General features: G+C 59.7%; 54 protein-coding genes and 2 pseudogenes (2 of these 56 only partly in view). 23 read left to right on the forward strand and 33 right to left on the reverse strand.

Features of this window, described 5'->3' with window-relative positions; all coding sequences use genetic code 11:
* The 5 genes in view from RLCC275e_RS31135 to RLCC275e_RS31155 are tightly spaced (each overlapping or abutting the next) and all read right to left on the reverse strand, a layout consistent with a single transcriptional unit that may run on beyond the window.
* A protein-coding gene (locus tag RLCC275e_RS31135; protein WP_033183971.1) for an NAD-dependent epimerase/dehydratase family protein crosses the window boundary here: on the reverse strand, nt 1–665 show its 5' portion. It extends 307 nt beyond the left edge of the window; only the first 665 of its 972 coding nucleotides appear in the window; its start codon is at nt 663–665; its stop codon lies beyond the left edge, outside the window.
* Nucleotides 662–1,381 carry an acyltransferase gene (locus RLCC275e_RS31140; RefSeq protein ID WP_033183970.1) on the reverse strand — a complete coding sequence of 240 codons (720 nt, stop codon included), beginning with the start codon at nt 1,379–1,381 and terminating at the stop codon, nt 662–664. Before RLCC275e_RS31140 ends, RLCC275e_RS31135 begins: the two co-directional genes overlap by 4 nt.
* Entirely contained in the window at nt 1,371–2,474 is a 1,104-nt protein-coding gene (locus tag RLCC275e_RS31145; protein ID WP_033183969.1) for a DegT/DnrJ/EryC1/StrS family aminotransferase, read from the reverse strand. Before RLCC275e_RS31145 ends, RLCC275e_RS31140 begins: the two co-directional genes overlap by 11 nt.
* Nucleotides 2,471–3,508: a Gfo/Idh/MocA family protein gene (locus tag RLCC275e_RS31150; protein WP_033183968.1), complete on the reverse strand. Its 1,038-nt coding sequence runs from the start codon at nt 3,506–3,508 to the stop codon at nt 2,471–2,473. The genes RLCC275e_RS31145 and RLCC275e_RS31150 overlap by 4 nt, the downstream gene beginning before the upstream one ends.
* Nucleotides 3,508–4,011: an acyltransferase gene (locus tag RLCC275e_RS31155; RefSeq protein WP_033183967.1), complete on the reverse strand. Its 504-nt coding sequence runs from the start codon at nt 4,009–4,011 to the stop codon at nt 3,508–3,510. Before RLCC275e_RS31155 ends, RLCC275e_RS31150 begins: the two co-directional genes overlap by 1 nt.
* Before the next feature lie 550 nt (nt 4,012–4,561).
* Between RLCC275e_RS31155 and RLCC275e_RS31160 the strand changes: the two genes are divergently transcribed.
* The gene (locus RLCC275e_RS31160; protein WP_033183966.1) at nt 4,562–5,326 is read left to right on the forward strand and encodes a LuxR C-terminal-related transcriptional regulator; all 765 of its coding nucleotides are present in this window, start codon (nt 4,562–4,564) and stop codon (nt 5,324–5,326) included.
* A gap of 231 nt (nt 5,327–5,557) precedes the next feature.
* Here RLCC275e_RS31160 and RLCC275e_RS31165 read toward each other — a convergent pair whose 3' ends face one another.
* From RLCC275e_RS31165 to RLCC275e_RS31195, 7 genes are all read right to left on the reverse strand, one after another.
* Complete coding sequence (locus RLCC275e_RS31165; protein WP_033183965.1) at nt 5,558–6,547, reverse strand: glycosyltransferase family 2 protein; 990 nt, start codon at nt 6,545–6,547, stop codon at nt 5,558–5,560.
* A 216-nt stretch (nt 6,548–6,763) separates the two neighbouring features.
* Entirely contained in the window at nt 6,764–7,573 is an 810-nt protein-coding gene (locus RLCC275e_RS31170; RefSeq protein WP_003552315.1) for a glycosyltransferase family 2 protein, read from the reverse strand.
* Between the two features lie 128 nt (nt 7,574–7,701).
* Entirely contained in the window at nt 7,702–8,754 is a 1,053-nt protein-coding gene (locus tag RLCC275e_RS31175; protein WP_033183964.1) for a UDP-glucuronic acid decarboxylase family protein, read from the reverse strand.
* 45 nt (nt 8,755–8,799) lie between these two features.
* Nucleotides 8,800–10,287, reverse strand: coding sequence for a sugar transferase (locus RLCC275e_RS31180; protein ID WP_033183963.1), 1,488 nt, complete (start codon nt 10,285–10,287; stop codon nt 8,800–8,802).
* 7 nt (nt 10,288–10,294) lie between these two features.
* Nucleotides 10,295–11,161 carry a WecB/TagA/CpsF family glycosyltransferase gene (locus RLCC275e_RS31185; protein ID WP_033183962.1) on the reverse strand — a complete coding sequence of 289 codons (867 nt, stop codon included), beginning with the start codon at nt 11,159–11,161 and terminating at the stop codon, nt 10,295–10,297.
* 723 nt (nt 11,162–11,884) lie between these two features.
* A complete protein-coding gene (locus RLCC275e_RS31190; RefSeq protein WP_033183961.1) occupies nt 11,885–14,011 on the reverse strand; it encodes a right-handed parallel beta-helix repeat-containing protein in 2,127 nt (708 codons plus the stop codon).
* Nucleotides 14,008–15,327 carry an O-antigen ligase family protein gene (locus RLCC275e_RS31195; RefSeq protein WP_033183960.1) on the reverse strand — a complete coding sequence of 440 codons (1,320 nt, stop codon included), beginning with the start codon at nt 15,325–15,327 and terminating at the stop codon, nt 14,008–14,010. Before RLCC275e_RS31195 ends, RLCC275e_RS31190 begins: the two co-directional genes overlap by 4 nt.
* A 394-nt stretch (nt 15,328–15,721) precedes the next feature.
* On the opposite strand from RLCC275e_RS31195, the gene RLCC275e_RS31200 reads away from it, so the two are divergent.
* The 8 genes from RLCC275e_RS31200 (at nt 15,722) to RLCC275e_RS34615 (ending at nt 23,764) form a co-directional block, all read left to right on the forward strand.
* Complete coding sequence (locus RLCC275e_RS31200; protein ID WP_033183959.1) at nt 15,722–15,925, forward strand: hypothetical protein; 204 nt, start codon at nt 15,722–15,724, stop codon at nt 15,923–15,925.
* Between the two features lie 9 nt (nt 15,926–15,934).
* A complete protein-coding gene (locus RLCC275e_RS31205; protein WP_033183958.1) occupies nt 15,935–16,885 on the forward strand; it encodes a glycosyltransferase family 2 protein in 951 nt (316 codons plus the stop codon).
* Nucleotides 16,882–17,982 (forward strand): glycosyltransferase family 4 protein, encoded by a 1,101-nt coding sequence (locus RLCC275e_RS31210; protein WP_033183957.1) that lies wholly within the window; start codon nt 16,882–16,884, stop codon nt 17,980–17,982. The genes RLCC275e_RS31205 and RLCC275e_RS31210 overlap by 4 nt, the downstream gene beginning before the upstream one ends.
* Nucleotides 17,976–19,118, forward strand: a complete 1,143-nt coding sequence (locus RLCC275e_RS31215) for a glycosyltransferase family 4 protein (RefSeq protein ID WP_033183956.1) — start codon at nt 17,976–17,978, stop codon at nt 19,116–19,118. Before RLCC275e_RS31210 ends, RLCC275e_RS31215 begins: the two co-directional genes overlap by 7 nt.
* The gene (locus RLCC275e_RS31220; protein WP_033183955.1) at nt 19,115–21,319 is read left to right on the forward strand and encodes a GumC family protein; all 2,205 of its coding nucleotides are present in this window, start codon (nt 19,115–19,117) and stop codon (nt 21,317–21,319) included. The genes RLCC275e_RS31215 and RLCC275e_RS31220 overlap by 4 nt, the downstream gene beginning before the upstream one ends.
* A gap of 79 nt (nt 21,320–21,398) precedes the next feature.
* Nucleotides 21,399–22,502 carry a GDP-mannose 4,6-dehydratase gene (gene gmd / locus RLCC275e_RS31225; RefSeq protein WP_033183954.1) on the forward strand — a complete coding sequence of 368 codons (1,104 nt, stop codon included), beginning with the start codon at nt 21,399–21,401 and terminating at the stop codon, nt 22,500–22,502.
* A complete protein-coding gene (fcl, locus tag RLCC275e_RS31230; protein WP_033183953.1) occupies nt 22,495–23,565 on the forward strand; it encodes a GDP-L-fucose synthase in 1,071 nt (356 codons plus the stop codon). The genes gmd and fcl overlap by 8 nt, the downstream gene beginning before the upstream one ends.
* 67 nt (nt 23,566–23,632) lie before the next feature.
* A complete protein-coding gene (locus RLCC275e_RS34615) occupies nt 23,633–23,764 on the forward strand; it encodes a hypothetical protein (RefSeq protein ID WP_003552290.1) in 132 nt (43 codons plus the stop codon).
* A 104-nt stretch (nt 23,765–23,868) separates the two neighbouring features.
* Here RLCC275e_RS34615 and RLCC275e_RS31235 read toward each other — a convergent pair whose 3' ends face one another.
* From RLCC275e_RS31235 to RLCC275e_RS31250, 4 genes are all read right to left on the reverse strand, one after another.
* Nucleotides 23,869–24,213 (reverse strand): YkgJ family cysteine cluster protein, encoded by a 345-nt coding sequence (locus tag RLCC275e_RS31235; protein WP_082229852.1) that lies wholly within the window; start codon nt 24,211–24,213, stop codon nt 23,869–23,871.
* A gap of 147 nt (nt 24,214–24,360) precedes the next feature.
* Nucleotides 24,361–25,410 (reverse strand): class I SAM-dependent methyltransferase, encoded by a 1,050-nt coding sequence (locus RLCC275e_RS31240; protein WP_033184118.1) that lies wholly within the window; start codon nt 25,408–25,410, stop codon nt 24,361–24,363.
* Between the two features lie 175 nt (nt 25,411–25,585).
* On the reverse strand, nt 25,586–26,644 hold the full coding sequence (locus tag RLCC275e_RS31245) for an alpha/beta fold hydrolase (protein WP_033183951.1): 1,059 nt from the start codon (nt 26,642–26,644) through the stop codon (nt 25,586–25,588).
* Between the two features lie 216 nt (nt 26,645–26,860).
* Nucleotides 26,861–27,076 carry a hypothetical protein gene (locus RLCC275e_RS31250; RefSeq protein ID WP_245483591.1) on the reverse strand — a complete coding sequence of 72 codons (216 nt, stop codon included), beginning with the start codon at nt 27,074–27,076 and terminating at the stop codon, nt 26,861–26,863.
* Between the two features lie 106 nt (nt 27,077–27,182).
* Between RLCC275e_RS31250 and RLCC275e_RS31255 the strand changes: the two genes are divergently transcribed.
* Complete coding sequence (locus RLCC275e_RS31255) at nt 27,183–27,794, forward strand: L,D-transpeptidase (protein WP_033183950.1); 612 nt, start codon at nt 27,183–27,185, stop codon at nt 27,792–27,794.
* A gap of 34 nt (nt 27,795–27,828) precedes the next feature.
* Here the strand turns inward: RLCC275e_RS31255 and RLCC275e_RS31260 are convergent, their stop codons facing one another.
* Together RLCC275e_RS31260 and RLCC275e_RS34640 are read right to left on the reverse strand one after the other, a co-directional pair.
* A complete protein-coding gene (locus RLCC275e_RS31260) occupies nt 27,829–29,466 on the reverse strand; it encodes an FGGY-family carbohydrate kinase (RefSeq protein ID WP_033183949.1) in 1,638 nt (545 codons plus the stop codon).
* Between the two features lie 52 nt (nt 29,467–29,518).
* Nucleotides 29,519–29,659, reverse strand: a pseudogene (locus RLCC275e_RS34640) (glucose dehydrogenase); the annotation flags it as partial.
* 131 nt (nt 29,660–29,790) lie between these two features.
* Between RLCC275e_RS34640 and RLCC275e_RS31265 the strand changes: the two are divergent.
* Nucleotides 29,791–30,486, forward strand: a pseudogene (locus RLCC275e_RS31265) (protein-L-isoaspartate(D-aspartate) O-methyltransferase); the annotation flags it as partial.
* Between the two features lie 55 nt (nt 30,487–30,541).
* Nucleotides 30,542–30,850 (forward strand): HigA family addiction module antitoxin, encoded by a 309-nt coding sequence (locus RLCC275e_RS31270; RefSeq protein ID WP_033183948.1) that lies wholly within the window; start codon nt 30,542–30,544, stop codon nt 30,848–30,850.
* 93 nt (nt 30,851–30,943) lie between these two features.
* On the opposite strand, the gene RLCC275e_RS31275 is transcribed toward RLCC275e_RS31270, so the two are convergent.
* From RLCC275e_RS31275 to RLCC275e_RS31305, 7 genes are all read right to left on the reverse strand, one after another.
* Nucleotides 30,944–31,708: a FadR/GntR family transcriptional regulator gene (locus RLCC275e_RS31275; protein WP_003549481.1), complete on the reverse strand. Its 765-nt coding sequence runs from the start codon at nt 31,706–31,708 to the stop codon at nt 30,944–30,946.
* A 24-nt stretch (nt 31,709–31,732) separates the two neighbouring features.
* Nucleotides 31,733–32,797, reverse strand: coding sequence for a four-carbon acid sugar kinase family protein (locus tag RLCC275e_RS31280; RefSeq protein ID WP_033183947.1), 1,065 nt, complete (start codon nt 32,795–32,797; stop codon nt 31,733–31,735).
* Nucleotides 32,794–33,786, reverse strand: coding sequence for an ABC transporter ATP-binding protein (locus tag RLCC275e_RS31285; protein ID WP_033183946.1), 993 nt, complete (start codon nt 33,784–33,786; stop codon nt 32,794–32,796). Before RLCC275e_RS31285 ends, RLCC275e_RS31280 begins: the two co-directional genes overlap by 4 nt.
* Nucleotides 33,786–34,793: an ABC transporter ATP-binding protein gene (locus tag RLCC275e_RS31290; protein ID WP_033183945.1), complete on the reverse strand. Its 1,008-nt coding sequence runs from the start codon at nt 34,791–34,793 to the stop codon at nt 33,786–33,788. The genes RLCC275e_RS31285 and RLCC275e_RS31290 overlap by 1 nt, the downstream gene beginning before the upstream one ends.
* A complete protein-coding gene (locus RLCC275e_RS31295) occupies nt 34,790–35,746 on the reverse strand; it encodes an ABC transporter permease (protein ID WP_033183944.1) in 957 nt (318 codons plus the stop codon). Before RLCC275e_RS31295 ends, RLCC275e_RS31290 begins: the two co-directional genes overlap by 4 nt.
* Before the next feature lie 2 nt (nt 35,747–35,748).
* A complete protein-coding gene (locus RLCC275e_RS31300) occupies nt 35,749–36,705 on the reverse strand; it encodes an ABC transporter permease (RefSeq protein ID WP_026238783.1) in 957 nt (318 codons plus the stop codon).
* Nucleotides 36,706–36,834: 129 nt separating this feature from the next.
* Nucleotides 36,835–38,469, reverse strand: a complete 1,635-nt coding sequence (locus RLCC275e_RS31305; protein WP_033183943.1) for an ABC transporter substrate-binding protein — start codon at nt 38,467–38,469, stop codon at nt 36,835–36,837.
* Between the two features lie 328 nt (nt 38,470–38,797).
* On the opposite strand from RLCC275e_RS31305, the gene RLCC275e_RS31310 reads away from it, so the two are divergent.
* The 6 genes from RLCC275e_RS31310 (at nt 38,798) to RLCC275e_RS31335 (ending at nt 44,242) form a co-directional block, all read left to right on the forward strand.
* A complete protein-coding gene (locus RLCC275e_RS31310; protein ID WP_033183942.1) occupies nt 38,798–39,703 on the forward strand; it encodes a dihydrodipicolinate synthase family protein in 906 nt (301 codons plus the stop codon).
* Between the two features lie 11 nt (nt 39,704–39,714).
* A complete protein-coding gene (locus tag RLCC275e_RS31315; protein ID WP_033183941.1) occupies nt 39,715–40,902 on the forward strand; it encodes a sialidase family protein in 1,188 nt (395 codons plus the stop codon).
* A gap of 358 nt (nt 40,903–41,260) precedes the next feature.
* On the forward strand, nt 41,261–42,394 hold the full coding sequence (locus RLCC275e_RS31320; RefSeq protein ID WP_033183940.1) for an iron-containing alcohol dehydrogenase: 1,134 nt from the start codon (nt 41,261–41,263) through the stop codon (nt 42,392–42,394).
* 30 nt (nt 42,395–42,424) lie between these two features.
* Complete coding sequence (gene pdxA / locus RLCC275e_RS31325; protein ID WP_033183939.1) at nt 42,425–43,411, forward strand: 4-hydroxythreonine-4-phosphate dehydrogenase PdxA; 987 nt, start codon at nt 42,425–42,427, stop codon at nt 43,409–43,411.
* Nucleotides 43,412–43,580: 169 nt separating this feature from the next.
* Entirely contained in the window at nt 43,581–43,835 is a 255-nt protein-coding gene (locus RLCC275e_RS31330) for a type II toxin-antitoxin system Phd/YefM family antitoxin (RefSeq protein ID WP_033183938.1), read from the forward strand.
* A complete protein-coding gene (locus tag RLCC275e_RS31335) occupies nt 43,835–44,242 on the forward strand; it encodes a type II toxin-antitoxin system VapC family toxin (protein WP_033183937.1) in 408 nt (135 codons plus the stop codon). The genes RLCC275e_RS31330 and RLCC275e_RS31335 overlap by 1 nt, the downstream gene beginning before the upstream one ends.
* Nucleotides 44,243–44,427: 185 nt before the next feature.
* Here RLCC275e_RS31335 and RLCC275e_RS31340 read toward each other — a convergent pair whose 3' ends face one another.
* Both RLCC275e_RS31340 and RLCC275e_RS31345 read right to left on the reverse strand, forming a co-directional pair.
* Nucleotides 44,428–44,910, reverse strand: a complete 483-nt coding sequence (locus RLCC275e_RS31340) for an RES family NAD+ phosphorylase (RefSeq protein ID WP_033183936.1) — start codon at nt 44,908–44,910, stop codon at nt 44,428–44,430.
* Entirely contained in the window at nt 44,907–45,338 is a 432-nt protein-coding gene (locus tag RLCC275e_RS31345) for an antitoxin Xre-like helix-turn-helix domain-containing protein (protein ID WP_025398465.1), read from the reverse strand. The genes RLCC275e_RS31340 and RLCC275e_RS31345 overlap by 4 nt, the downstream gene beginning before the upstream one ends.
* Before the next feature lie 124 nt (nt 45,339–45,462).
* On the opposite strand from RLCC275e_RS31345, the gene RLCC275e_RS31350 reads away from it, so the two are divergent.
* The gene (locus RLCC275e_RS31350; protein ID WP_082229851.1) at nt 45,463–46,365 is read left to right on the forward strand and encodes an alanine--tRNA ligase-related protein; all 903 of its coding nucleotides are present in this window, start codon (nt 45,463–45,465) and stop codon (nt 46,363–46,365) included.
* 131 nt (nt 46,366–46,496) lie between these two features.
* On the opposite strand, the gene RLCC275e_RS31355 is transcribed toward RLCC275e_RS31350, so the two are convergent.
* The 5 genes from RLCC275e_RS31355 to RLCC275e_RS31375 form a co-directional block, all read right to left on the reverse strand.
* The gene (locus RLCC275e_RS31355) at nt 46,497–47,267 is read right to left on the reverse strand and encodes an ABC transporter permease (protein WP_033183933.1); all 771 of its coding nucleotides are present in this window, start codon (nt 47,265–47,267) and stop codon (nt 46,497–46,499) included.
* On the reverse strand, nt 47,264–48,052 hold the full coding sequence (locus RLCC275e_RS31360) for an ABC transporter ATP-binding protein (protein WP_033183932.1): 789 nt from the start codon (nt 48,050–48,052) through the stop codon (nt 47,264–47,266). The genes RLCC275e_RS31355 and RLCC275e_RS31360 overlap by 4 nt, the downstream gene beginning before the upstream one ends.
* A gap of 8 nt (nt 48,053–48,060) precedes the next feature.
* Nucleotides 48,061–49,107, reverse strand: coding sequence for an ABC transporter substrate-binding protein (locus tag RLCC275e_RS31365; protein ID WP_033184116.1), 1,047 nt, complete (start codon nt 49,105–49,107; stop codon nt 48,061–48,063).
* A 52-nt stretch (nt 49,108–49,159) separates the two neighbouring features.
* On the reverse strand, nt 49,160–49,597 hold the full coding sequence (locus RLCC275e_RS31370) for a VOC family protein (protein WP_003549520.1): 438 nt from the start codon (nt 49,595–49,597) through the stop codon (nt 49,160–49,162).
* Nucleotides 49,598–49,704: 107 nt separating this feature from the next.
* Entirely contained in the window at nt 49,705–50,568 is an 864-nt protein-coding gene (locus RLCC275e_RS31375; RefSeq protein WP_033183931.1) for an AraC family transcriptional regulator, read from the reverse strand.
* Nucleotides 50,569–50,984: 416 nt separating this feature from the next.
* Between RLCC275e_RS31375 and RLCC275e_RS31380 the strand changes: the two genes are divergently transcribed.
* The 4 genes from RLCC275e_RS31380 (at nt 50,985) to RLCC275e_RS31395 (ending at nt 55,624) form a co-directional block, all read left to right on the forward strand.
* The gene (locus RLCC275e_RS31380; protein ID WP_033183930.1) at nt 50,985–51,998 is read left to right on the forward strand and encodes a sugar ABC transporter substrate-binding protein; all 1,014 of its coding nucleotides are present in this window, start codon (nt 50,985–50,987) and stop codon (nt 51,996–51,998) included.
* 65 nt (nt 51,999–52,063) lie between these two features.
* Nucleotides 52,064–53,614, forward strand: coding sequence for a sugar ABC transporter ATP-binding protein (locus RLCC275e_RS31385; RefSeq protein WP_033183929.1), 1,551 nt, complete (start codon nt 52,064–52,066; stop codon nt 53,612–53,614).
* On the forward strand, nt 53,604–54,623 hold the full coding sequence (locus RLCC275e_RS31390; RefSeq protein WP_033183928.1) for an ABC transporter permease: 1,020 nt from the start codon (nt 53,604–53,606) through the stop codon (nt 54,621–54,623). The genes RLCC275e_RS31385 and RLCC275e_RS31390 overlap by 11 nt, the downstream gene beginning before the upstream one ends.
* 2 nt (nt 54,624–54,625) lie before the next feature.
* The gene (locus tag RLCC275e_RS31395; protein WP_033183927.1) at nt 54,626–55,624 is read left to right on the forward strand and encodes an ABC transporter permease; all 999 of its coding nucleotides are present in this window, start codon (nt 54,626–54,628) and stop codon (nt 55,622–55,624) included.
* 15 nt (nt 55,625–55,639) lie between these two features.
* Here RLCC275e_RS31395 and glpK read toward each other — a convergent pair whose 3' ends face one another.
* On the reverse strand, nt 55,640–56,702 hold the 3' portion of the coding sequence (glpK, locus tag RLCC275e_RS31400; protein WP_033183926.1) for a glycerol kinase GlpK. The gene runs 440 nt beyond the window's last position; only the last 1,063 of its 1,503 coding nucleotides appear in the window; its start codon lies off the right edge, out of view — the gene reads right to left on this strand; its stop codon occupies nt 55,640–55,642.

A 56,702-nucleotide genomic window follows, 5' to 3' on the forward strand; every position in this document is an offset into this window, starting at 1 on the left:
CGTGCATCGACGAAGTCCATCGTCTGGCTGCCATCCCCATAGATGAGGGGCGGCATTCCGGCCATCAGACGTTCCATCCAACGGATCAGAACTTCCGTATAGGCGCCGTAAACGTCCATGCGCGGCCCATAGACGTTGAAGTAACGGAGCGCGACATAGCGCAGGCCGTACATCTCCGCAAAGCTACGCATCAGCCCCTCGTTGAATGTTTTCGCCGCGCCGTAGATCGTCCGGTTATTGTACGGATGATGCGCTTCGGTGGTCGGAAAGCTCTCGGCCAAGCCCAGCACAGAGGCAGAAGAGGCAGCGACGACCTTCGACACACCTGCCTTTACGGCAGCTTCGAGAACATTGAACGTGCCTTCGGCCAATACATCGAAAGCCAGTCGTGGCTCTTCGGCGCATTGCGTGATGCGGATGGCTGCCTGATGAAAGACGATGTCGACGCCTTCGAAGACTTTTGCCAGAAGCGCTCTGTCACGAATATCTCCGTCGATGATCTTAACAGGCGCGCTGACTATGGCCGAGCTGAGATTGTCCCGGCGCCCGCGCACGAAATTGTCTAGGACGATGATCTCGCGAGGTTTTTCCAATGCGACAAGATCGGCAATATGCGAGCCGATCAGACCGGCACCGCCGGTAATGAGCACCCGTTTGTCTCTCATGATCTTCCCTCACGCAACATGTTCGTCATCGGATCATTATCCGAACGCCAACGTATGAATTTTGCAGGTACACCTGCGGCGACTGAGTACGGCTCGACGTCGGAAACGACAACTGCCCCCGCTCCAACGATCGCCCCCTTCCCGATGGTCACGCCGGGAAGAATGGTCGCATTCGTTCCGATGTCGGCCTCTGCACAGATTCGTACCGGCCTGATTTCAAGATCCGTGCGAATGATCGGCACATCCAAGGGCAGTGCCGTGTGGGTCGAGCCAAGCACCTTGGCGCCAGGCCCCCACCCGACAGAATCCTCGATCACGAGATCGCGAGCGTCGAAATAGGCCATCGGCCCGATCCAGACATTGTCGCCGATCACGCAAGTGCCGTCGAAGCGTCCCTGGATATAGGCCTGAGCGCCGATGAACACGCCATTGCCGATTTCAAACGTTTCCGGATGTTTGAAACCGGCGCCGCCCGCAACCTGCAATCCCGTGCCGCAGCTCCGCGCGATCGCTTGCCAGATGGCTTTGCGCATCAGAGTGTCGACGACCCCGTCGCCTGTGGCGAAACGACCATAGAGGTCTATCAGGCCAGCGCGCCCGTATGATTGCCTGAGCTCTTCGACCAACCCAGTTTGGTAGCCAGGATCTGCCGGCCGTTCATGGCGACCATGGACCGCCCGCACCAGTCGAGCCTCGCCGGCGCGGTTAACTGACATAGGCGTACTCCAGCGCGGCGACCACCTGGTCAACGTGTCGTACAGGCATCTCTGGATAGATCGGCAATGATAGGACCTCCCGTGCCGCGGCTTCCGAGACCGGGAAATCCCCGGCCTGGTAACCAAGGTCGGCATGGGCTTTCTGCAAATGAACAGGGATGGGATAATGGAGCCCGGACGGAATGCCTTCCGCGCTAAGCAGGCGTTGAAGCCCATCGCGATCACGGCTTCTTACGGCATAGACATGATAGACGTGACGCCGGTCGGCTGCTTCGACAGGGGTCGTCAAAACCGTCGATCCGGCAAGCAGCGAAGAGTAGCGGCGCGCATGAGTGCGCCGCGCCTCGGTCCAGGCTTCAAGGTGCCGGAGCTTGACACGCAGGATCGCGCCTTGAATGGCGTCCATGCGATAGTTAAAGCCCTTCAGCAGATGGTGATAGCGTTGCTCCTGACCCCAGTCTCGCAGCATGCGCATCGTCTTCGCCTGATCATCGTCATTGGTAACGACCATACCCCCCTCGCCGCAGGCGCCGAGGTTTTTGCCCGGATAGAAGCTGAAGCAGCCGGATAGGCCGATACTGCCGGCGCGGTGGCCTTTGTATTGCGCGCCATGGGCCTGGCAGGCGTCTTCGATGACGGGTATGCCGTGGCGCTCGGCAATTGCCTCGATCGCGTCCATATCGGCCATTTGACCGTAGAGGTGGACGGGAACAATCGCCTTGGTCCGGGGAGTAATCTTTGCCTCGACCTCAGCCGGATCCATCGTGAGTGTCACGGGCTCAACATCGACGAACACAGGTCGTGCGCCCGTGTAGCAGATCGCCGACACGGTTGCGACGAACGTGAATGGCACGGTAATGACCTCATCGCCAGGGCCAACGCCCGCCGCAAGGAGGGCAAGATGCAAGGCACTCGTTCCGGTGTTGACGGCTATCGCATGTTTGACGTTGCAATAGTCTGCGAATTCCTGCTCGAAATACGCGACCTCGTCGCCCAATACGTACTGCCCCGAGGCAAGGACGCCGAGCACGGCGGCGTCGATCTCACCCTTGATTGATTGATATTGTGCCTTAATGTCCAGGAACGGGATCATGCGATGCGCCTTGCCTCTTCGAGCTCGATGATGCGACCGCGCTGGGCTAACGACCGGCTTGCTGCCTCCAGAATGCGAACGACGCGCAGGCCGGCATGGCCGTCCGTAATGGGCCGCGAATTCTGCTCGATGCACTCGACGAACTGATCCAGTTCGCGTTTGAGTGCTTCGGTCATATCGAGCTTGGGCGCCCACATGTCGCCGCTGCGGTAGCCGACCATCATCTGATGCACTTTCTCGCCATAAGCCTGAGAATTGGGGTTCAGCGTGATGCCCTTGTCGTAGACTTTGATTTTTTCGCTGGGCTCCAGATCGTCGTAGACGACCATCTTGTTGCTGCCACCGATCAGCGTGCGGCGCACCTTGACCGGCGCCAGCCAATTGACGTGGATGTGTGCGATGAGCTTGCTTTCGAAGAAGAGCGTCAGATAGGCGATGTTTTCCGGCTCGCCGAGGACATGGCTCATGCCTGTCGCTGAAACAGCCACCGGCCTTTCCTGCACAACATGGTCCAGGATGGAGAGATCATGCACCGCGAGGTCCCAGATGACGCTGACATCATGCTGAAACAGCCCCAGATTGACCCGAACCGAGTCATAATAATACATGTCGCCCAAGCCGTTCTCGACCAGTTCGCGCATCTTGCGGACGGCGCCGGTGTGGACGAAGGTATGATCCACCGCCAGCACGAGGCGTCGGCGTGCGGCCTCTTCGACCATCCGCGAGGCTTCCTCCGTCGTCGATGCCATCGGCTTTTCGACGAAGACATGCTTTCCGGCCATCATAGCCTGCATTGCGAGCTTGAAATGGGTGAAGACCGGCGTCGCGATAGCGATGGCATCCACTCTTGGATCACGCAACACTTCCTCGAAATCATCGGTGATCGTCACGGCGGGGTAGCGGCTTTTGACAGCCGCCAACCGGTCAACATTGAGATCACAGACGGAAACGAGGTGCGCTCCGGCTGCCTCCGAGATGTTGCGAACCAGATTCGGCCCCCAATATCCATACCCAACAACAGCGATGCCGATCATCACATTCCCTCCAACGCATACATGTCGACTGGCCCGTCATTGACGCGACCGATCACCCTGGCCGGAACGCCAGCGACAATGGCGCCATCGGGCACATCTTTTGTTACAACCGCTCCGGCGCCGACCTGCGCAGCCTCTCCGATCGTTACGCCAGGCAGAATGGTGGCGTTGCTTCCGATCGATGCATGGCGCTTGACCAAGGTCGGGACGACAATCCAGTCGGCTTCCGTCTGAAGGCTGCTATCCGGATTGACGGCGCGCGGGTATATGTCATTCGTAAACATGACCCCGTGGCCTATGAAGACGCCGTCTTCCACCGTCACGCCCTCACAGAGAAAGGAATGGCTGGAGATCTTGCAGCTTTTTCCGACCAGGACGTTTTTCTGGATCTCAACGAACGTGCCAATGCGCGTTCCCGCACCGATCGTACAGCCGTAAAGATTCACGAGGTCCGGATGGTGGATAATGGTGCCGTCATCCAGCTTGACGTTTGATGCAATCATCCCTGCAAAACCCCTAACTCTTGAACAGGTCCAGACTCAGTTGAAACCAACAATCGCTTGATTGCACCCAAGGTTTCACACCAACAGGACTAATATTTTTCTACATCTCAAAGAGAATTGTTTTCTGCATCTGAGTAAAGAAACAAAACGTTTAAGGTTATTCACCTAAAGGCGTATCTACTTATGATGACTTACGCCCATGTTCATCCATCGACCAACGTTGGTGGCGGGCTCACCTACCGCATCCGTTCCCGGTCCTACGCCGGAGACTGCGATTATTTCCATGCATTTAGTGGTCCGTCGCAAGGTAAGGTGTAACGATGAAGTTTATTCTGCAACTTATCTAGTAACACTCAAGACTACGTCAGATTTATCTTTCAATTTCCCACTTACGACAGAAGTTGTGCGCTACTTAGCCTATATTAGCTACTGTAACGTTCCGCGAATTGTGGTATTCGATTCCTACTTTAGAGTTTCCTAAACCCCCGTATTGAGAGGGGTTGGTACTCGGGATGTAGTTGAGCGTAACGTGTTAGGGGGAGGTGAAGCTGTGAATTCAGCACTTATACCGAATTTGGACCTTAGGCAGGAGAACGTAGCCCTTCCCCTCAGGATAGAAAATAACTCCAACATACTTGCTGTATCGGCAAGTCAAACGCATTCGCTTGTCATTCTCGATAATCGTGAGCTTGATCGGCAATGCCTGGCGCAATGCATGGCTGCCCAAAAGGCGGATTTGCAGATTCTGGCTTTTGGATCAATTGAGGAGTGGAAGCTGAAGCGCGACGAATATCCTCCGCTTTCGGCAATCCTCTTGAACGTCGGCGGCAAGAAGATCGATGAGCCGGCCGTATCGGAGCAAATCCGGATGATTTCGTCGGAATTCGCATCAACGCCACTTATCGTATTGGCTGATAGCGACGATTTCGGCCAAATCGTTAAAGCGCTCGAGTACGGGGCCAAGGGGTTCATACCCGCCTCAGTCAGCGTCAGCGTGTGTATGGAGCTGATCGCGCTGTCAGTGGCAGGAGGAATTTTTGTGCCTGCAAGCGCCCTGTTCGCCATGCGTCACTTGCTGGACTCGAGCAATTCGACCGCACGCCCGCTGGCCGGCATATTCACGGATCGTCAGGTCGAAGTCGTGGAGGCGCTCCGACGCGGAAAGGCGAATAAAATTATTGCTTATGAGCTCAACCTGCGAGAGAGCACTGTAAAGGTACATGTTCGCAATATCATGAAAAAGGTCAAAGCAACGAACAGGACGGAAGTCGTGTTCAAGCTCAACGACTTATGTCAAACCGGTATTCCGGCATGAGCGTGGATTAGGGCGTCGGCCTGATCCGTGTTGGGGCAAATTTTTTCGTATCTTGGAACCACGGTCTTGCTCAAAATCACCCCGGTGGCGCGAATGCGTCACCGGGGTTTTTGATACCGGGTCGATCTATTATGCTTGCCCCGATCTTGGCGCGAGCAGCGATCGAGCGCCCAACCACGGACTGCTTTTTCCGTCTTTGCGGGCGAACTAACCCGGCCCGGTCCTGGCTATTCATGCTGCAGCTCTTCGCCGAATAGAATTCAAGGCGTACCAGTACTGTGGGCCGATCGTTTGCTTGCAGACCAACTTGATCCAGGGCAACGAATTTCGCACATCAGGAGAAACCTCCAATGCAAAACGCTGAATGGCCAAGGCCGTCGCAACGTCGAAGTTGTTGAATGCGATGCCAGCCAGTCGAAGCGCCTGTTTTCCGAGATCTCTGGCAAGAAAGCGTCGTAACATCTTATCTTTCCGGAGGCTGTCGGGCGCTTGGCTAAATAGGATATCAAAAGCCTTTTTTCTTTGTCGAAGGTCGGAAAGAATATTTTCTCCATAGTATTGCAGCGACATATTCGCAGCATGTTGGCGATATACTGCTTGATCAGCATTGATGAACCCTACGCCGGCATGTGATGCGAGACGCAGCCACATTTCCATATCGCCGGCATGCGGCAGTTCCTTGTTATAGCCGCCGACCTGCTTTTGCAGCGCCGTCCTCACGACAGCAGTCGGCGTTGGAACCAGATTCCTTGCTCCACTCAACCGCATGAATTGCCGGCCGGACAAGATCTGCAGGGGGTACACGTGATTGTCGCCGAGAGGATCAGCGCGCTTGCTCACGCCATTTGGCTCAGCTATGAGCGCGTTCCCGAACACCAACCCCACATCCGGATAGTTGCGCATCAGCTCCGCCGAGCGGTCCAGCGCGCCCGGCAAAAGATAATCATCCGCAGAAAGAAGCAGGAATAAGTCACCGCCTGCCCAATCGATCCCCTCATTATAAGTGGCGATGTGGCCCATGTTTGCCGCGTGCCGCCGATAGGTGACCCGCTGGTCGCGGGATGCCAGGGCCTTTCCGACTTCCGGCGTCTTATCTGGCGAGCAGTCATCCAGAATGAGCACGCGCACATCGACACCCGCTTGCGAAAGCACGCTTTCAACGCATTCCTGCAAGAAATGGGAATAGTTATAGCAGGGAATTACGACATCAACACGTTGCAAACTTCTTCCTCCGTACGCACAGCGTCACTCTTGATTTGACAGATCTTCCGGACGCGGCATCGTTTCGTTGCTATGCACTATTAGTTTTCCGATTCATTCTCGCAGGCGTTGAGAGATGTTTTCGCCTGGCTGATTTCGCGCGCGACCAGACCGTCCCCAACAAGGCGGACCAAGCAGAAAGACGGGAGATGAGAGGCTCGGCAAGACTTTCGGTACTCATGTTTTGGCGCCGAGATAAGAGTAGGGGGAAAGCCTTGACAGCGTATATTGACCGACTAGCTTTGCTACCGTGCGTCGCCTGAGCGGAAAGCCGAAATCCTGCCAGATGCGCCAGCGGTCCTGGGCCGGGAGAGACTTGAACCAGTAGTACGGCTGGTCGGTGAACGCGAGGGTCTTGCTACCCGCAGGGACAGGTTCTCCCATTCGCTTGTAATCGGCTTCCCAAGTCGTCCGGTAGCATATCGTCGCGGTCGGTTCATGAGAGCGCGACAGCCGAGAACTCCGGATAGAGCTCCAATAGACGGAATCTCCTACTGGATAGAGTTCCCTCGGCATGTGAGCCCAGCGCGCAATGATCGGCAGGCAAGGTCGCGTGAGAAATAAGCAGTTCGTATCCACGTGCGCATGACCGTCGCTTTTTGAGTCGTCGAACATGTAGCTGCCGTCCGCGCGGTGCATCGAACGTCTCGATGTGCAAACCGCAGCGCCGGTACGGCGGTGAAGTTCAAGCAGGCGCTGGATGTGGTCGGATCTGTACCAGTTGTCCGCATCGAGAAACGCCACCGCGTCATAGCCCTGGGCAAAGGCGCTGAGGCTGCCGATTACGCGAGCCATGTTGCCCGCGTCGCCGTGAGCATTCGGCAGGATGAAATGTTTTGCGCGCCAGCGACCGACGACAGCGTTCGGAAACCCGTCGGCAACAAAAACATGGTCGCATGCAACGGTTTGGTCGAGAACGCTCGCCCGACACTGCTCAAGGAGCTCGTTAGGCTCCTTGTAGTATGGCGTAATAACGGCAACGCGCATGCTTCATGTCCTCATTGTTGTTTTGCGGCGATTTGCACGTCCGACGGTCGCCGCTCTTTTTGCAAACCGCGATTTGGGGCTCGGTTTATTGAAGAAACCAAGCCTTGTTTTCGCTTTGCCGGTTCTGTTCAGGTTCCCAAGGGCGCAGCTTGCGGAACAGGAAGGCCGACGGCCGGGGTGGGCAGATAGGTGTAGGCGCTTCGCGAGGACCGAACGCCAAGCGTGCTCTTGACTCCGCCAGAAAGCTTCCACTCGAAATACGCGATCGTTTTCTCGAGCCCCTCTCGCAGGTTCACCGTCGGCTGCCAACCAAGGTCCTGCATTGCGCGGCGGATGTCGGGCTTGCGCTGAGTCGGATCGTCCATCGGCAGAGGCTTGTAAACGATGCTTGATTTCGATCCCGTCATCTCGATGACCATTTCGGCCAGTTCCCGGACCTGGAATTCCCCCGGGTTACCGAGATTGATCGGACCCGTAACGCCGGCCGGCGTGCCCATCAGGCGGATGAAGCCCTCAATCAGATCGTCTACGTAGCAGAAGGAGCGCGTTTGCGTGCCGTTGCCGAAGATGGTGATCGGCTCGTTTTGAAGCGCCTGAACGATGAAATTGGAGACGACGCGGCCATCATTGGTCTGCATGCGCGGCCCGTAAGTATTGAAGATCCGCGCCACCCGGATTTCCACGCCATACTGACGATGATAGTCGAAGAACAACGTTTCGGCACACCGCTTGCCTTCGTCATAACATGCCCGCGGGCCGATGGGGTTGACACTGCCCCGATAGTCCTCCGGCTGCGGATGGACTGCCGGATCGCCGTAAACTTCGCTCGTGGAGGCCTGGAAGATCTTCGCCTTGGTGCGTTTGGCCAAGCCCAGCATATTGATGGCCCCGTGCACATTGGTCTTCACGGTCTGCACGGGATCGAATTGATAGTGGACGGGAGATGCCGGGCAGGCGAGGTTGTAGATCTCGTCGACCTCCACATAGAGCGGGAAGGTGATGTCGTGGCGGAGCACCTCAAAGCGGGAATCGTCGAGAAGGTGCAGTACATTGTCGCGCGAACCGGTGTAATAATTGTCCACGCAGAGAACGTCATTGCCCTCTCGCAAAAGCCTTTCACATAAGAATGATCCCAGAAATCCGGTGCCGCCGGTTACCATAACTCGCTTTTGTCCGTGCATTGGTGTGCTCCGTTGTTGACGGTTGCCTCGCGGAAGCGAGGATGGTTAGTAGGCTCCCCTGCGTTTGAAGACCGCAGGGATTGTGCTGAGAAGAATTTGGCAGTCGAACCACAGCGACCGGTTGTCGATGTAGTATTCGTCGAGTTGCTGCTGCAGTTCGATATCCGCACTGCTTCGTTCGGATATTTGCCAAAGGCCCGTGAGCCCCGGCGTGACGGAACGGCGCTTGTCTCGAAATTCGCCGTCCATAGCCAGGAGGTGATATTCCGGAAACGGGCGCGGTCCGACGATGGCCATCTGGCCTGCAATGATGTTTGCCAATTGCGGCAGCTCGTCGATGCTCGAAGAGCGCAGCATATGGCCTATAACCGGAAGGACGCGCGGATCGTCCCTGAGCTTGAAATGGCTCAACCACTCGGCGCGCATGTTAGGATCGTCTCGGAAGAGTGCTTCAAGGCGCTGTTCGGCATCCTGATACATCGTCCTCAATTTCAGAACGTGCACCGGCTTGCCGGACCGCCCCTCCCTGGTGTGCCGGAAGAAGACGGGGCCTGGATCGATGGCATAGATTGCCGCCGCTGCAAACGCGATAAATGGCGCGACCACGATCGATGCAGGGATGGCGATTGCGAGATCGAGGATCCGGCGAACCAGGTCCGAGTTCACTGAACTCCTATCGTTGGTCAGGCGAATACCGATCTCTCCGCCGACATCAGCAGGTCGCAAACCGCTCACCTTGAAGCTCGGCGTGTCGGACAGCAAAATGACTTCGGCGAACTTCCGACGCATCGCCGCCAAATCGGGTGCAAGCGCGCCTGCGTCGCCCGCAATCACGGCAATGGATGGCCCGCCATCGGGCGATGCCGCCAAAGTATCGGAGGCCTCGGGCCTGATGCCATACTGCCAGTGGTTCTTGAAATGGGCCACGAGAGCGGGAGTAAGATTGGACCCCGCTATGACAGCCGCGCGTTCCCCCCAGACTCCAAGTTTCCAGCACAGGCCCCGTGCAAGCCAATGCACAAATGGCTGAACAATCAGCCCGAGAGCGAGGAACCCAATGACGGCGAGCAGTAGTCGCTCCCCCTCCGGCAGGATAATTGCTCCGAACGCCGCCATGACAGCCACCTTGACGGCAGCTACAGTGCGCCGCCGCAGATGTTCGTGGTTGTGCAACCGATATCCAGGATAGAGGCCTGCCGATGCGTAAAGAATAATCGCGGCGAGTGCTGCGATCGTGAACGTACGCTCCGCTAGCGTACCCTCCAAACCGCTGGGCAGAATGGACAGGACAACAAAATAGGCAATCAAATAGCCTGCAATGTCGCCGGCGACTAGGAAGGACGAGGTTGCAAGCCGAGGAAGCCGACGCCGTATTGCGACGGGCATATTCGGCCCTGCCCGGTCAAAACGATCGGCGGTCTTCGCTGCGATGGGCGGCACGGAACCTGCCGGAATCGCCCGCGCCGTCATGTCATTTGATGTGGCTGCCTTCGATGGGCCTGGTGTTATTGTTGGCGACGCAAATAAGGACATGATGGCTTTACACCTTTGCAGCTGCTGCTTTTGGCGCGCTTAATCCGAAAACCGCGTCTTCGATCGGAAACTTCCGAAGCCCCAGTCTCTGGAATGCCGTCAGTGAGATGAATGTCGGCACGACGAGCGCATAGCGACGCCACAGCCGTCGTGGCTCGCATAAAAGACGAAACGCCCATTCGAAGCCGCTTCGTTGAATGATCCTTGGAGCCTGCCGCTTGAGGCCGGCGTGGAAATCGAATGCGGCTCCGACACCGATGAGCATCGATGCTTCCAGCCTATCGCGCATGCGCGCCATCCAGAGTTCCTGCTTAGGACTGCTCAGCCCGACCCAGATGATATCGGCGCCCGATCGATTGAGCCGGTCAGCAATCTCGGTTTCCTCCCGCGTCGACAGTTTGCGAAAAGGTGGCGCATAGGAGCCGACGATCCGTGCTTGCGGAAATTTTGCGAGAAGGCGCGCCCGCAGTTGTTCGAGCGTTTCGTCCGTTGCGCCATAAAGGAAGTGGCGCAAACCCCTGGAGCTTCCGGCATCGAAAACGGATAGCATGAGATCTGGTCCATAGACCCTGTCGCTTTCGGCATGGCCTGCACGCTTCAATGCCCATACCAACGGCATACCGTCGGGTGTCACGAGGAACGCACGATTATGTATCGACCGAAGCTCGGGATCATCTTGGCATCGGACGATACCGTGTGCGTCGCGAACGCAAACATATTCCTTCCTGCCGTCTTCGATCGCTTTCTGAATAATTCCAGTCGCGCTTTTCAGGTTAACTGCCGAAACGCGAACACCAAGGACATTCGTCCATTCCGACGAACCCTTAGGATGAAGAACTGAAGTTTGGCTGCTGCCTGCTGGTTGCTTTCCCATGACCTATGCTTTCGCGATCGAAACTGTCATCAGAATATCCCGGCAGACCGATTGCCTCCATACTTGCCGCTCCAGCTATTGGACGTAGAAGAGATTTCAACTTTACGTCTTACGCCACCACGACGTACAATATTCGAAGTAAGTCTATGTACCCCACAGCTTACCACGTTGCTCTTTTTGATGACCGTTGGCCCGAAATAACGCTTCGACCCGCGCCGCGCGGCGGAAGCTCTTCACTCCAGCGCGATCAAAGCTAGTGACGTTTGAGCGCGATCAGAACTGGGCAGAGGGAGACATGGTCATTCCAACAGGCGAGATGAAAGGCCCGGCTGGGGAGCGTTCAGAGATGTCCGACAGAACCAACAAGTTGCGGCGAGATCTTGGTTCCAACGGCTGTGTGCATAGTCATCAGGGAATTCCTGAGCTACCCCTGAGCAGATGGAACGCTTGAGCCTTGCAAGTTCTTCGAACGAATCTGGCTGCGGCTTCGCTTGGACGGCCACAAGGCCTTCACCTCGACGCGATCATTTATTCGGCGGCTCGCCAGCCCCTCGACCGCGTCGCAGTTTTCAAGACTTTTGGTCCGTCTGATGCGTGGACCCATCCCTCTGTCGAGGGCGACTGCAATCGCCATCTTGAAATTTGCTGAACGCCTAGTACAGCGGCGCTGAGACAGCGTGCCGATAGTATTGCCCCGCTCATTATCGGGAACCTGCCCCACCGTTACTCGTGCGGCGCGACTATGCTTCCGGTGTCCGCCCCAGCCTTCTGAAGATCTCCCAGACTGCCAAATTCTCCCGAACGCATCATTCCCGGATTTATCCTGAAGCTTTTGTTGTTCAAGTTGCCGCTGTAGCGGTTGCGCGCGAATTGCACAAATCCAAGCCCAAGATCGGGAGTGTTGACATACGCTACAATGCCGCTCTCATTGTTAACCGACACAACATTCTCCTCAATACGATTAGGACGCGCCCATGGTGGACGCCAACCTCTGCCGGTACCAATATCGACGCGAAAAGCCGCGCCCGATCCGTGTGTGATGACGTTTCCCGCCACCAGGTTGCTCCAACCGCCGTTGATACCGATCGCCGCGACATTGCCCGAGAGCGTATTTCCCTCGATACGCAGCCCGCTCGCCTTCCCATCCGTATAGATTGCCCAGCTGATAGGAGACGGCCATTCGCTGGTGTTCTCATATCCGGGAGGCCAGAAGGTCCCATCGACCCTGTTCATCAGATGACCGGTCCCGGTCACAAGATTGAAGCGGATGGTGCTGTTCAAAGGGTCGCCCTGCTCGCCCATCATCTTGATGGCGCCGCCATCTGCGGTCTGCTGATTGGCGTTGCGGATCTCATTATGCTCGATGACAGCGTTGTAGACAGCGTCGTTAGAACCCCATAGCGAACCGCCGGCGATTCCGAACTGCGCCGTGTTTTCGATCAGGTTGTTGGCGATCCTGACGTTGTCAGCCGCCTGGAACCATATTCCGGCGGTTTCAATGTAAACCTTTCCGATGTCATGGATATGGTTTGAAAGGATCCTGGAGCCGTTCGACTTGCCGAACGTGCCGTAATTTGTGCCGACGTAAATCCCGTTGCCAGCCACATCAGCAATCACATTGCCGGCAATCAACGCATCCTTGCTTTCCGTCACATGGACCCCGACGCCGACATTCTCGATGCTGTTGCCGAGAATCTTGACACCATCAGCGTGTTCGATCCGTATGGCGCCAAATCCTCTGGTTTCCGTGTAGAACTTGCCGCTGCCGTCAGGAGCTCCATCTCTAAACTCGAGCCCTGATACGACCATCCCACTGGCCCCATCCAATTTGAAGAATGTCGGCAGAATGCCAGCAACGACCACGGAATCGGGTAACGACTGATCGACAGGGATATAATGAAGCTGGCCGGCGACAAGGTCGTACCACCACTCTCCGGGAGCATCGAGCAAGCCCTTGGCTCCGGTTAGGAAATAGCGGCTGCCTTCTGCGGTAAAGAAATAGCCCGTGCCTTTCGTATGGATAGTCCGGCCGGCGCCATCGATGGATATGACTGGAAGCGTATCGTTGCCCCACTGGCTTCCGGGTTGATACCCCCCAACGATGTCCACGACCAGTCCACTCGTATCACCCATTACCGGAAGATCGCCGGCATGGAAACAGAAGCGCGTGTTTCCTTCCCACATGTCGATGGCAGGGTTGCATTTTGCGGCAAACAGCCATCCCTTGTGTGGATCGCCATCAGCGGGAGCATTGGGAAATCGAGCCCGAGTTTGGCGTATCCCATTGACGAAAAGGTCACCGACCGCTTCATCCGGCGGCAATTTCAGCGGCGCCCTCCAGCGACCATCGGCCTCCTGCGCCCAGTTGCGCACGCGTTGCCCCCCATGCAAAATCGGCGCCTCATTGCATCTTGACGTGACGATCAAGCCCTTATCGCGGGAGTCAAAGACGATCGGCCGAGCAAGGTAGTAATCGCCCTTACCCAAAGCGATTGTGTTGGTGCCGCTCTTCTCACGGGCAGCATCACGGGCTCTTTCGATGCTGGCGAAAGGGCCGTCGCCGCCCTGCTCATCTGCGGACGGCAGGAGGCCACTCCAGGTATCCTTGCCATCGGGAGAAACGTAAAATATCGTCCGCGCCCCGGTGCTGCTGCTCAATATGTCGCTTAAAGAAGTCCCATCCAACTTGGCTGACAACGTCGCGGAAGCTTCCGCGCAGGTCGCCTCCCTGACGAGCATCTGCAGGCGCTCGGACGCATCTATCTCTGTCCCTACTGGAGCCGGATTGCCGGACTGCGGAAAGAGAATGACAGGCAAAATGCTCAGGATCTGTCCAAAACGTCGCCTCATGATGTCTGCAGCCCGCTTGTAAGACCTCGCGAGGGCCCCTGCCGATGCGGCGAACGGCTGATCGATACGACGGGCGCGTACAGCGAAAACATGATGATGGCTGTAGTAAACAGAATGAAGATGGTGTCATTCTGAGCGAAAAAAATGCTCTCGGTCAGGTTCATCACCAAAATCATGATCGTCAAGACATTGAGCCAGAGCCACCCGTACTGCGGATCATGACATTGAAGGACCGCACCCTGGCGGATTGCATGGAGAAGCAACAGAACAAACGGAACCATTCCCATTATTCCAAAGCTCAACAAGATATCGCGGTATCCATTATGCGCGTGGGGCGCCGGCCATCCAATCTTTAACCACATGCGTGTCGCTTCGGGGTTCGCGGTTGTCCAGAAAGCCTGGTAGCCGTAGCCAAACATCCAACGATCGGATATTTCGCGATCAACCAGTTCCCACAATGGCACCCGACCCGTCAGAGTCGCGTCCTTGCCGAGTGCTTCAAGGGCCGGAACCAGGAATTCGTGAAGCGAAATCAGAATGCCAAGAGACAGTTGGACGAAAAACAGAACGATGACGACGCGGCCAATGCTACTGCTTCTTTGCAGGAGGGAATAAAAGCCGATCAGGCAATACGCCACCGACGTTGCAATGGTCGCGGTCATCGATCCGGAGCTTGCAAGGCAGATCACGCCCGCTGCCAACACGATGAACGCGGTTCGCCGCAAGCCGAGCGTCCCGTCGATCAGCACGGCCGTTGCCACCAAGATCATTAGAGACGCGTACCAGCCCAGGACGTTCTTGTGGATGAAGATGCCCCGCATAGTGCCATCCGGCATGGTGGCGAGGCTTGGTGACACCACTGACATAACCACACTGAGGACGATACAGGCCCCAAGGGTCACAAATACCAGGAACAGCAACTGCCTTGGCGTGAAACGTATCGCCAGGACATAGGAAAGAAGCACGCAAAACAAAAGGCCGATTGCGCGCCTCAAGGTCGTTGGAGGTGCTATTGACCATAGGGTGGACAAAAACGGCAGGACAAGGATCGCGGGAACAATAAGATTTCGCCTGAGCGCCGTTAGAAATTGCGGAAAATTGCGTATCAGGATCACGATTGTAAATACATACACAGGAAAGCAAGGAAGACGCAGTATAGATTTGGCAGATTCGCTGAGCGTTCCGTCCGCATCTGACAGGATAAGCGGCAGCAAAGCGCCCGCCTGAAAGAAAAGGGATATGCCGGCGCCCCAGCATTCTATGGTCCGCCAACTGATGGTTGGTCCGCTGGCAGTTCCGAGGCTATCTACTCTCATTATCCGTCCCGACTGACTTGAAAGACAAGCGACTGTTGATCGCGGCAGATCAAAAAAACAGATGTCGGCATTCGTGCTGCACTGCTTCCAAGCAACCATTCAACCACATCCGCCGTCAACCTGTCCTAGTGAAGGGCGGGCTACGCCCAATGCACCTTCGCTCCACCTAAAGACTATGGTGTGCGTAAGCTTTCAGCCGGCAATTAGCCAAAAGACGGGTCTTCATGTCACCGGATTGCCCTTAAGAGCAGATGTTGCGCATGTCCGTTCACCGGTACCGTGGCAACGAATGTCTTGTGAAGCGTGGTGGGTAAGCCGCGGTTCCGCTGGAATGAGGCAACAATTCTGACAGAGGCCCTCTCTGCAGTCGAAGCCTGGAAGGTTTAGGATTTCTATGTTTCTGCGTCATGATCCTAGTTCTCTATGCAACACGACGGGCGCCCTACTCGGCGTGGCGATCTCATCGGCTCTGTCCGGCCGACAAGGGGCTTTGGATGTCACCATCACCGAGGCTCCAAACCTCGATGGCCGCGTCAAGCTCGACGTCTCAAGCAACTTTGCGCTGCTCTACAGCGGTGCAACGCCGCAATCCGCCTGAGAACGCGTCATGGAGCAGCCAGCCCTCAGTGTCCTCATCAATAATTACAACTACGCTCGCTTCGTCGGGCGGGCGATAGACAGCGTGTTGAACCAGGACGCGCGCAACGTCGAGATAATCGTCGTCGATGACGGCTCTACCGACCAGTCGCGGTCTGTTCTGGAAGCCTATGACAGCCGTGTGAAGGTGATCTTTCAGGAAAACGCAGGACAGGCCGCCGCGATCAATACCGCTGTGCGAGCAAGCGCGGGCGAGATCCTCTGTTTTCTGGATGCCGACGATTGGTGGGCGCCGAGCAAGCTGTCGGCGACGGCTGCAGCGTTCGGCGCAAACCCTCAAGCATCGCTCGTCTATCACCGACTGCAGCCAACCCTTGTCGATGGCACGCCGACGTCCAAACCGATCCCTCGAACCCTGTGTTCGGGCGCTTTGTCGCCGCTACTCACCAGATCGGCTGGCTGGTGGCCTTTCCCGATGACGTCAGCCGTCGCGGTACGACGTAGCGCATGGAATGCAGCGGGCAGCATTCCCATACAATTCCGCATATCAGCCGACGCCTGGCTCGTGGGGATCTATCCGTTTCTGGGGGACGTCATTGCCATGCCGGATCCGCTTGGGTTCTACCGCATCCACAATAATAACTGGTATCGCTCGACCGAGGATGCGACCACACTAAGGAGGCGGATGACGCACTGGCAGCAAACCGTTGAAGCAACGAACCTGTTTCTCTCAGCCCATGAGCTGCCGGCAAGACTACATCTGACGGATCACTATCCCTTTCGCGTCGCGTCGGCAAAGCTGCAGGGAGCCGATGCACGCACCCGGTTCAAGCTTGCGGTCGAAGGCCTCTTCTTTGCCGGCGAACCGAACCTGCTCAGGCGGACGCGCGATAGTTTGCGCTCGGCACACGGCCTGTCACGGCTCGGTCTGGACGTCGGCTTGCCGGAGGCAGCGGAATGAAGGCGCTGCTATTGGTTTCCGAACTGGAAGATTATACCATCTCGTTTGCCAGCGGCGTTGCCCAACACCTAGACGTTGTGCTTGCCGTGCCGCGCCGACGCTACGCACATCTCGCCTCTTCCATCGATCCTGCTGTCGATCTGCACCTTCTGGACTGGCCGAGACACCGTTCTGTCTCCAATCCCTGGTTTCTGTACCAGCTTACGCGTCTGATCCGGCGGGAGCGGCCGAACCTCATCCATCTCCTCAGCAATTCGACACTTTGGCTGAACCTCGCCGCGCCGTTCTGGCGCCCGATCCCGCTTGTGACGACCGTTCATGACGTGGAAATCCATCCCGGCGACTCCGATACGCGTACGCTGCCCGGCTGGGCTCCCGAATTGATGGTGAAGCAATCCGGACATCTTGTCGTCCACGGTGAGGGACTGAAGCGGCTGGCCGTCGATCGATATTCAAAATCGCCGGACTGTGTCCATGTCCTGTCGCATCCCTCCATCCTTCGCTATGCAGAGCTCGCCCGGCGACAGAAGATGGCGCCGCGCGAAGCGGATGGAACTATACGCGTCCTGCTCTTCGGACGGATTTTTGCCTACAAGGGCCTGGAACATCTGGTCCGGGCCGAGGCGATGCTCAAGGACGTACTTCCAAACCTGCGCATCACGGTCGCAGGACGTGGCGACAATCCGCTGATCTTCCAGCCGCTCATGGGGGATGCCGGCCGCTACGACATTCGCAATCGTTTCATCGAGGATGCAGAGGTCGCCCAGCTTTTCCTGGACACCGACATCGTCGTGCTTCCCTATACGGAAGCATCTCAAAGCGGTGTGCTCAACCTTGCCGCCGCATTTGGCAAACCGGTCATCGTTACGGATGTCGGCGAGTTGCGAGGCACCGTGCAGCCCAACGGGCTGGGAATGGTGGTCCCTCCCGGAAATGCCAAAGAGCTCGCGGCAGCAATTAAGACATTGGCAGATAACGGCGAGCTTAGAAACAATTTCGGTGCCAATGCGCTCGGATGGGCCAAAGGACCGAATTCGCCGGAGCGGGTCGGCGCCCAGGCCGCGGCCGTTTATCGGGAGGTGGTCGGATCATGCTGACGGAGGCCCTCACGGACAGAAGTCGAATGCCAGTACCGAACACGGCCAGTGTCCGCCACTATGTTCCGGGCGGCTGCGAGAACGGCGGCGGAATTGGCAGGCTGATCGGCTATATAACAGAGACCGCGAAAGAGACCGGAACGCAACATTTCGTCACCGATACCAGAGGCGCTCGATGGTCCAAAGTGACATCACCCGCACGCCTGCTCGCCGCCATCCTGACGATGGCAAAGGACCGGATTGTTGCGCCCGCTCGCATTCACCATATCCATATCGCCGGCCGCGGCAGCACCTCCCGAAAACTGATTCTGACCGAGGCTGCCCGTTTGTTCGGGTGTTGCCACATATTGCACCTGCACGATTACGACTATGCCGGCGACTTTGCGCAACGCTCGCCGCGCCAACAACGGCTGATACGTCGGATGTTTCAAAATGCCGATTGCGTTGTGGCGCTCGGCCAGCGCGATCGCATGACGCTGACCACACTTCTGGGCGTTGACGAGCGCCGCACGGTCGTTGCCCATAATTGCGTCCCCGACCCCGGGTCGCACGATATTCGCGTCGGTCAGATACCGTTGATCGTATTCCTTGGCCGGTTGAGTGAACGCAAGGGGGTCAGAGAGCTTCTGTTGGCGCTGAGCCACCCGGTCATGAAAGAACTCCAGTGGCGGGCTGTACTTGCAGGCGACGGACCTGTCGAGGATTATCGCCGTCAGGCTGACGCCATGGCGCTTTCAAATCTGGTAGAAATGCCCGGCTGGCTTGACGCCGGTGAGGCGCGGGCCCTGTGTGCGCGTGCAGATATACTGGTCCTGCCTTCGCACGCCGAAGGTCTGGCAATGGCCGTACTCGAAGGGCTGTCGCACGGTCTCGCCGTCGTCACCACGCGTGTCGGGGCGCATGAAGAAGTCATTACCGACGGCGAAACCGGCATCTTCGTCCCAGTCGGAGACCAGGATGCCCTGGCTGCAGCCCTGGCTAAGCTGGTGTCCGATCCAGAAATCTGCATCCGCCTCTCGGTCCAGGGGCGCACACATTATCTCAACCATTTCAGCATGAGGGCCTATATGCGGTCGCTCGAGAAACTTTACGAAACCGTTTCCGCGAAACCTCAAGCAACGGTTGGCGCACGATGACGATTTCCACCGTTCCACCGGACCGCAACCTTCCGATCTCGCCGATGCGCTACGATCCTCGCTTTCAGGTGGAGACCAAGGCGGACAACTTGGATCTGGGATCCGTCTTCCGTCTCGTCCGGCGAAGAATGATCATGATCATCGCGATAACCGCTCTGCTCATGGCGCCCGCGGCGATTAAGATCTTTGGGTTGGAGCCCACCTACCAGGGCTGGGCCCGGTTAATTGTCCACCAGCCCCTCGCAACATCACTTGATGCGGACGATGCCAGCCACAGTGATCTGCTTGACGCTAAATCGGAGACTGAACGGCTTCTATCCAGAAGCATCGCAGAGCGAGTTGTCCGCGAACTGCATCTTGACGTGCGGGAGGAATTCAATCCAGCGCTGCGGGAGATCTCGTTGATTGAAAGGGTCCGGGCAAAGTTGCGCGGCCTGTTCGACACAAAAAAAACCACCCCGCCGGAAGGGGACAACATCAACGCCATCATCCCGGAATATTTTAGGGCGCTCGGCGTGTGGCATGAAGATAAGAGTGACGTTGTCCAGATCAGCTTCAATTCGACTGATCCTCTACTCGCAGCCGCGGTTCCGAACCGGATCATCAGCATTTACGTCGATGAACGGAAGGGCAGTGTCGGTGGCCGCCTGGATGCAGCGGGAGAATGGATCCGACAGCGCATCACCGAACAGCAGGCTCGCGCGGACACTTCTCGCGACGCTGCCCGCAACTACCAGGAATCGATGGACGTCGTCTCGAAAGAGGACGCTCAGGAAGAACGGATCAAGTCATTTCTAGAACTCACTGGCCGGGAAGGGAAAATCGAAGAAGGCCGCGTTGAGGTAGAGGCGGTGATATCGGCGCTGGAAGCAGCGGATAAAGCTTCGGTCGTCGCGCAGAATATCGTCGTCCCCGATAGCATTGCCATAAAGCAACGCGATCTTCGCGGACAGGAGCAGGATCTCGCCCGTCTTCTTGAGACATATGACAGCAATGCCGAGGCCGTGGTGGATTTACGTGGCGAGATCGAAGAATCCCGTGCCGACCTCGACCTAGCGACCAAGCAATATCTCCAGACAATGCGCTCCAAGCTCACCGCACTTGATCATGAAGCTGAAGCAGTACAATCCCGCCTGGTTGTTGCTCAAGAAAAACGCATACGCGATGCGCTGGTGCAGACGGAATTGTTGCGACTGCAGAAAATCGCCGAAAAGGAACAAACGGCACTCGACACGCTTGAGAACCAGCGCCGTGACCTCGCCGCGAAGGCCATGCTACCGGGGGCGGAGGTAGAAGTTTTATCACCGGCTACAGTGCCGCTCGCGCCACAGGGACGTGGACGGCTTTTCTATCTGGTGGGCGCCCTCCTGGCTGCAATCTCGGGAGCCGTAACGGCTGCTTTCGTGATCGAAATGTCGGACCGGACGGTCCGGAGTTTCGACCAGATAGCTGGAATGGCGCGCACGATACCGGCTGGGCTTATCCCGCGTCTGGCGCGGCGGGAAAATTCGAAAACGATGTTCGAAAATATGCCGGTCCCGATGTTTGACGAAGCAATCCGTACCGTGGTGCTTTCACTCAAGCAGTCCAATGGCGGCAAGTCGCCGAGCAGTATCGTCGTTACCTCGGCCCACAGCGGGGAAGGCAAGTCGCTTGTCGCGAGATCGCTGGCTATCGAACTTGCCGCCGCCGCAATTCCGGTGCTGCTGGTCGATGGCGACCTTCGGCGGGGAAAACTCGATTCGTTTTTCAGGTCGGGGTTAATGTACGGACTGAACGAATTCTTGAATGGTCAGGCAGATCTCCGCGACATCGTCTACCACCATCCAAGTGGTATCGACTTCATTCCATCTGGAAGATTCAGTCTCCAGCGGCGCACCCGTCCGAACGGCCTGGCAGAAATCATCGAGATGGCGGGCGCGGCCGGCCAGGTTGTCATCTTCGACAGCGCGCCTGTGCTTGCTTCGACAGATACAGTGCATTTGATTGCCTTGGCGGAAAGAACACTGGCCGTTGTTAGATGGGGAAAGACGAGCCGTCGCGCGGTCGAATTCAGCCTGCAGCAAATGAAAAGCCCACGAAATTCGGAAATCGTCGTCGCGATCAACAACGTAAATACCAAAAATCACGCGTTGTATAATTTCAGTGACTCGGAGCTGTTCTCGAAATCACTTATGAAATACTACAAGTTAACAGTGTAATACGTAAATCATTTGTGAAATTGCTGAACTACACAGCCTTATCTGCTTCTGCGCTAGTATTCGAGTTGAAGGGCAACCCATGGATACCGGAATGACAAAGAACCGAAAAGTCGCGCTGGTTACAGGCATAACAGGTCAGGACGGTGCGTATTTGGCCGAACTGCTCCTGGAGAAGGGCTATATTGTTCACGGCCTCAAGCGACGCTCATCGTCCTTCAACACCAGTCGCATCGAGCATCTATACGAGGATCCCCATGTCGAAAATCCTCGCTTTATTCTACATTACGGGGACATGACCGATTCAACGAACCTCATCCGCGTCGTTCAGGAAACGCAGCCGGACGAGATCTATAATCTCGCCGCACAGAGCCACGTTCAAGTCTCTTTCGAGACGCCGGAATATACGGCTAACGCCGATGGCACCGGCACCCTTCGGCTACTTGAAGCCATTCGCCTCCTGGGGCTGACCAAGAAGACCCGCTTCTATCAAGCGTCCACCTCAGAGCTCTACGGCAAAGTCCAGGAAGTCCCGCAGAGCGAAACGACACCTTTCTACCCTCGATCACCCTACGCTGCGGCCAAGCTCTACGCCTATTGGATTGTGGTCAATTATCGCGAGGCATATGGCATGCACGCCTCGAACGGCATTTTGTTCAATCATGAAAGCCCGATCCGCGGCGAAACATTCGTGACGCGCAAAATCACCCGGGCGGCGGCGGCGATCCATCTTGGACTGCAGGAAAGGCTTTATCTCGGCAACTTGGACGCCAAGCGCGACTGGGGACATGCACGAGAATATGTCCGTGGCATGTGGCTGATGCTGCAACAGGATGAACCGGAGGACTATGTCCTTGCGACCGGCGAAACGCACTCGGTTCGTTCGTTCGTTGACAAGGCCTTTGCCCAGGTGGGCATGCCGATTGATTGGCGTGGGAACGGGGTTGAGGAAAAGGGATACGATAAGACATCCGGTCAGTGTGTGGTGGAGATCGATCCGGCTTATTTCCGTCCGACTGAAGTTGATCTTTTGATCGGCGATCCGACGAAGGCGCACACGAAGCTTGGTTGGAAACATGAGACCAGTCTTGATCAGCTGGTTGCGGAGATGGTTCGCGCGGATCTGAAACTCATGGCACGAAATGTTCCGTCGGTCGGTGTAACCAAAGGTTTTGCCCATGCCTGAGGTGATCTACAGCCTTGCCGGAAAGAGGGTCTATGTCGCGGGCCACCGCGGCATGGTGGGCTCTGCGATCGTGCGACGTCTGGCTTCCGAGGGCTGCGAGATTTTGACGTCCACCCGCGCCGAGGTCGACCTCAGACGGCAGGACCAGGTGGAGGCCTGGATGAGTAAGCATCGTCCCGATGCTGTCTTCCTGGCTGCTGCGAGGGTCGGCGGTATTCTGGCGAACGCTACCTATCCGGCCGACTTCCTTTACGACAACTTGATTCTCCAAGCGAACGTCATCCACGCCGCCCATAGAGCTCACGTCGAAAAACTAATGTTTCTGGGCTCGTCCTGCATCTATCCGAAATTCGCCGACCAGCCGATCGTTGAGGACTCACTTCTGACCGGATCGCTTGAACCCACCAATGAATGGTATGCGATCGCCAAAATTGCCGGATTAAAGCTCTGCCAAGCCTATCGCAAACAGCACGGTAGAGATTTCATCTCGGCCATGCCGACCAATCTTTACGGTCCAGGCGACAATTTTGACCTCGGGTCAAGCCATGTCATGCCGGCGCTTATACGCAAGACACATGAGGCCAAGGTCAGCCAGCAGCAAGAGATATGCGTCTGGGGTACCGGCACGCCGCGGCGCGAATTCCTGCATGTTGACGATTGCGCTGACGCCTGCCTCCATCTCATGAAGACCTATTCCGCCGAAAGTCATGTGAACGTAGGTTGTGGCGAAGACATTACCATTCTCGAATTGGCATACCTCGTCTCCAAGATCGTTGGTTTCGAAGGCAAGATCACCCGCGACCTCACGAAGCCAGATGGCACGCCACGTAAACTCCTGAGCGTCGACAAGCTTCGCACTCTCGGCTGGTCTCCTAAAATAGCTCTGAAGCAGGGCATCGCAGATGCTTACCGCTCCTTCCTTGATGGCCATCATCTCGAACGCAGCAACAGAGGCATGTCCAGCGACTTGATCGGCCAAAGCGACATGAGTTTTGAGAAAGCCAAGAGTTCGGCGCCGCACGCGCCCACGCTCTCGATCGTTGCGCATCATCCCTCGCCATAGGGAATTTGCACGAGGGATAACAGGATTTTGTCTCGGGGGGGACGCATATGCTGGGACGGAGCAAATAATGCAACCTGTGGAAATCAGGATTGCAGCGCTCATTTTCCTGATCGTCGTGTGGGTGATGATTATCGGTGCGGCAATGGATTTTTTCGCGGTCGAAATGCCGATATCGCTTGTCGCGCTATTAGGCAGATAGTCCACATCGGATGGCTCCACCGGGCCTTACTTTCGGCTGGACTGTCGGACGACAATCGCTGCAGTAAGTCGACAGCCGAAGAGAGGAGCCGGACGGAACCCGCCTCAGTTGATTGGCGGCTCCGCAGCGATGTGACCGGGCGGCAAACTTGGCTGACCGAGCCCGAAGAACGCGCGCGCGGTCAAGCAAGCGTCATCCCCCGGGACGCAGGCGCGGCAGACGTCAGGCCGAAGATCGTACACTTGACAGGATGTCTCTGAACCGACGCGACCGACCAGTGCGGAGCAGCGCGCACCGTCGCAACGCATTCCTTGCTGGTTCGCGGCCACGAAATGCGCCGGCAGCAAATCGAGAGCAGCGTCTGTTTCGGTGGAAAATCTGGGCCAGGTCGGCGAAAAGGAGCAGCAGGCTCCGCAGCTTTGGCAATCGAAATCGATCAATGATGTCATGGCCCGCTCCTACCACACAGCCCGCCAAGAGCAAAGCCTTCATCAGGCTCCTGCTGGCGTGCTCCTGCAAGCCAGTCGCCGCACTCGTCGACTTTCCTGACGGGGCCGGGAATGCGGCGCGGCATTTCCAACGGGAGGCGCGACCTGTCAGGTGGCCTCGAGGATCATGTTGAGGGGCGTCTGGGCTGCACGCCGGATATGAGTGAAACCGCCTGAGCGGATCACCTCGGCCAATCGTAGCTCTCCCGCTTGCGCACCGAGTGCCAGCCCTGTCTCCTGCGCAAGCGAGGTCGGAACGCAGATCATCGTCGAGGCGGAGTAGTAGAGCCGTCCAACCGGATTGATGTTCTCCTCCAGCGTATCTCCGGCCATCGGCTCGACCACCATCCAGACGCCGCCGTCTTTGAGCGCCTTTCGAATATGAGCCGCCGCGGCTTTCGGGTCGCCCATATCGTGCAAGCAGTCGAAGCAGGTGATCAAGTCGAAATCTCGGCCGCCGAAATCCTGCGCCCTGCCGACCTCGAAGTGCAGGTTCGTCAATCCGTGTGCCTGGGCGTGCGCGGACGCAGCGGCAATCGAACCTGGATGGAAGTCGTAGCCCACAAAGCGGGAATTGGGAAACGCCTGGGCCATCAGGATCGTCGATAGCCCGTGCCCACATCCGACGTCCGCTACCTTCGCACCCGTTTTCAACCTGTCGGTGACACCGTCGAGCGCCGGCAGCCAGTCCTGCACAAGCGCATTGACATAACCTGGGCGGAACAGTCGCGCCACGGCGCAGAACATGCAGCCAGCCTGATCGCCCCAGGCAACGCCTCGGCCGGTTTTGAAGGCGGACTGCACCTTCGGCTGGTTCTCGACCATCGCAGCAGCGGTATCGAACGCGCCGATCAGATTGACCGGGCTGTCCGGCTCGGCAAAAACGAAGGCCTGTTCGGGCGTCAGCGAGAACAATCCTCGCTCATGGTGCACATAACCCGAGGCGGCTTGTGCCGCCAGCCACTCGCGCACATAGCGAGGTGCGCATCCCGAGGCATCGGCAAGTTCGTCGGCCTTCACCGGCCCGGTCTCCTTCAGCGTCCTGTACAGCCCGAGAGCATCTCCGATCCGGACCAGCGGCACGCTGACCGCTCCACCAAGGTCGCCAAGGACGCGGCCCACGAGTTCATTGAGGGTGGTTTCGTTGATTTCCGTCACGGTGAATTCCTCCCGGTGCTCGGATGGCGTCCTGCCATCCGTGACGCCGAGGATGAAGCTTGCCGTCTTGGCGGGCATGAGGCAGTTGTCCCGCGTCTGCGAAGAAATCCCGTTCCTTGGAGGGACACATGTCCCATCGGCATCGGAAGAGGTCTATCTACCTGCAGAAGCGGGACTATCGGGAGAGCGCGACGACGATCGCTTGCGAGCGGCTATGCACGCCGAGTTTGCTGAATATCACCGACATCTGGTTTCGGACGGTCTTTGCACTCTTGCCAAGCCGTTCTGCGATCGCGCGGTTGTCTAGCCCCTCCGCGACGAGGTCGAGAAGGGCGCCCTCGGCGGGTGTCAGACCGGCCTCACTGACCGCACGCGGCCGCACCGACCGATCCTGCCCGAGGAAGGCGGCAAGTTCCGTTTGAAACACATTCCAAGCGGGCTCATCCGGCAACAGCACATGGTTCTTGCTCTCAAGCGGCAAGAAGCTCGCACCCGGAATCGCGGCGGCAAGCTTGCAACCCTGGTCAAACGGCACGCGCATGTCACCGCGGCTGTGTGCGATCAACGTCGGGACGCGCAGCCTCGCCGCAAGGTCCAGCACATCGATCCCCTGCATCTGCCAAAGCAGTTGTGCGGCGACGTCGGCCGTTGCCGTTTGGCGCTCGAGATCGCCCCACCAGCGATGCTGTTCGGGCGTGCCGTCGGGGATAAAGAGATTGGTGAAGAACCGGCAAAACGCCGGATTATCGCGTCCCCAGCCGACGCGAACGAAATTGACAAGGGTCTCGGCTTCCAGCCGCTCTGCCTCGGTCTGGGCTCTGGCGCGGGCACCCTGACCATAGGCGTTCAAAAGCACCAGATGCGATACTCGCTCGGGATATTTGAGGGCATATGCGATAGCGAGCGCGCCGCCCTGCGAAAGACCGAGGAGGACGAAGCGCGGCTCCTCGATCGACGCCGCCACCGCAGCAAGGTCGGCGTGCCACGCTTCGACCGAGAGGTCAAAGACATGCCGGTCCGACAGGCCGCAGCCGCGCGGATCGTAGCGCACAAACCGGTTGTGGGCGGACAGTGCCTGGAGCCACGGCCGCCACACCGGGCTTTCGAGATCGTAATCGACATGGCTCAGCCAGTGCGCCGCCCGCAGGATCACCTGACCCTGCCCGCAAGACGCCATGGCAATACGGGTGCCGTCCTCGGCGGTAGCGAACCGTATGGTCTGACTGAGTTTCATCGGTCGAGAATATCGCAGCCGACGATCGCATAACAGGCCTATCTCCTACAGGATGGATTCTCCTGGAAGACAGGGCAGCTTGGGAGGCTCGCTACGAAGCCTTTCGATCAGTTTCGCCGCTTCGGACAATAGACCCGACCGGCGATCTGAGCCCCCTCCCGCTAGCGCTTGAGCACGAAGCGAAGTTCTCGCGACCTCCGTTGGCTGTCGCTGAGCTCACGGTCTTGTGGCAAGAGCGAGGAGGCCATCGTAAAGCGCGGTGGCAAGCGGGTCGACATCCGGTGCCTCCTGATGGAGGCGGAAGGTCGTCGCAACAAGTTTACCGCGACCGAGCCGCTTTTCGATGATGAAGGCAGCGGGTTTGTGAACCCAGCCTATGACGGCGCCGGCGTGCACGCGACCTTGGAATTCCCAGGGACGGAGGCCAGCCATCACCTGGTGCGGCGCGATAGCTTTTCAAGATCTTGCCGCGAGCAGTCATAGTGCCGCCACAGAATTCGGCCCAATCAAGCTTGTTCAACAAGCGGATGGCGACAAGATGAGATTGCTGGCTCTCGTGGCTGCGGCCTTTTTGCTGACGGTCTTTCAGGCTCAAGCCCAGATCTATGAGCCGTATAATGGATATGACGACTTTGATGGATACGGTTACGACGATCCCTACAGCCCCTATCCGCCGCCACTCGATTACGATCCAGCGCCTCCCTATCAAGAGCCCCTGCATGATCGCAGGCAACCGCCGACAGGGCGTGCAAAAGGAACCATCGAAATCGTGACGAGCGAGCATACGCTCATTTACACCACCCCTTGGGGCGAGCAATTCGCTTACCCCATCGCGGTCGGCCGTGAGGGCAAGCAATGGTATGGATCTACGCGGGTCGTATCGAAGCGAGCGCATCCTGAATGGCGACCCACGGCCGGCATGCGGCAGAAGAACCCTCGGCTTCCAGCGGTCGTGAAGCCCGGCCCCGCCAATCCGCTTGGAACCCGCGCGATCTATCTCGCCGATGGCCTGTTGCGCATCCACGGCACCAACGACCCCTCGTCCATCGGCACCAACGCGTCGAGCGGGTGCTTTCGAATGTACCGTCAAGATGTCGAAGAGCTTTACGAGATCGTGCAGCCGGGAACGAAGGTCATCGTTCGGCGCTAGCTGTTAGCAGATCGGCGGATTGGCGCCGAGATATCTAACCGTCGATACGCAGCTTGCGCGCCAGAGCCTGAAGCTCCTTGAACCCTTCATATCGTTTATGATGAATATCGGGGATCGGACCTTCTGATGGCAGGAATGTCGTTTCGACCGCCGAGAGTGTCGTCATCGCTTCGCGTACATCCGCAAACAGCCCGCTGGCGACAGCGCCCAGGATGGCGGCCCCCAGGAGTACGGGTTCCTCAGCCTTTGTCGCGATGATCGGCTTGCCGCTCGCATCGGCGAGCAGCTGGCGAACGAAATCGTGCTGGCCGGCGCCACCGCTGATGACGATATTTTCGATGGTAACGCCCGCATCGGCCTGCGTCTCAATGATCTGCCTGAGGCCGTAGCCGATACCGCAAAGCCCTGCGACATAAAGGGAGACCAGGCCGCCGATATCGTCCTCCATCCCGAGACCGGCAATGATTGCGCGGGCATGCGGATCGGCAAAGGGCGCGCGGTTGCCGAGGAACTCGGGAACGACGTGCAATCCGGCCGCAAGCGTGACGGCGTCGGAAGAACGGCCCGCTTTTCGGGCGGCCATATCCGCGAGCAAAACCGGCAGCGGAACACCCGCGCTCTTCGAAAGCTCCCTCGCTTCCGCGGCAGCCGGATGGAAGGAGAGCAACTGGTCGATCGCCGCGCCGGCGGCACTCTGGCCACCCTCGTTCAGCCATAGTCCCGGCACCATGGCCGAATAATAAGGCCCCCAGACGCCGGGCACGAACCACGGCTCAGCTGTCGATGTCATCGTGCAGGAGGAAGTGCCGAAAACATAGGCCAGATTGGCTTGTGGACCGGCACCCGTGCCAACGGTTCCGATTCCGCCCGCATGGGCATCAATCAGTCCGGCAGCGACGGGCGTTTCCGGCTTCAGGCCGAGCTCGCCGGCTGCAGCCGCGGTCAATCCTCGACCGAGAGCCGAACCGGGCTCGACGATAGCCTGCCCGATGCGGGCAAACTCTTCATCGGCGAGCGTGCCGAGGCCGATCTGGTGAAAATAATCTCCATCCCAGCGCTTCTCATGGGCGAGATAGGTCCATTTGCAGGTGACCGTGCAGGTCGAACGCGACAGATCGCCGGTCGCCCGCCAGGTCAGAAAATCTGCAAGGTCGAAGAATTGCCACGCGGCATCAAAAACCTCGGGGCGATTTTCCCTCAGCCAGAGAAGCTTGGGCGTTTCCATCTCAGGCGAGATACGGCCGCCGACGTAACGCAGGACGTCATGGCCGAACGCATTGATGCGCTCCGCCTGCGGGACGGCGCGGTGGTCCATCCATACGATGATGTCCCGGTTCGGATCTTCCGAAGGCCCGACGGGAAGCGGCTTGCCGCCTTCGCCGAGGACGACGAGCGAACAGGTGGCATCGAACCCGAGCCCCATGACGGACGCCGGATCGACCCCGGCCGAGGAAACCACGTCGCGCACTGCCGCGCAAACGGCCGCCCAGATCTCGGTGCTCGATTGCTCAACCATCGAACCCGGTTCGTGAAACAGGGTGATATTCCGCTTGGCGGACGCCAGCATCCGGCCGGTCAGGTCGAACAGGCCGGCACGGGCGCTGCCGGTGCCGACGTCGACGCCGATGACATGTTTGGCGTCCGCTTCTGGCATGCGAGATGTGTCGCTCATGGTCTCTCCTTTGAAATCGGCAAGGATCAGGCTAACTGCAGTCTGGGCCGGTTTACAGATCCACGTTATTTGGCAGAATCACCAGATCGGACGATCACATTACGCGGCCGCGACAGCATGAAAAGGACGGCGTCGGCCACTTCGGCTGCATCAGGCTGCCATTGACCAGCGCCTCCTCCATTTTCGCCTTTGGTCAGTCGTCTAGCAAGCTGCTCCGTTCCGCTGCCTGCGCATCTCAGGAACTCTCCGGTCGCCCATTTGTTTTACATTCTCCACCGCCCAGAAGTTTGCCGCAGATGCAAACGGCGATAGTGGAGCTGATCCATGGATATGACGCGCATCCGAGATCGCATGGTGGAGCACCACGTGACGCGTCGCGGCATTCGCGATCTAGGCGTGACCGAAGCGATGCGCACGGTGCCGCGCGAAAAATTCGTTCCTCCAGGCTCCGAGGAATTCGCCTATGAGGATGCACCGCTATCGATCGGCGAGGGCCAGACAATTTCGCAGCCGTTCATCGTGGCTCTGATGCTCGAAAAGGCCAATCTGAATGCCGGTGACAAAGTGCTCGAGGTCGGAACGGGCTCCGGCTATGCTTCGGCCCTCATCAGCCGGATAGCAAGGCATGTCTACTCCATCGAGCGCCATGAAAAGCTGGCGCTTCAGGCTAGGGAACGGTTCGAGAAGCTGGGATACCGCAACATTGACGTTCGCGTCGGCGATGGCAGCAAGGGCTTGGCAAAAGCCGCTCCGTTCGATGCCATTATCGTTTCCGCGGGCGCACCCGAGGTGCCAACCGCCTTGAAAGAACAGCTGAACCTCGGAGGGCGGCTCATCATCCCGGTCGGCGGTGGTGAAGGGCAGCGCCTGAAACGGTTCACGCGCACCAGCGCCGCCGCATTCGAGGAAGAAGATCTCGGCGGGGTGCGCTTCGTTCCCTTGATCGGCGAAGACGCCTGGATTGCTTCAGCATCATCAGGAAACAGCAATCCGGCTGACGATCGATCACTGGCACCAAAAGGTCAAATGTGATCTTGTCGTATTATCGAGGTGGCTCTGACTGGGGAATGACCTAATGCCCGTATATGAAACGACGAGGCCGACGACGCGTTGCCCTTCCCACCCTGGGGCACTGCTTGAGGACATCATCCCTGCAGCGGGAAAAACCAAGGTGGAAATCGCCAATCTGCTCGGAATCTCGCGCCAGCAACTCTACGATATTCCGAACGAGAAGAAGCCGGTTTCGCCCAATGTCGCTGCTCGGCTTGGGAAATTGTTCGGTGATGGCACCGCAATATGGCTGCGCATGCAGGCTGCCTATGATGCTTGGCACGCCGAACGGGAGGTAGACGTCTCCGGCATCCCGACGATCAGGGCAGCATGATCAAAAGCGCGCTTATCGGCATCGCCGAGGCTGGCGCGAAAACATCGTGATGAGACTCTCTGACGTTTCTGAACTTACTGCTGGGAATGGGCATCAGAAGGACAGATCGAGCACCCTGCCCTCGAACAGACGGTCCCGGGAGCCTTCGAGATGCGCCTTCATCAGTCTTTGTGCATCGTCAGGCCGTCCATCGGCGATCGCCTTGTAGATGGCGTTATGCTCTTCATAGACCTGTTCCAACCCCTGGCGGGGGCCGAGCAAAGAGAGGCCGTGGAGATGCATGCCGACGGCGATATGGGCCTTCAGCGCATCGATGGAGGCCGTATAATAATGATTGTTGGCAGCCTCCGTCACCGCGCGGTGGAAGAGAAAATCGGCGTCGGTGCGGTGAAGCTGATGGCTGGTCGCCTCGCGCAGATCCGCAAGCGCGCTGGCGATCTTCTGGATCGCCTGCTCATTGCGGCGTTTGGCGGCGAAATAGGCGGCGGCCGGCTCGATCGTCAGGCGGAATTCGTAGCAGCGCTGAATGTCGGCGATCGTCTTGACCGGCGAATAGGCAAGCTGCGTCGTCGGCGATCCATGCGCGCTGACGAAGGTGCCGGCGCCCTGCCGGGCATAGACCATGCCCTGATCGCGCAGGCGCGCCAGCGCATCGCGGACGATCGGCCGCGACACACCCAGCATCGAGGCAAGCTCATGCTCGCCGGGAAGGCGTGAATCCGGCGGATAGTTTCCGCCGCGGATACGCTCGAGCAATTGGTCGAAGACGCGATCGACCAGCTTGACGGCCTTGCCGCGTTCGGGCTTGCCCGGTGGGCCGGCTTCCGCGTTCAAAGATTCGCCATTCACTTCAGCCACGTCATTCTCCCCGGCGGTATCTTACTATGCCGCCCGATTCCAAAGAACCAGTCTTAACAAACTATCGGGCTTGCCGAAGCCCCCTGACTTCACGGCGCACCGAAAATGCCGCCCGTCGCCTGCCGTGACATCGAACCACGGCACGCCGGCCTCGATTTCGCCCTGCGGCGCCAGCACTCTGACCCCGAGCGCCTGGAAAACGGCAAGCGCCGTATCGCCGCCGCCGACCATCAGCATGTCAGGCCTGGTATCGTCGATTACCGATCTGACGCCTGCCGCAAAATGGCGGGCGACCAGTGCCGCATCGGCTGTCATATCGCCGCTGCAACGCAGCAGCGCCGGCAGCGCCATGCCCTCCCCGACTTCGACCTGCCCCATCGGCGCGTCCACCACCATGCGCAGGACACCCGAGGCTTCGAGCTGGTCCATCTGGGTAGCGGTAATCGGGTCGCGCGAGCCAAAGGCGAACAGGGTACGCCGGGTCGCGGCAAATTCCGGCGCCGATTGCCGCCCCGTCTCGCCGAGTTGACGGGCAAGTGCGGAACCCAGACCCCGTGCGCCGACCGCAAGCGTCAGCCGCCAGTCCTGATCGGCAACGATCTGGTCGAGATCACTATCGTCCTTTGCATCGGCAACAGCAATATTGCCCGTGCGGCCCTCGAATAAATCGGCGATCGGCAGTGGCTTGTCGACACCGCGCCCGACAACACAGCCTCTGTAGGTCACGCGCTCCTGATCGGGAATAGCGGGCGCCACGAGGATAGTCTCCAGGCCGAGCGCTTCGGCCAGCGCCAGGCTTTCTGCCGCGACATTGCCCTTCAGGCGGGAGTCGATCTTCTTCATCACGACTGCGGGCTTCACGCCATGAAGTGCCGCGGTCGCAAAGCGGACCCTCTCGGCAGCTTCCGGTTCGCCAAGCGCACGCGAAGCGGTGTTGACGACGACGACGTCACAGCCGGTGGCGATCGCATCCTCTGTGGCCTCCACGTTGACTGCGACCGCAACCGAAAGGCCGGCCTCGACGAATGGCGTGCCGGTATCGAGCGCGCCGGTCAGATCATCGGCAATGATGGCGGCCTTCAGAGTCATACGGTCTGCCCGGTGTTGACGGCGTGACAGGCGACGAGATGGCCGGGCTTCGCCTCCTTCCACGCGGGAATGACCTTGCTGCAGACATCCATGGCAATCGGGCAGCGCGTGTGGAAACGACAGCCGGTCGGCGGGTTCAGCGGGCTCGGCACGTCACCCTGCAGGATCTGGCGCTGACGTGTGCGCTCATGCTCGGGATCGGTCTCCGGAACGGCCGACAGCAACGCCCTGGTATAGGGATGCAGCGGATTGTCGAAGAGTTCCTCGCGGGTGGCAAGTTCGGCGAGGCGCCCGAGATACATGACGCCGACGCGAGTGCTGATGTGGCGCACGACAGCAAGATCATGGGCGATGAAGAGATAGGTCAGCCCATATTTTTCCTGCAGATCGAGCAGCAAGTTGATGATCTGCGCCTGGATCGACACGTCGAGCGCCGAGATCGCCTCGTCGCAGACGATGAATTTCGGCTGGCAGGCGAGCGCCCGGGCAATGACGACACGCTGGCGCTGGCCGCCCGAAAGCTCGTGCGGGTAGCGCTGGGCAAACCGCGTGGACAGGCCGACATCGGTGAGCAGCGTCGCCACCCTCTCCTTCAGTTCGGCCTTGGTGCAGAGCTTGTGGAAGAGGATCGGCTCGCCGATCGCCTCGCCCACCGTCATGCGCGGATTGAGCGTCGAATACGGATCCTGGAAAACGATCTGCAGGTCGCGACGGAAGGGCCGCATCTGTTTTTCGTCGAGCGTCGCCAGATCCTGGCCCTTGTAGACAACCTTGCCGCTGGTCGCCTTGTAGAGGTTGAGGATGGTGAAGCCGGTCGTCGACTTGCCGCACCCGGATTCGCCGACCAGGCTCAGCGTCTCGCCTTCCATGATGTCGAGGTTGACATCGTCGAGTGCATAGACGGTTGCCGAACGCTCACCAAAGGCGCCGAGCTTGACGTGGAAATGCTTGACCAGGTTTTCGATCTTGAGCAGCGGCTGAGCACCCATCACGCGGCCTCCTGCATTCTCTGGACGACGAAACAGGCGGCGCGGTGATTGCTGCTGCCGCTCAACGCTTCGAGCTGCGGCACCTTCTCGTGGCAGATGGTTTCGGCAAGCGGACAACGCGGCGCAAATGGGCAACCCTTCGGCCGGCGGCCAGGCTCCGGCGGCGTGCCGCCGATCGAGCTCAGCCGGCTTGCCGGCGGGTCCGAAAGCTTCGGGATCGATGACAGCAGACCGCGCGTATAGGGATGGCTCGGCCGGGCATAAAGCTCGTCGACCGGCGCATCTTCGACCACAGTGCCGGCATAAAGCACGGCGACGCGATCGACGAGGCCGGCGATCAGCGCCAGATCATGGGTGATCCAGACAACCGACATGCCGAGCTTGGTCCTGAGATCCTTAACCAGATCGACGATCTGGGCCTGGATGGTGACGTCGAGCGCCGTTGTCGGCTCATCGGCAATCAAAAGCTTCGGATTGCAGGCAAGGCCGATCGCGATCATCACACGCTGGCGCATGCCGCCGGAAAGTTCATGCGGATAGGCCTGCAGCCGTTCTTCCGGACCGGGAATGCCGACAAGCCGCAGGAGCTCGACGGCGCGTGCGCGGGCCGCCGCCTTTTTCATTCCGCGGTGATAGATCAGCGGCTCGCAGATCTGGTCGCCGACGCGCATCACCGGATTGAGCGAAGTCATCGGATCCTGGAAGACGAAGCCGATATCGCCGCCGCGCACCTTGCGCAGCTCTCTATTCGACATCGTCTGCAGGTCGCGGCCGTCGAATGTGGCCGATCCCTTGGTTACTTTGATCTTGTTCGGCAGCAGCCGCATCAGGCTCAGCATGGTCAGGCTCTTGCCGCAGCCGGACTCACCGACGACGCCAAGGGTCTCGCCACTGTCGACATGGAGATCGATGCCGTCGACGACGATGGCGGGGCCGTTGCGGCCATCGATTTCGACTGTGAGGCCCCTGACATCGAGCAGGCGGTTGGTGTTTTTCGTGTCCATCATTTGCTGCCCCGCGGATTGAGCGCGTCGTTGAGGCCGTCACCGAGGAAACTGAAGGCAACCGAGGCAAGGCCGAGCACGGCCGCCGGAGCGGCGAGAAGGTGGGGATAATGCTGCCAGACACGCAGGCCGTCCGAGATCATGTTGCCCCAGCTCGGCGTCGGCGGATTGACCCCGACGCCAAGGAAGCTGAAAGCACTTTCCAGCACCATCGCCGTGCCGAGGCCGGCGCTGACCGAGACGATCAAAGGCCCCAGCGCATTCGGAATGACATAGCGCTTGATGATGATCCAGTTCGACAGGCCGAGCGCCTGGGCCGCGGTGATATAGGGCCGGCTGCGGATCGACAGTACCTGGGCGCGGACGAGACGGGCGTAAGGCGGCCAGGAGATCAGCGCCATCGATCCGAAGACGAGAATGAAATCCACCCACATGGTTTCGCGGTAGAATGGATTGAGGGTCTCGAGATAACGCGCCTCCATCCATTTGCTGATTGGCGATTTCAGTGAGGCGTTAATGACGACAACGAGCAGCAGGTTGGGAACCGACATTGTCACGTCGGTCAGCCACATGATGGCGCGATCGAACGGATTGCCGAAGAAACCAGCGACGGCCCCGAGCACGAGGCCGATCAGCACCGCGAAGACGGTGACGATGATGGCGACGAGGAAAGCGGTGCGTGTGCCGAAGACCACGCGGCTGAAGACGTCGCGGCCGAGATCGTCGGTTCCGAAGAGGTGGCTCATCGACGGCAGGACGTTGCGGGCGTTAAGGTCCTGGCTCAAATAATCATAAGGCGTGAGATAAGGCCCGAAGATCGCCGTGAAGGCGAGGATCAGGACGATGACGAGGCCGAAGATGGCGAGCCTGTTGCGCTTCAGCCGATACCAGGCATCGCGCCACAGGCTGACCGGCTCTTCGACGGTTTCGATGGTGGAAAGAGGGATGGCGGACATGGTCAGCGGCTCCTTCTTGAATCATTGGCGCGCGGATCGAGCAGCGGATAGAGCACATCCACCAAAAGGTTCGACACCATCACCAGAAATGATCCGATCAGCGTGATCGCCAGAATGACCGGATAATCGGAATTGATCAGCGCCTGCACCGTCAACCGGCCGAGGCCCGGCAGGCCGAAAACGAGTTCGACGAAGATCGCGCCATTGACGATGGTGATCATGATCAGGCCGAGCTGCGTGACGACGGGCGTCAGCACCGGCCGCAAGATATGGCGCAACGCCACGATGATCTCGGGTACGCCCTTGGCGCGGGCGGTCCGGACGAAATCCTCCGACAGGACCTCGATGACGGCGGCACGCGTCTGGCGCACGATCAGCGCGATCGGCTGGAAGGAAAGGACGAGCAGCGGCAGCAGGATACGGACATCGAAGATGCCGCCCCAGCCATAGGGCACGCTCGCCCCCGGCAGCAGCACGATGAGGCCGACCATTAGCATCGGGCCGGCGACATAGGCCGGGATCGCCCAAAGGAAGAGTGCGGAGCCCAGAATGGCATAGTCGATGCGCGAATTCTGGTTGAGCGCGGCGATCATGCCGAGCGGGATCGCAACGACGGCGGTCAGGATGATGGAACAGAGGGCAAGCTGGAAGGAGACGGGTGCGGCGGCCGAGACCATCGCCCAGACGGAGCGACCCGAGGTCAGCGAATTGCCGAACTGGCCATGCAGCAGATTCCAGATGTAAAGGCCGAACTGGACGATGAAGGGTTTGTTGAGGCCGGCACTTTCACGAATGGCTTCGATGCGCTGCGGATTATAGGCGACGTCGCCCGGCGCGCGCAGGAAGATCAGCTTGATCGGATCGCCGGCGCCATAGAAGGCCAGCGCGTAAACGGCCAGCATCACCACCAGAACGGACGGAATCCAGATGGCAAATCGGGTTAGCACGTAGCGCAGCAAGGCCACCTCCCACCTGTTGTTCGATGCGTTCCCGCTTTTGGCTGCGATCGCATCTCTTCTTCTTGATACGTGCGCGAAGGCCTTGCGGCCTTCGCGCGGTTTATCGCCGACAGGGACGGCTTCCGCCGATCAACCGATGGAAATGTTCCACGGTTCGACGACCTGCCAGTCAAGGTTCTTTTCCAGGCCCTTGACCTCCTTGGTGGCCCAGCGCGACATCGCCTGAGAATACCATGGAATGAAGGCCCAATCCTCGCGGAACGCCTTCTGGGCCTCCTGGGCGAGAGCGATACGCTGCGGATCATCTGCAGCCTTGGTCGTCGCCTCGGCTAGGGCACTGTCGACCTTGTCGTTCTTGTAGCCGCCGAGCTTGTTCTGCGCGTTCGACGAGGTCGAGGCGATGCTGCCTGCCAGATAGGAGACGGCATCCGGCACGCGGGTGCCGACGTCGTCGCGGAAGATCTGGACCGAGTTCTGATCCGGACCCGCATAGGAGTCCTGCTGCGGCTTCATGTCGACGGCAGTGATGCCGAGATTCTGGCGCCACTGCTCGGCAATGAACTGGGCGGCAGCCTGAATGGCTGGCCCCGAGATGCCGACGAAGAGGATCTTCGGCAGGCGCTCTGGACCGCCGTAGGTCGATTCCGCAAGCAGCTTCTTGGCCGCCGCCGGATCATAGGGATAAGGCTCGAAACCGGAATTCTCCGCACCCGGAACCGAGTTGAGGATCTGGTCGGCTTTCTTGTGCGGCCCGTCGGGATAGGACGCCTTGAACAGGCCGTCGCGATCGACGGCCATGATCAGCGCCTGGCGGACCTTCGGATCGTCCATCGGCGCGCGGGAGATGTTGAACCAGAAATGCTGGCTGGTCGGGATCAGCGGGCCGGCCGAGAATTCTGGGCCGAGATCCTGGATGATGGTCGAGGTGACGAGTTCGGTATGGGCGTTGAACTCGCCCGATTTGATCAGCGACGTCGCCGTGACGTTGTCCTCGATCGAGGTGATATCAATACGGGCAAGCTTCGGCTTCGGTCCGAAGAAGTTCTCATTCGGCTCGAAAGAGAGTTTGCCGGCGTCGATATCGATGCTCGTCAGCTTGAATGGGCCGGAAAAGACCGGCTTGCTGTCGGGCTTATACCAATCGATGATCTCCTCGCCGTCGCTGCCGCGCGACTGCGATGCTTTGGTGATCGGCGCAATGTGGTTTGCCAGGCGCATGAAGAAGATCGGGTCTGCGGCACCAAGCGTCACCACGACCGTTCCCTCGTCGGGTGTCGCGACACCAGTCAACTCCGTGCCGGAGCCGGCGGCGATTTCGGCGTAACCCTTGACCCTGCTGAGCACCTGGTCGGCGCGCTGGTTCTTGGTGTTGGGCATCGAGGAGACTTCCCACGATCCCTTGACATCCGCCGAGGTGATCTTGCTGCCGTCGGAAAAGACGGCCTTCGGGTCTAGCTTGAAGGTCCAAACGGTATTGTCGGCCGATTCCCAGCTGGTGAAGACGTAGGGCTTGATATTGCCTTCGCTGTCGAAATACATCGGCGATGCCCACCAGATCGAATTCCAGCGGAACGTCCTGCCGCCGCCGCGCAGCGGCGACCAGTCCTGGTCGAAGGCCGGATTTGCGACCTTCAGGACCTGGCCTTCCTCGGCCATAACGATGCGGGCATTCATCCCGAATACGGTGAGGCCGACGCCGGCTGCAAGGCCGAGCTTCAGCGCGTTACGACGTGATATATTCGTTTTATCCGATTGATCAGACATGGCATTCCTCCCAGAGTGAATTCGGCAGCGCTCTCCCTGCACCTGCCAGGCGCAGCACAATCCGTTCCGTATCGTTCTCTCGTTATTGTAAATATGTCAACAAAAAATCGCATTTTCAGTTCGAACAAAATTTTCTCCTGAAAATATATGAGTTATAACAGATAGATAACTTTCTGCAGCGGCGTCACGGCATTTTGTCTTCTTGACAAAAGCGCGGCAATATAAAAGTTCTTTGCACTCCATCACGACAGACCGATGACAATTGCAATGCGCAGCCCCCCGGTTCGAACACGGATCGGCAAGACAGGACGCGCCGAGGAGGGCGGAAATGAGCCAGCACAGGATTACCGGCGTTTTCAGCGCCTCCGCAACGCCGCTGACGGCAGACAACAGGCCGGATTTCGCCCTTTTCACCGACCATTGCCGGCAGTTGCTGGCCGAGGGGTGCCATGGCGTGGCGCTGCTCGGCACAACGGGCGAGGCCAATTCCTTCTCTGGCGCCGAGCGCCGCGCCATTCTGGAAGCGGCACTGAAGGCCGGCATTCCTGCCGACAAACTGCTGCCGGGCACCGGCGTCGTCGCCATTCCCGAGACCGTGGAACTGACCCGGCACGCGCTGTCGCTTGGCGTCACCAAGGTGGTCATGCTGCCGCCCTTCTACTACAAGGGCGTCTCCGACGACGGTCTCTTCGCCGCCTATTCGCAGGTTCTGGAAAAGGTCGCCGACACCCGCCTGCAGGTCATCCTCTATCATATTCCACAGGTCTCGGGCGTTCCGCTATCCATTCCGCTGATCGGACGGCTGATTGCAGCCTTCCCGGAAACGGTCGTCGGCATCAAGGAATCTGCCGGCGATTTCAACAATATGCAGGCGATTATCGCCGCGTATCCGGGTTTTTCTGTGCTGGCGGGCGCCGACCCGCTGCTGCTGCCGCTGCTGAAGGCGGGCGGCGCAGGCTGCATAACCGCAACCTCCAATCTCGTGGCGAATTCGCTGCGCACCGTCTACGACCATGTCCATGACGAGGCGCACGCCGCCGATGTCGAGGCGGCGCAGGCCCGCATCAACGCCTATCGCACGCTTTCCAACTCTTACGTCCAGATCCCGACCATCAAGGCGATGGTGGGGCTGAAGACCGGCAATCCCGCCTGGAAGCGCACGCGCGCGCCGCTGATGCCGCTCGGCGATGCCGACTATGCCGCACTCGCCGAAAGCTATGCCAAGCTGCCTTGAGGAGATCCGTCATGAGTTTTACCGGCCTGCCTCCGGAAGCCGTTCCGGCCCTGATGACCGGGGCCATCGCCCCTCACCCCATCGTCGAGGGTCGCGCGGATGCCTATCTACCCTCCCCCTGCATCCAGAACCATGCCGCAAATCTCACCTTTCTGCCCGACGGCACGCTGACCTGCGTCTGGTTCGGCGGCACGATGGAGGGCATGGGTGACATCTCGATTTACATGTCGCGGCTGGCGCCGGGCGCCGAGCGATGGTCCGTGCCGGAAAAAATGAGCGACGACCCGGAGAAATCCGAACAGAACCCGTTGATTTTCAATGCTCCGGACGGAAAAATATGGCTGCTCTATACCTCGCAGACTTCTGGAAATCAGGACGGCTCTGTTGTCAAATTCCGGGTTTCAGGCGATGGCGGCCAGACCTTCGGCCCGGTTCGTATCCTCTGTGACAGTCCCGGCACCTTCGTTCGCCAGCAGATCGTCGTCAACGGCAGGGGCGACTGGCTGCTTCCGATCTTCCGCTGCGTCGGCCTGAACGGCCAGCGCTGGAGCGGCGATGCCGATACGGCAGCCGTGCTGATGTCGCGTGATGGCGGCGCGAGCTGGCAAATGCACGATATTCCAGACAGTATCGGCGCGGTGCACATGAACATCCTGCCGCTTGGCGGCGACGAGATGATCGCCTTTTACCGCAACCGTTTCGCCGAAAACATCCTGTCCAGCCGATCATCCGATGGCGGCGAGACATGGAGTGCACCCGAGTCCGCCGAACTGCCGAACAACAACTCCTCGATCCAGGCCACAATCCTGAATGATAGAGCAATCGCAATGGTTTACAACCATTCGAATGCCAGCATGTCGGATGCACGGCGTCAGTCTCTCTATGACGAAATCGAGGGTGGCGAGGGTGGAGAGACCGCCGTCGTTGCCGACAGCAGCACACGCAAGGCCGTCTGGGGTGCTCCGCGTGCGCCGCTGAGCCTGGCGATATCAAGGGATGGCGGCAAGAGCTTTCCGCATCGCATCGATCTCGATACCGGCGACGGCTTCTGCCTCAGCAACAATTCGAAGGAGTCGCTGAACCGCGAATTCTCCTATCCCTCGATCGTCCAGGGCGACGACGGCACGCTCCATATCGCCTACACCTACTACCGGCGCGCCATCAAATATATCAGCCTCGTCCCGCAATCCCTGCCATGAGCAAAGCGGCAGCCGGAAAATTGTAAACCTGCATTCGATCGCACGCGAAAGGATGCAGGATGGCGACGGCTGCGGGTTTACTGATGGGGAAATTGACAACAGGCCCGGATTATTCACTGCCGTCGCAAAGATGATCGGCCAGAGGTGTCTGAAATGCCGTTTTCACCACGGCAGATTTCATAACACACTAATATATATATCGATATTGGAACGGCAATGCCCCTTTGAAGCGCCTCCGAGCGCACGTCAGATGATAAAAACTTCTGCTCTGGGGAATGCTGGCTTGACATTGATCTTACAACTTTACATTAAAGAGGGCGAGGATATTGCCGCAAGATCTTGCAGGGAGGACTGGTTCATGGCCAGCTTGGATTCGCCGATCACGATAGTTCGGCCGCATCTGATCGAATTCGGCGTCGGCACGGCGGGAAAGCTCGGCAAATGGGCGGCCGAAAAGGGCTATCGGCGCACGCTCGTCATCTCCGATGCCTTCAACGCTTCGCGCATCGACGTGCTGGAGCTGAAGGGCGAGGTTAAGGTCTTTGCCGAAGTGACGCCCGAACCGGATACAGCCAATCTCGAAAAAGTCCTGGCGGCGGCAAACGCCGCCAATGCCGAGCTGATTGTCGGCTTCGGCGGCGGCAGCGCCATGGATCTGGCAAAACTTGCCGCCGTGCTTGCCGGCTCCACCCAGACGCTGCACGAAGTCGTCGGTCCGAACAAGGTGCATGGGCCGCGCAAGGCGGCGCTCGCCCAGGTGCCGACAACCTCGGGCACCGGCAGCGAGGCCGGCATCCGTGCGCTTGTCACCGATCCGGCGACGATGGCAAAGCTTGCGGTGGAAAGCCTGCATATGCTGGCCGATATCGCCGTCATCGATCCTGCTTTGACCTTCAGCGTCCCGGCTCGCACGACGGCCGCCACCGGCGTCGATGCCATGGCCCATTGCGTCGAGGCCTTCACCAACCGCAAGGCCCATCCGATGGTCGACATCTATGCGATCGAGGGAACGCGGCTCGTCGGCAAATATCTCGCCCGCGCCGTCAAGGACGGCAATGACGCCGAGGCGCGCGCCGGCCTCTCGCTCGCCTCGCTTTACGGCGGCTTCTGCCTCGGCCCGGTCAACACCGCCGGCGGCCATGCGCTCGCCTATCCCCTCGGCACGCGCTGGCATGTCGCCCATGGCGCGGCAAATGCGTTGATTTTTCCGCATGTCCTCGCCTTCAATACACCGTCCGCGCCTGAGAAAACCAAGGCGGTGATGGAAGCGCTTAGGTGTGAAACCTCCGGCAACGTCACCTCCGTCTTCGATGCGGCTTACGCTTTCTGCGCCGAACTCGGCATCGAGATGAAACTTTCCGGTCTCGGCGTGCCGGAAAGCGATCTCGACGCCATGGCCGAAGACGCCTTTGCCATTCGCCGTCTGCTCGATAACAATCCGCGCGATCTCACGCGCGCCGACATTCGCTCGATTTATGCGGCCGCTTTTTAAGCCACAAAGTTTTCAGAAGGAATTCGATCGATGGACAGGAATGCGAAAGTCGCGGTAACGCTCGGCGATCCGGCCGGCGTCGGCCCCGAGGTGATCGTCAAGGCGCTCGCAGCCCTTCCGAGGGAGGAGCGCCGCGATTTCGTCATCGTCGGCAATGTCGAAGCGCTGGAGCGCGCCGACCGCGTCACCGGCACCGGACTGCGGTTCGGGCCTGCCGATGCACCCGGTGACGACAGGATCGCGGTCGACGAAGTCGCGCTCGGCGCGGCTCTACCCGAAATCGGCAGGGTCAGCCCCGTCGCCGGCGATGCCTCGGTGCGCTATATCACCCGCGCCGTCGATCTCGCCATGTCGGGTCAAGCCGACGTCATCGTCACCGCGCCGATCAACAAGGAAGCGATGAACCTCGCCGGCCATCACCATGACGGTCACACCGGGCTGCTCGCGCATCTCACCGGGTCGAAGAGCTCCTTCATGCTGCTTGCCTCCGAGCGGCTGAACACCATCCACGTCTCCACCCACATCTCGCTGAAGGGTGCGATCGAGCGCGCCAAGACCGAGCGGGTGCTGGCGACCATCGAAGCCGGCCATAGGCACTTCCTGCGGCTCGGCAAGACGGCGCGCATCGCCGTCGCCGGCCTCAATCCCCATTGCGGCGAAAACGGCCTGTTCGGCACCGAGGACACGGAATTCCTGGCGCCCGCCGTCGAGCAGGCGCGGGCAAAGGGCATCGACGTCGTCGGCCCGATCTCGGCCGATACGGTGTTTGCCCGCGCCTATAATGGCGCTTTCGATCTCGTCATCGCCCAGTATCACGACCAGGGCCATATCCCGATCAAGCTCGTCGCCTTCGACACGGCGGTCAACGTCTCGCTCGGCCTGCCGATCGACCGCGTCTCGGTCGATCACGGCACCGCCTTCGACATCGCCGGCACCGGCAAGGCAAACCACGTCAACATGCTGTCGGCCATCGCCTATGCCAGGCTGATGGCCCGCTCGCCGCGGCAGAGAGCGTGATCGGAGCTTCCAGAAGGGCCGACTGGCGCCGATCGCCGACACAACGATTTCGAACTTCTTTAAAACACCTGATAGCAGAACCGGACTCTGTCGTTCAGGAAGGTCCCGCCGTTGACGCGTCGGCATTCCTCGCTTACATAGCTAGACAGTCTAGCCAGGAGCAGAATCGATGGAATGGCAACTGCAGGACGCCAAGAACCAATTTTCGAAGGTCGTGCAGAAGGCCCGACAAGAAGGGCCGCAGGTGGTTACCGTGCGTGGCGAACGCGCGGCCGTCGTTCTGTCCGCCCGCGACTACGACGCCCTGCGCGCCGGCAGGCCGACGCTCGTCGACGACCTGCTCGATGGCCCCGCCTGGGACGATGAGTTCGCCGATGCGGTCGAAGCACGCAACAAGACCCCAAGCCGCGACGTTGCCTTCTGATGTATCTGGTCGACACCAACATCGTCTCGGAGGCGCGACGCGGCACGCCGCAGGCGGTCTCCTGGCTGCGCTCCATCGATCCGCTCACCATCCACCTGAGCGCGCTGACGCTTGGCGAGATCATGCGCGGCATTGCCCTCAAACAGAAGTCGGATCCGAAGACCGCGGCGCATCTCACCGAGTGGCTGCGCAAGCTGCGTTATGATCATGGCGACCGGATCCTGCCGGTGACCGACGAGATCGCCGTCGAATGGGGCCGCCTCGCCGCCATCTGGCCGCGTGGCGATATCGACGGGCTGATCGCCGCAACCGCGATCGTTCATGATCTGATTGTCGTCACTCGCAATGTCGGCGATTTCGACGACACCGGCGCAACGGTGATAAATCCATGGGAGACGGACGCGTGAGCAGTCGAGGCAGCCACCTCCTCGTTTAAAATGGCCTTCTGTGCCTTTGGATAAAGGCATTGGCTACGTCGGGCCGAGAGCTCTTGTCGGTGCGTTTGGTGGCGGCATCATGATCTGCTGACCAAGCCTCATCTGTCCGGCGTTTTGATCTGCTCTGCGGAAACGTTGATTGCACCGCCAACCCGTCACATGCCGAACAAGCGACGATCCCAGAAGACCGGTTGGTGGAGGCTTACTGTGATCAATCGGAATTCCGGGTGGGCCGGGTTTATCAGCATGTTGCGGTCGACGCGGGCGACGACGCTTGGGACCAGCAGGATGGCGCTGCGCTTTTCCTGGCACCAGCGTTCGCCGAAAACCTTGCTGACGTTTGCCGGCATGCTGTCCCAGCCGGGCAGCGCGGGCTCGGAGAAGACCTCGTAGCTTAGCCCACGCGGTAGGGTGATCGTGACATAGTGCTGATTGGGTGGCAGCCGCCCGCTGCCATGGACGAGCTTTTCGAGCAGCGCCGTCGAATAATGCTCGCTCGTATAGATGATCGGGCTGCCCGATGTGTTCCACCGCCCCGGCGCGATGGTCGAGCCGGTGGCGTCGAAGATCGGATAGGTTCCACTGGGATCTCCGATGCGGACGGATGTCAGCGTACGATCAAGAACCTGTGCGCTCACGCAGCGCTGCCGTATTTCAGGCTTCCGAGAATATCGAGCACGAGCTCGCCGCCGATCTCGCTCTGGATGACCACGTCGATCGGCCGCTTATCCTCAAGCATTGCATGCGGCCGAAACAGGAAATCGCGGGCCTCGATCTCGGTCTGCCAGACATCGAGCGCCTGGCCCCAGACACGCGCGAGACGGGCAAGCTTTATGCCTTCATCCGAGGAGAGCCGATGCTTGGATTTGCGCCGTTCATAGGTGGCCTTCGGAACCAGCCGGTATTTGAACTGGGCATCATCAGGCGCCAGAAGCAGCGCCATGCGGTCAAGCGCCTTGACCGGCAATCCTTCCTCGATGCTGGAGAGCAGGCCGAAGGCCGAACGCGATACTGGCTCCCTGGCGGGCAGCCCGAGAACATCGGCGATACCGGCAAATCCCATCATGGCAACGGCTCCTTTTCACTTGAGGCTATATTTAGTCTCATGTGAGCCTGCTATCAAGTGCACCGTTCCGGTTTTTGATCCTCGCCAGCCGAGCAGCGGATTGCCGCAGGCGCATTAGATCGCTATCCTCCCAGAAGGCACACGAACAGAAAAGGAGGTTGCCTATGTCACCGCGGGACGCCTGATCCAGCAATACCAAGACTTCTGCCTTGCCAAAGGCGTCGATTTCACACGCATTGAATCCGTACGGCCGCATGACGATACCACGCTCTTCTGCAGCGCTGGAATGCAGCAGTACAAGCCCCTCTTCTCCGATCCCTCATATATTGGAACAGTCGCAAACAGCCAGGCCTGCTTGCGCATGGGCGACCTCGACGAGATCGGCGACGGAACTCACCTTCTCCACTTCACTATGCTCGGCCTTTTCTCATTCCGGGAAATGACCGTCGGCAACGCCATCGATTTCTGGCTCGAGTTTCTAGCAACTCTTGGACTTGTGCCGGATCATGTGACGATCCATCCCGACCGCTTGGTGGAATGGACACCGCTCTATGGCGGGCGCGTGCCCGTCGTGCCGGATCCGGAATGCATGTGGAGCGATGGCAGCATCAGCGGATACTGCACTGAGTTCTACAAGGATGGCGTCGAGATCGGAAACATCGTCAATCCGCTCGGAACCTGCATTGACGTCGGCTTCGGTCTCGAGCGTCTCGACATGATCGTCAACGGGACGCCGCAAGTCGATGCGCTCGGAACGCTGTGCGAGACGGTCATGACAATCGTGGAAAGCGGCTACCGGCCGGGCAACAAGGAGCAAGGTTACGTCTTGCGAAAACTGCTCCGTCGCATCCACAAGATGGGCGGCACGCTCGATCATCCATTTTTCGCGGAAGAGGTCGAACGCCAGAAGCGCCTGCGCGCCCAATATCTGCGTCTGCGTGACCGCCATTCCGAGATGAGTCCCGACTGGTGGTTCGACACTCATGGCATCGATCTCTCCGACATCCGGGAGACGATGGACGAATAGCGGAAACAAGGCCTCCCGCAGACAAAGCGGGAGGCCTTGCAATATGCTGGAAAGCGTTAGCGTTTCAGGCATCCCCTGTTTGCCCGGGCAACGCGCTAGTCATAGAGATATGTTGCCCGAATTGAACGCTTTCAGCTCTGCCCCGGCTGCAGCCGACGGAAAGTCCGCTCGATTTGGGCAACAGCGGCAAAAAAGACGATGCCGGAGAAAGAGGCGAGCACGACGGCGGCAAAGAGCCTTTCCGCCTGATAGTTGAATGTCGACTGGATGATGACGGCGCCCAGCCCCTGGTTCGAGCCGATCCACTCCCCGACGATCGCACCGATCACACAGGTGGTTGCCGAAATGCGCAGCGAAGCAAAGAGCAAGGGGGCGGAGCGTGGGGCGCGCAGGCGCCAGAACGTCTCCCACCCGCTCGCCGAAAGCACATGCATCAGGTCAAGCTCGCTCGCAGTCGCCAGATTGAGGCCCCGGGCGGTATTCACCAGGGTTGGGAAGAAGCAAATGAGAGCGGCGATGATGACCTTTGGCAGCATGCCGAGGCCGAAGATGAGGATGATGATCGGCGCGAGCGCCAGCACGGGAATGGTGTTGAAGAGCAGGACAACGGGAAAATAGGCGGCCTGGAGGCGCGGATTATAGACAAAGGCAATTGCCATGATCACGGCGAGACCGTTCCCCAGGAGGAAGCCGAGGCCCGCCTCACCCCATGTCGGGATCGCATTCGACAGAAGGAAGCGCCATTCCGTTCCGAGCGTGCGCAGGATCGCCAGCGGCGTTGGAACGATATAGGCCGGAATACCGAGCGCCGGCACCAGCCATTGCCAGGCGAAAAGCAGCGAGAGGGCGCCGATAACTGGAAGGCCGATTGCCTCGGTGAGGGATAGCCGACGATGCGTCATGCAGCCGAACTCCCCTGCTGCAGCAATTGGCGCAGATGGGCAGCTGTCTCCTGGACATCGAGGCTCTCGCGCCGACAGAGCCCACGCTCGTCCTTCAGCGGTGCAAGGTCGATCAGCGCCTGAACGCGGCCCGGATTGGCCGCCAGGACCAGCACGCGCCCGCCGAGATAGATCGCCTCGACGACGCTGTGGGTGACAAACAGGATGGTCGTGCCGGTCCGGCGCCAGACGTCCAGAAGCTCGTCGTTCAGTCGTTCACGGGTGATCTCGTCGAGCGCACCGAAGGGTTCGTCCATGAGCAAGATATCCGGCTCGCATTGAAGCGCGCGCGCTATGGCGACGCGTTGGCGCTGGCCCCCGGACAATTGATGCGGATAGCGATCGGCCAGATGCGACAGGCCGACCAGTTCGATCCAGTGGTCGGGCCGCGGATCGACCGATCGCGAGACGCTGTTCTTCCCCACCTGCAGCGGCAGCGCGACATTCTCTCTCACGGTCCGCCACGGCAGCAGCGTCGCGTCCTGGAAGACGAAGGCGACCTCGCGCCGCCGGCGCGCCTCCGACGCTGTCCTGCCGAGCACCGACAGCCGCCCGTCAAGCGGCGGGAGAAGATCCGCAACGGCACGCAGCAAGGTCGACTTGCCGCAGCCGGAAGGACCAAGAATGGTCAGAAACTCGCCCCTGCCGACGGTGAGATCGACGCCGGACAGAATGCGGGTCGTCTCGACAGCGCCGGCATAACCGACAGCCAGATCCTTGGTTTCGATGGCCGCTGCTTCAGGCAAATCCGCTCTCACGCAATCTTCGGACGGTCACCTGCCGTCATTTCCAGGATCCTGGTCGTATAGCAGTCCTCCAGCTTCGGCGCGCCGCTCTTGAACTGGCCGATCTTGTCGTAGACGGAAATCTGTTCGGCAAGCGCGGCCGGATCGAAGCTGCCCCAGCCGTCCTTGCCTGTCGTCGCGTCGAAGCTCAGTGACAATATACGCGGCACCGTCTTCAGCTCCACGGCAAGATCGAGCTGCGGATAGGCCTCCACCGCCAGTTTGACCGCCTCTTCAGGATGTTCATGCGTCCAGGCCCAGCCTTTGGCGACGGCGCGCAGCACCTTTGCCAATGTCTCGGCATGGCCGCTCACGGCATCGTCGGTGGCGAAATAGACGTTGGCATAGGAGGGCAGGCCCGTATCCTTCATCATCAGATCGATGCGGTCGGGACCGATGATGGAAAGGGCCTCCGTGTTGGTGATCCATCCGGTCACGGCGTCGACCTGGCCGGTCATCAGCGGCGTCATGTCGAAGCCGATATTGGTGATGGTCAGGCTCGAGGGATCGATATTGTTCTTCAGAAGGATGGCATCAAGGACATAACGGGCCGTCGGCTGGATGCCGATGCGCTTGCCGATCATATCCTTGACGGTGCGGATCGGCGCCTTGGGCAGCGAATAGAAGGCGAAAGGCGCCATGCGGAAACCGCAGGCGAAGATCTTGATCGGCACGCCGGATGAACGGGCTAGAAGAAGCTGTGCCGAATCCGAGAATTGGCCGAGCTGCGCATCACCCGTGATCACGGGCGGCACCGTTGCCGAATTGGGACCGCCAGGGGAAAACTCGACGTCGAGACCCTCGGCCTGGAACAGGCCTTGCTTGACTGCGACGATATCGCCGATCTGTCCGTTGCTCATCAGCCAGTCATATTTGATGACGACCTTGGATACGGCGGCATTCGAGTGACGCGGCACGAACACGCTGATCCCTGCCGTCGCTGCAGCAAGGGCAAAGGCTCCGCCCTTCAGGACGGTACGCCTGCCGACCACGATTTGTTTGTCATCCCCGTTCATCTGCTTGCCTTTCCCCTTGTTGGATTGTTGGACGACCGGCCGATTGCGCTCGCTATTGCGGGTCGATGTCACCGATCGGGCCGCCTGCGGACCACGCATAGATTTCCCAGAGATTGTCGTCAGGATCGGCGAAATAGACGCATCGCGCGTTCCAGACATAGTCCTGCGGCGGCGCGTGGAAGAGCACGCCCGCAGCTTTCAGCTCCGCATAGGCAGCATCGACCTGCTCTGGCGAGGCGAGCTCGATGGCCGCGCAGGCCTTGTGCGCACCTGGAGGGGCACGGCGGCTTGAGACACCGGTATTCTCGGCAATATGCTCGATCTCCCAGAGCGCCAGCGTCACGCCCGCCCCTTTGAAATCGGCAAAGCCGGGAGCCCGGCGGCGAGGTTTGAAGCCAAGACGCTCGACATAGAAAGCCGATGCTTTGTCGATATCCTCGACCAGGAAGCAAATGTCGGTAATCGGATTGGTTTGGGCAAAAGCGGTCATATGGGCCTCCTGATGGGAAAAGCCTCGCAGACCGCAGCCTCAAGAGATTTCAAATTCGTGCGGTTGTCTTTCGCAAAGCTGCTGATCTGTCATCGGCAAAAGCCGGTTCAAAGACGGACCGAACGCTGGTATTCCTTCGGGGTCGCCCCCATTAGACGGCGAAAGACGCTGGAGAAATGCGCCTGGCTGGAAAAGCCTGTGGCATAAGCGATGTTTGCGAGCGTCTCCTTGCCATCGGCGAGGTAAAGTCGCGCCCGCTCGATCCTGCGTTCCAGAACGAAGCGATGCGGCGCCAAGCCGGCCGCCCGTTTGAATTCCCGGCTGAAGTGAAAGGGGCTCATATGGGCCACCCCGGCCAGCTCCTCGACACTCAGATCGGATTTGCCAAGCAGGTTCTCGATGTAATCGATCACACGCCGTAGATTGTCCGATGTCAGCGGACGATCGCCGGCTTCAGGTTTGGCGCCCAGCAGTTTTACGACGCAGCAGGCGAGCGCCATCCCCAGATGCTGCATCAAAAGCAGGTCGTCGCGCCCGGTCTTCTCGGCGGCAAATGCGAGGGAGAGGGCGACCTGCAGCGTTGTCGGATCAGTGGTCGCGCTGAGCGCGTCACTATCCCAATGCTCGGGATCGAAGCGAGAGCCGCCGATGCCGCTGTAAAGCGCTGGCGACTGGAAGATCGAGATATAATCCGCCGCATCGCCCTCGACTTCAAGGACGGTGGCGGCCGGTTGAAATCCGAGGGTGAACGGCGGCCTCTCAACTTTGCGGAATGCCCCGCTTCCAAGCCGATAGGCATACTTGCCGTGCGCCGTGCGGTTGATCGAAATTCTATGAAGGCAGCCCCTCGAAACCATTTGCCCCGCGGCGCTGCGATAGGTCTCGACGATCATGTCGCGTTGAACAAAGGCCTTGTAGCCTCCGAGGGATGGCCGGCTTATTGAGAAAATCTGCGGGTCGATGTCGGGCATTGTTTCATTCTCCCTGGCAGGAGAGAGGCAAGTTGCGCGCCAAGTGGAGCAAAGCTCGCGCTAGATATCAACCTCGCAGCATAAAACCCGACGGTGCCAATGAAATCGTGACTTTACGCCTGCTGTCGCGCCACACGGCACCGCGGCCTGGCAGGAGTTCGCCTTCAGCAAATTTGGTCGCATGCGCAAGAATTATGCAGTGCATGTTCTTCTTGATCGGTGAATGCAGACTCATCTGACCGCTCTGAAAACCGCCACGCCTCCGAAATCATTCTCGGTCGCGGGAAACCGCGGCCAGGGATGAGCTTTCGTTCCGTCCACTCTTTCCCCCGGAGATCGTTCTTTTGGAAATTCGTTCCTATCCATCCGCATTAATCCATTTAATCTATAGACATAATTAATTGGAGAGAATGACGATGAGTATCGAAAAGTCTGAAAACGGTCTCGGACGACGAGATCTGCTGAAATTGTCTGCCGCAGCCGGGGTCGCCGTCGCCGGTGCTTCGCTCATCGGGCAGAAGCCGGCTTTTGCGGCGGGCGAAGAACTGTCGCTGAAAGGCAAGCGCATCGCCATCAGCGCAACCGGCACCGATCACTTCTTCGACCTGCAGGCCTATAATGCCCAGATCGAGGAGGTAAAGCGCCTCGGCGGCGAGCCGATCGCCGTCGATGCCGGACGCAACGACGGCAAGCTGGTCTCGCAGCTGCAGACGCTGATTGCCCAAAAGCCGGATGCGATCGTTCAAATTCTCGGCACGCTCAGCGTCATCGATCCCTGGCTGAAGAAGGCGCGCGATGCCGGGATCCCGGTTCTGACCGTCGACGTCGGTTCGACCAATTCGATCAACAACACCACTTCCGATAACTGGGGCATCGGCAAGGACCTGGCGCTGCAGCTCGTCTCCGATATTGGCGGCGAAGGCAATATCGTCGTCTTCAACGGCTTCTACGGCGTAACCCCCTGCGCGATCCGCTACGACCAGCTGGTCAATGTCGTCAAATATTTCCCGAAGGTCAAAATCCTCCAGCCGGAACTGCGCGACGTCATCCCGAATACCGTGCAGGACGCCTTCACGCAGATCACGGCGATCCTCAACAAATATCCGGAAAAGGGTTCGATCAAGGCGATCTGGTCGGCCTGGGACATTCCGCAGCTTGGCGCGACCCAGGCCCTAGCGGCCGCCCGGCGGACCGAGATCCGCACCTACGGCGTCGATGGCAGCCCGGAAGTGCTCCAGCTCATCGCCGATCCGAATTCGCCGGCCGGCGCCGATGTCGCCCAGCAGCCGGCAGAAATCGGCCGCACCGCCATCCGCAACGTCGCCAAGCTGCTCGCCGGCCAGACCCTGCCGCGCGAGACCTATGTTCCGGCACTACTCGCCAACAAGACCAATGTCGGCGAAGTCACCAAGAAGCTCGGCATCGGCTGACACTGAACACGAGCGGTCCGGTCATCGCCGGATCGCTCGCAATCTTCCCGCCCGGAGAGATCGACATGACGGCCATTTCGTTGAAGCAGCCGGTGACGGCACGCGACGACATCATCCGCTTTGAAGGCATCGTCAAGCATTTCGGCGGTGCGCAGGCGCTTGCCGGTGCGTCGCTGATCGTCAGGCGCGGCACCATCCACGGTCTCGTCGGCCAGAACGGCGCCGGCAAGTCGACGCTGATCAAGTTGCTGGCCGGTCTTCACCAGCCGGATGGCGGCCGGATCGAGATCGAAGGGCAAACATTCGACAGGCTGACACCGCATCTTGCCGAAGGGCTCGGCATCCACTTCATTCACCAGGATCGGCTGCTGGTGCCGACCTTCACCGTCGGCGAAGCCCTGTTCCTTGGCCGGGAACCGCGGATATCGGGCACACCGTTCCTCGATCGGCGACTGATGCAACGTCGCGCCTCTGCTATTCTCAACGACTATTTCGGTATCCGGTTGCAGAACGCCGCCTTGATCAGCGAATTGTCGACGGCCGAAAAGCAGATCGTGCAAATCACCCGCGAGCTCCTCAATCAGCCGAAGGTGCTGGTCTTCGACGAGCCGACAGCCGCATTGGTACGCCGCGAGGCGGATATCCTCTTCCGGTTGATCCGCCGTCTGCGCGACGAAGGCGTCACCATCATCTATATCTCGCATTACCTGAACGAAATTGAAGAGCTCTGCGACCACGTTACCGTGTTGCGCAACGGGCTGGACGTCGCCTCCCTGCCGATTGGGGACACTTCGGCTGGCGCGATCGCGCGGCTGATGGTCGAACGCGACATCAAGGAGATGTTTCCGAAGCCGCAGGTGATGCCGGGCGCGGAAATCCTCAAGGTCGAGCGGCTGTCGGCGCCGGGGAAATATAGCGACGTGAGTTTCACGCTTCGCTGCGGCGAGGTGCTGGGCCTCACCGGCCTGCTCGGCTCCGGCGCAAAGGAACTGGTCCGCACCCTCTTCGGTCTGGAGACCCCGGCTTCCGGCCGTGTCGAGATCAGCGGCAAGGCTGGCCATTTCAGCAATCCCGCCCAGGCAGCCGGTCGCGAGATCGCCCTGGTGCCGGAAGACCGGCGTCGCCACGGCGTCGCGCTCGACCTCAGCGTCGCGGAAAATATCAGCCTTTCCAGCCTTGGCCGCTTCACCCGTTTCGGCTTTCTCGATCGCAAACGCGAACAGAGAGAAGCCGATGCCCTGATTACGCGGCTGCAGGTGAAGACCAATGGGCGCGATGCCCTGCTGCGCACGCTTTCGGGCGGCAACCAGCAGAAGATCGCCATCGCCAAGTGGCTGAGCCGCCACTCAGAGGTCTATCTCCTCGACGAGCCGACAGTCGGCGTCGATATCGGCTCCAAGGTCGAGATCTATGCGCTGATCGGCGAACTCGCGTCGCGTGGCGCCGGCGTCATCGTGCTGTCTTCGGATCTACCCGAGCTCGTCGGCATCACCGATCGCATCCTGGTGCTCTTCCGCGGACGTGTGGTGCGGGAATTCATATCGTCGGAAACTACGGCGGATGCAGTGCTCGCTCAATCGACCGGATCATCCGAGGGACATCGCCATGTCGGCTGAAGTGGAATTCGCGCCTTCCGGTTTTTCCGCTGTGGAACCGCCGCCCCGGCCGGTCGGCAATTTTGCCGCTGCGGCATTGCGCTTCGGATCGCTGATCGCTTTCGCCGCCATTCTGATCATCTTCTCGCTGACCGCACCCTATTTCCTCAGCATCGGCAATATCGGCAACGTGCTTGGCCAATCGGCCATCTCCGGCGTGCTTGCCATCGGGCTGACGATCGTGCTGATTGCCGGCGGCTCCAATGTCGTCACCGGTGGCATCGACCTGTCGCTCGCGGCCAATATGGGCCTCAGCGCCGCCGTCTATGTGAGCCTGACGCAGCTCGGCTACAGCGATGCGACGGCGATTGCCGCGACAATCTTGACCGGCGCCCTGATCGGCACGGTCAATGCCATTGCCGTCGTCTATGCCGGCATCGTGCCGCTGCTGGCCACGCTTGCCGTCATGAATGTCGTCGCCGGCCTGGAGTTGGTCCTGACCGGCAATACCGTGCTGCCGGCTTCGACGCCCTTCCTGTCGGCGCTTTCGGCCTCGGATCCTTTCGGCATTCCGGTTCTTGCCTATGTGCTCCTCGGCTTCACGGCGATCACCACGGCGATCGTGCAATATACCCCGCTCGGCCTGCGTCTCTACGCCGTCGGTGAGTTCCCGGATGCGGCGCGTGCCGCCGGTCTGCCGCTTCGCCGGCTGCTCGCCGGCGCCTTCGTCGCCAGCGGCGTCTCCGGCGGCATCGCCGGCATCCTGTCGGTTTCCTATCTGAGCGGCAGCACGACCGGCGCGGGCGAGATGCTGTTGCCCGTCGTCGTGACGGCCCTGCTCGGCTCGGTCTTTTCGCGTCGGCTGGTTCCGACGGTCACCGGGACGCTGCTTTCGGCCCTTTTGGTCGGCTTCCTGGTTAACGGTTTCCAGCTGCTGAACATTTCGAGCACGTTGGTCAGCGGCGTCCAGGGTGTGCTCATTCTCATCGTCGTTTCCGCGACCACGCTGCTGCGCCGACAGGAGGCCTGACCATGTCGCTCCAGACCCCTCCCCCCGCCAGCATCGGCCTGCCGCGTCTTATCGCCGGCGGCCTGGTGCGCTATGGGCTGATCCTCGCCCTGGTTGCGGTATTTGCCGCCTTTTCCGTGGTCACGCCGACATTCCTGACGCCTGCGAACCTGCAGAGCATCCTGGTCAACAATTTCACACTGCTTGCCATCGTCTCCGTCGCCATGACCTTCGCCGTCGCGTCGGGCGGCATCGATCTTTCGGTGGGAACGGCGATGGATTTTGCCAGCTTCGCCTTCGTTTCGCTCGTTCTCGCCGGACAGCCGGTGGCGGTCGCCGCACTCGCGGGACTGGCCGCCGGAGCATTCGTCGGCGCCTTCAACGCGCTGCTGATTTCAGCGATCGGCGTGTCGCCGTTCCTCGCCACGCTCGGCACGCTGTTCATCGGCCGCAGCGTTCAGCAACTGCTGACCAATGGCGGCAATCCGGTCTATCTGCCGCCGAATGGCGTGCCGGAAGCCTTCCGTTTCCTCGGCCACGGCACGATTGCCGGCTTCCCGGTGCCGCTTGCCGCTGCCATCGTCGTCATCGCCGCTGCTGCCGTTGTTTTTGCCCGCACGCGTTTCGGCCGCGTCATCCTGTCGATCGGCATCCAGCCGGGCGTCGTGCGCTACTCCGGCATCGCCGCGCCGGCCCATGTCGCGGTGACTTTCATCCTGGTCGGGTTGATCGCGGCAATCGCCGGCCTGATCCTGACCGCAACCGTCACCACCTACATCCCCTCCTCTGGCAATGCCTTCCTGCTGAATGCGATTGGCGCGACCTTCATCGGCACCACGCTCAGCCCACTCGGACGGCCGAATGTCGGCGGGACCGTTCTCGGCGCGCTGCTGCTCAGCATCGTCGCCAATGGCTTGCTGCTGACCGATCTGAACTTCTATTGGCAGCAGGTCGGCACGGGAACGTTGATCTTCGCCGTCCTCGCCCTGAGCTTCATCAACAGAAAGGCCGCCGGCGCGTAAGAGCCGGAAGCGGTTCTATCCCGCGGAGGCGTCTGAAATCATCCTGGATACGGCATTCTTCCAGCCGATAATCTTGCCCTGCCGCTCGGTCTCATCCATCGAAGGGCTGAAGCGGCGGTCGCAGGCCCAGGCCTGCGCAAAATCCCGCTTGCCTGGCCAGATGCCGGCTTTCGAGCCGGCGAGCCAGGCTGCGCCCAGCGCCGTCGTCTCGCGGATCGCCGAGCGGTCGACAGGGTTTCCGGTCATGTCGGCCAGGCACTGCATCGTCCAATCCGAAGCCGCCATGCCGCCATCGACGCGCAACACCGTTTCCAGCTGGTTCACGCCCCAGTCCTTCTTCATCGCCACCAGCAGATCGAGCGTCTGGTAGGCGACGGATTCAAGCACGGCGCGGGCGAATTCCGCCGGCCCGCTGTTTCGCGTCAGACCGAAGATCGCGCCGCGTGCGGCCGGATCCCAGTAGGGGGCGCCGAGGCCGGTGAAGGCCGGAACGATGTAGACGTGCTGTCCGGGATCGGCCCTGGCGGCAAGCACCCCCGCCTCGGATGCCTGGCCGATGATGCCGAGGCCGTCGCGCAGCCATTGCACGGCGGCACCGGCGATGAAGATCGAGCCTTCGAGCGCATAGGTCGTCTCGCCATCGAGCCGATAGGCGATCGTCGTCAGCATCCGGTTGGAGGAGGAAACACGATCCCGGCCGGTGTTCAACAGGGCAAAGCAGCCGGTGCCGTAGGTGGATTTCATCATGCCGGGCTCGAAGCAGGCATTGCCCATCCCCGCCGCCTGCTGGTCGCCGGCGACCCCGAGGATCGGAAGTTCCGCGCCGAACAGCGCCTTGTCGACGCGGCCGAAATCATCGGCACATTCTCTTACGTCAGGAAGCATGGCGGCCGGAATGCGGAGAATGCCGAGAAGCTCCTCGTCCCAGGCACCGTCATCGATATTATAGAGCAGCGTTCTCGACGCATTGGTCGCGTCGGTGGCATGCACGCGTCCATCAGTCAGATTGTAGATCAGCCAGCTGTCGATCGTGCCGAAGCAGACATCGCCGGCCTCGGCCTTCTCACGCAGGCCATCG

The organism is Rhizobium brockwellii (assembly GCF_000769405.2).
GTDB classification, from domain to species: Bacteria; Pseudomonadota; Alphaproteobacteria; order Rhizobiales; family Rhizobiaceae; genus Rhizobium; species Rhizobium brockwellii.

What these genes read in the sequence shown, in the direction of transcription:
- RLCC275e_RS31140 (WP_033183970.1), bottom strand. Translation starts at nt 1,381, where the DNA reads ATGTCAGTTAACCGCGCCGGCGAGGCTCGACTGGTGCGGGCGGTCCAT.
- RLCC275e_RS31145 (WP_033183969.1), bottom strand. Translation starts at nt 2,474, where the DNA reads ATGATCCCGTTCCTGGACATTAAGGCACAATATCAATCAATCAAGGGT.
- RLCC275e_RS31150 (WP_033183968.1), bottom strand. Translation starts at nt 3,508, where the DNA reads ATGATCGGCATCGCTGTTGTTGGGTATGGATATTGGGGGCCGAATCTG.
- RLCC275e_RS31155 (WP_033183967.1), bottom strand. Translation starts at nt 4,011, where the DNA reads ATGATTGCATCAAACGTCAAGCTGGATGACGGCACCATTATCCACCAT.
- RLCC275e_RS31170 (WP_003552315.1), bottom strand. Translation starts at nt 7,573, where the DNA reads ATGCGCGTTGCCGTTATTACGCCATACTACAAGGAGCCTAACGAGCTC.
- RLCC275e_RS31175 (WP_033183964.1), bottom strand. Translation starts at nt 8,754, where the DNA reads ATGCACGGACAAAAGCGAGTTATGGTAACCGGCGGCACCGGATTTCTG.
- RLCC275e_RS31180 (WP_033183963.1), bottom strand. Translation starts at nt 10,287, where the DNA reads ATGTCCTTATTTGCGTCGCCAACAATAACACCAGGCCCATCGAAGGCA.
- RLCC275e_RS31185 (WP_033183962.1), bottom strand. Translation starts at nt 11,161, where the DNA reads ATGGGAAAGCAACCAGCAGGCAGCAGCCAAACTTCAGTTCTTCATCCT.
- RLCC275e_RS31190 (WP_033183961.1), bottom strand. Translation starts at nt 14,011, where the DNA reads ATGAGGCGACGTTTTGGACAGATCCTGAGCATTTTGCCTGTCATTCTC.
- RLCC275e_RS31195 (WP_033183960.1), bottom strand. Translation starts at nt 15,327, where the DNA reads ATGAGAGTAGATAGCCTCGGAACTGCCAGCGGACCAACCATCAGTTGG.
- RLCC275e_RS31200 (WP_033183959.1), top strand. Translation starts at nt 15,722, where the DNA reads ATGTTTCTGCGTCATGATCCTAGTTCTCTATGCAACACGACGGGCGCC.
- RLCC275e_RS31205 (WP_033183958.1), top strand. Translation starts at nt 15,935, where the DNA reads ATGGAGCAGCCAGCCCTCAGTGTCCTCATCAATAATTACAACTACGCT.
- RLCC275e_RS31210 (WP_033183957.1), top strand. Translation starts at nt 16,882, where the DNA reads ATGAAGGCGCTGCTATTGGTTTCCGAACTGGAAGATTATACCATCTCG.
- RLCC275e_RS31215 (WP_033183956.1), top strand. Translation starts at nt 17,976, where the DNA reads ATGCTGACGGAGGCCCTCACGGACAGAAGTCGAATGCCAGTACCGAAC.
- RLCC275e_RS31220 (WP_033183955.1), top strand. Translation starts at nt 19,115, where the DNA reads ATGACGATTTCCACCGTTCCACCGGACCGCAACCTTCCGATCTCGCCG.
- gmd (WP_033183954.1), top strand. Translation starts at nt 21,399, where the DNA reads ATGGATACCGGAATGACAAAGAACCGAAAAGTCGCGCTGGTTACAGGC.
- fcl (WP_033183953.1), top strand. Translation starts at nt 22,495, where the DNA reads ATGCCTGAGGTGATCTACAGCCTTGCCGGAAAGAGGGTCTATGTCGCG.
- RLCC275e_RS34615 (WP_003552290.1), top strand. Translation starts at nt 23,633, where the DNA reads ATGCAACCTGTGGAAATCAGGATTGCAGCGCTCATTTTCCTGATCGTC.
- RLCC275e_RS31235 (WP_082229852.1), bottom strand. Translation starts at nt 24,213, where the DNA reads ATGACATCATTGATCGATTTCGATTGCCAAAGCTGCGGAGCCTGCTGC.
- RLCC275e_RS31245 (WP_033183951.1), bottom strand. Translation starts at nt 26,644, where the DNA reads ATGAAACTCAGTCAGACCATACGGTTCGCTACCGCCGAGGACGGCACC.
- RLCC275e_RS31250 (WP_245483591.1), bottom strand. Translation starts at nt 27,076, where the DNA reads ATGGCTGGCCTCCGTCCCTGGGAATTCCAAGGTCGCGTGCACGCCGGC.
- RLCC275e_RS31255 (WP_033183950.1), top strand. Translation starts at nt 27,183, where the DNA reads ATGAGATTGCTGGCTCTCGTGGCTGCGGCCTTTTTGCTGACGGTCTTT.
- RLCC275e_RS31260 (WP_033183949.1), bottom strand. Translation starts at nt 29,466, where the DNA reads ATGAGCGACACATCTCGCATGCCAGAAGCGGACGCCAAACATGTCATC.
- RLCC275e_RS31270 (WP_033183948.1), top strand. Translation starts at nt 30,542, where the DNA reads ATGCCCGTATATGAAACGACGAGGCCGACGACGCGTTGCCCTTCCCAC.
- RLCC275e_RS31280 (WP_033183947.1), bottom strand. Translation starts at nt 32,797, where the DNA reads ATGACTCTGAAGGCCGCCATCATTGCCGATGATCTGACCGGCGCGCTC.
- RLCC275e_RS31285 (WP_033183946.1), bottom strand. Translation starts at nt 33,786, where the DNA reads ATGGGTGCTCAGCCGCTGCTCAAGATCGAAAACCTGGTCAAGCATTTC.
- RLCC275e_RS31290 (WP_033183945.1), bottom strand. Translation starts at nt 34,793, where the DNA reads ATGATGGACACGAAAAACACCAACCGCCTGCTCGATGTCAGGGGCCTC.
- RLCC275e_RS31295 (WP_033183944.1), bottom strand. Translation starts at nt 35,746, where the DNA reads ATGTCCGCCATCCCTCTTTCCACCATCGAAACCGTCGAAGAGCCGGTC.
- RLCC275e_RS31305 (WP_033183943.1), bottom strand. Translation starts at nt 38,469, where the DNA reads ATGTCTGATCAATCGGATAAAACGAATATATCACGTCGTAACGCGCTG.
- RLCC275e_RS31310 (WP_033183942.1), top strand. Translation starts at nt 38,798, where the DNA reads ATGAGCCAGCACAGGATTACCGGCGTTTTCAGCGCCTCCGCAACGCCG.
- RLCC275e_RS31315 (WP_033183941.1), top strand. Translation starts at nt 39,715, where the DNA reads ATGAGTTTTACCGGCCTGCCTCCGGAAGCCGTTCCGGCCCTGATGACC.
- RLCC275e_RS31320 (WP_033183940.1), top strand. Translation starts at nt 41,261, where the DNA reads ATGGCCAGCTTGGATTCGCCGATCACGATAGTTCGGCCGCATCTGATC.
- pdxA (WP_033183939.1), top strand. Translation starts at nt 42,425, where the DNA reads ATGGACAGGAATGCGAAAGTCGCGGTAACGCTCGGCGATCCGGCCGGC.
- RLCC275e_RS31330 (WP_033183938.1), top strand. Translation starts at nt 43,581, where the DNA reads ATGGAATGGCAACTGCAGGACGCCAAGAACCAATTTTCGAAGGTCGTG.
- RLCC275e_RS31335 (WP_033183937.1), top strand. Translation starts at nt 43,835, where the DNA reads ATGTATCTGGTCGACACCAACATCGTCTCGGAGGCGCGACGCGGCACG.
- RLCC275e_RS31345 (WP_025398465.1), bottom strand. Translation starts at nt 45,338, where the DNA reads ATGATGGGATTTGCCGGTATCGCCGATGTTCTCGGGCTGCCCGCCAGG.
- RLCC275e_RS31355 (WP_033183933.1), bottom strand. Translation starts at nt 47,267, where the DNA reads ATGACGCATCGTCGGCTATCCCTCACCGAGGCAATCGGCCTTCCAGTT.
- RLCC275e_RS31365 (WP_033184116.1), bottom strand. Translation starts at nt 49,107, where the DNA reads ATGAACGGGGATGACAAACAAATCGTGGTCGGCAGGCGTACCGTCCTG.
- RLCC275e_RS31370 (WP_003549520.1), bottom strand. Translation starts at nt 49,597, where the DNA reads ATGACCGCTTTTGCCCAAACCAATCCGATTACCGACATTTGCTTCCTG.
- RLCC275e_RS31375 (WP_033183931.1), bottom strand. Translation starts at nt 50,568, where the DNA reads ATGCCCGACATCGACCCGCAGATTTTCTCAATAAGCCGGCCATCCCTC.
- RLCC275e_RS31380 (WP_033183930.1), top strand. Translation starts at nt 50,985, where the DNA reads ATGAGTATCGAAAAGTCTGAAAACGGTCTCGGACGACGAGATCTGCTG.
- RLCC275e_RS31385 (WP_033183929.1), top strand. Translation starts at nt 52,064, where the DNA reads ATGACGGCCATTTCGTTGAAGCAGCCGGTGACGGCACGCGACGACATC.
- RLCC275e_RS31390 (WP_033183928.1), top strand. Translation starts at nt 53,604, where the DNA reads ATGTCGGCTGAAGTGGAATTCGCGCCTTCCGGTTTTTCCGCTGTGGAA.
- RLCC275e_RS31395 (WP_033183927.1), top strand. Translation starts at nt 54,626, where the DNA reads ATGTCGCTCCAGACCCCTCCCCCCGCCAGCATCGGCCTGCCGCGTCTT.